At 69.8% G+C, this 53,573-nt stretch carries 61 protein-coding genes and 1 tRNA gene (2 of these 62 cut by a window edge); 35 read left to right on the forward strand and 27 right to left on the reverse strand.

Features of this window, described 5'->3' with window-relative positions:
- Positions 1-579, forward strand: partial view of an MFS transporter gene (locus CNO20_RS16460; protein ID WP_101297217.1) — the end only. Its footprint begins 699 nt before the window's first position; the window shows 579 of its 1,278 coding nt (coding positions 700-1,278); its start codon lies off the left edge, out of view; the stop codon is at positions 577-579.
- A gap of 51 nt (positions 580-630) precedes the next feature.
- A complete protein-coding gene (locus CNO20_RS16465) occupies positions 631-2,067 on the forward strand; it encodes an alpha/beta hydrolase family protein (RefSeq protein ID WP_101297218.1) in 1,437 nt (478 codons plus the stop codon).
- Positions 2,068-2,124: 57 nt separating this feature from the next.
- Here CNO20_RS16465 and thrS read toward each other — a convergent pair whose 3' ends face one another.
- On the reverse strand, positions 2,125-4,056 hold the full coding sequence (gene thrS / locus CNO20_RS16470; protein ID WP_101297219.1) for a threonine--tRNA ligase: 1,932 nt from the start codon (positions 4,054-4,056) through the stop codon (positions 2,125-2,127).
- Between the two features lie 201 nt (positions 4,057-4,257).
- Here thrS and malQ point away from each other — a divergent pair, with 201 nt between their 5' ends.
- On the forward strand, positions 4,258-5,745 hold the full coding sequence (gene malQ, locus CNO20_RS16475) for a 4-alpha-glucanotransferase (protein WP_101297220.1): 1,488 nt from the start codon (positions 4,258-4,260) through the stop codon (positions 5,743-5,745).
- Between the two features lie 75 nt (positions 5,746-5,820).
- On the opposite strand, the gene CNO20_RS16480 is transcribed toward malQ, so the two are convergent.
- On the reverse strand, positions 5,821-6,891 hold the full coding sequence (locus CNO20_RS16480) for a lysylphosphatidylglycerol synthase transmembrane domain-containing protein (protein WP_101297221.1): 1,071 nt from the start codon (positions 6,889-6,891) through the stop codon (positions 5,821-5,823).
- A 177-nt stretch (positions 6,892-7,068) separates the two neighbouring features.
- On the opposite strand from CNO20_RS16480, the gene CNO20_RS16485 reads away from it, so the two are divergent.
- Positions 7,069-8,358, forward strand: coding sequence for a M20 family metallo-hydrolase (locus CNO20_RS16485; RefSeq protein WP_101297222.1), 1,290 nt, complete (start codon positions 7,069-7,071; stop codon positions 8,356-8,358).
- 37 nt (positions 8,359-8,395) lie between these two features.
- Here CNO20_RS16485 and CNO20_RS16490 read toward each other — a convergent pair whose 3' ends face one another.
- A complete protein-coding gene (locus tag CNO20_RS16490; protein ID WP_101297223.1) occupies positions 8,396-8,677 on the reverse strand; it encodes a DUF5789 family protein in 282 nt (93 codons plus the stop codon).
- A gap of 280 nt (positions 8,678-8,957) precedes the next feature.
- Between CNO20_RS16490 and CNO20_RS16495 the strand changes: the two genes are divergently transcribed.
- Positions 8,958-9,872 carry a DNA-3-methyladenine glycosylase family protein gene (locus CNO20_RS16495; RefSeq protein WP_101297224.1) on the forward strand — a complete coding sequence of 305 codons (915 nt, stop codon included), beginning with the start codon at positions 8,958-8,960 and terminating at the stop codon, positions 9,870-9,872.
- 97 nt (positions 9,873-9,969) lie between these two features.
- Positions 9,970-10,422, forward strand: coding sequence for a DUF555 domain-containing protein (locus CNO20_RS16500; protein ID WP_101297225.1), 453 nt, complete (start codon positions 9,970-9,972; stop codon positions 10,420-10,422).
- Between the two features lie 51 nt (positions 10,423-10,473).
- Here the strand turns inward: CNO20_RS16500 and CNO20_RS16505 are convergent, their stop codons facing one another.
- Entirely contained in the window at positions 10,474-10,710 is a 237-nt protein-coding gene (locus tag CNO20_RS16505) for a UPF0058 family protein (RefSeq protein ID WP_101297226.1), read from the reverse strand.
- Between the two features lie 150 nt (positions 10,711-10,860).
- On the opposite strand from CNO20_RS16505, the gene CNO20_RS16510 reads away from it, so the two are divergent.
- Complete coding sequence (locus tag CNO20_RS16510) at positions 10,861-11,268, forward strand: translation initiation factor IF-2 subunit beta (protein ID WP_101297227.1); 408 nt, start codon at positions 10,861-10,863, stop codon at positions 11,266-11,268.
- Positions 11,269-11,283: 15 nt separating this feature from the next.
- On the opposite strand, the gene CNO20_RS16515 is transcribed toward CNO20_RS16510, so the two are convergent.
- The 7 genes from CNO20_RS16515 to CNO20_RS16540 all read right to left on the reverse strand — a co-directional run bounded on the left by CNO20_RS16515 (position 11,284) and on the right by CNO20_RS16540 (position 16,494).
- Positions 11,284-11,463: a DUF7836 family putative zinc-binding protein gene (locus CNO20_RS16515; RefSeq protein WP_101297228.1), complete on the reverse strand. Its 180-nt coding sequence runs from the start codon at positions 11,461-11,463 to the stop codon at positions 11,284-11,286.
- A gap of 77 nt (positions 11,464-11,540) precedes the next feature.
- Positions 11,541-12,512 carry a transcription initiation factor IIB gene (locus tag CNO20_RS16520; protein WP_101297229.1) on the reverse strand — a complete coding sequence of 324 codons (972 nt, stop codon included), beginning with the start codon at positions 12,510-12,512 and terminating at the stop codon, positions 11,541-11,543.
- Between the two features lie 232 nt (positions 12,513-12,744).
- Complete coding sequence (gene corA / locus CNO20_RS16525; protein ID WP_101297230.1) at positions 12,745-13,710, reverse strand: magnesium/cobalt transporter CorA; 966 nt, start codon at positions 13,708-13,710, stop codon at positions 12,745-12,747.
- Positions 13,707-13,880 carry a hypothetical protein gene (locus CNO20_RS23460; RefSeq protein ID WP_199174895.1) on the reverse strand — a complete coding sequence of 58 codons (174 nt, stop codon included), beginning with the start codon at positions 13,878-13,880 and terminating at the stop codon, positions 13,707-13,709. The genes corA and CNO20_RS23460 overlap by 4 nt, the downstream gene beginning before the upstream one ends.
- 50 nt (positions 13,881-13,930) lie before the next feature.
- Positions 13,931-14,569, reverse strand: coding sequence for a DUF6517 family protein (locus CNO20_RS16530; protein ID WP_101297231.1), 639 nt, complete (start codon positions 14,567-14,569; stop codon positions 13,931-13,933).
- A gap of 127 nt (positions 14,570-14,696) precedes the next feature.
- The gene (locus tag CNO20_RS16535; RefSeq protein ID WP_101297232.1) at positions 14,697-15,620 is read right to left on the reverse strand and encodes an enoyl-CoA hydratase/isomerase family protein; all 924 of its coding nucleotides are present in this window, start codon (positions 15,618-15,620) and stop codon (positions 14,697-14,699) included.
- Positions 15,613-16,494 (reverse strand): 3-hydroxyacyl-CoA dehydrogenase family protein, encoded by an 882-nt coding sequence (locus CNO20_RS16540; protein WP_101297233.1) that lies wholly within the window; start codon positions 16,492-16,494, stop codon positions 15,613-15,615. Before CNO20_RS16540 ends, CNO20_RS16535 begins: the two co-directional genes overlap by 8 nt.
- Before the next feature lie 118 nt (positions 16,495-16,612).
- Between CNO20_RS16540 and CNO20_RS16545 the strand changes: the two genes are divergently transcribed.
- Positions 16,613-16,855, forward strand: coding sequence for an amphi-Trp domain-containing protein (locus CNO20_RS16545; protein ID WP_101297234.1), 243 nt, complete (start codon positions 16,613-16,615; stop codon positions 16,853-16,855).
- Between the two features lie 67 nt (positions 16,856-16,922).
- On the opposite strand, the gene CNO20_RS16550 is transcribed toward CNO20_RS16545, so the two are convergent.
- From CNO20_RS16550 to CNO20_RS16560, 3 genes are all read right to left on the reverse strand, one after another.
- Positions 16,923-18,374, reverse strand: coding sequence for a zinc ribbon domain-containing protein (locus CNO20_RS16550; protein WP_101297235.1), 1,452 nt, complete (start codon positions 18,372-18,374; stop codon positions 16,923-16,925).
- Positions 18,371-19,570 (reverse strand): thiolase domain-containing protein, encoded by a 1,200-nt coding sequence (locus CNO20_RS16555; protein WP_101297544.1) that lies wholly within the window; start codon positions 19,568-19,570, stop codon positions 18,371-18,373. The genes CNO20_RS16550 and CNO20_RS16555 overlap by 4 nt, the downstream gene beginning before the upstream one ends.
- Before the next feature lie 111 nt (positions 19,571-19,681).
- The gene (locus CNO20_RS16560) at positions 19,682-20,083 is read right to left on the reverse strand and encodes a hypothetical protein (RefSeq protein ID WP_101297236.1); all 402 of its coding nucleotides are present in this window, start codon (positions 20,081-20,083) and stop codon (positions 19,682-19,684) included.
- Between the two features lie 115 nt (positions 20,084-20,198).
- On the opposite strand from CNO20_RS16560, the gene CNO20_RS16565 reads away from it, so the two are divergent.
- The gene (locus tag CNO20_RS16565) at positions 20,199-20,393 is read left to right on the forward strand and encodes a cold-shock protein (protein ID WP_101297237.1); all 195 of its coding nucleotides are present in this window, start codon (positions 20,199-20,201) and stop codon (positions 20,391-20,393) included.
- 53 nt (positions 20,394-20,446) lie between these two features.
- Here the strand turns inward: CNO20_RS16565 and CNO20_RS16570 are convergent, their stop codons facing one another.
- Both CNO20_RS16570 and CNO20_RS22730 read right to left on the reverse strand, forming a co-directional pair.
- Positions 20,447-20,848: a DUF8009 family protein gene (locus CNO20_RS16570; protein ID WP_101297545.1), complete on the reverse strand. Its 402-nt coding sequence runs from the start codon at positions 20,846-20,848 to the stop codon at positions 20,447-20,449.
- Positions 20,849-20,936: 88 nt separating this feature from the next.
- Complete coding sequence (locus CNO20_RS22730; protein WP_143423280.1) at positions 20,937-21,053, reverse strand: rubrerythrin-like domain-containing protein; 117 nt, start codon at positions 21,051-21,053, stop codon at positions 20,937-20,939.
- A gap of 97 nt (positions 21,054-21,150) precedes the next feature.
- Between CNO20_RS22730 and CNO20_RS16575 the strand changes: the two genes are divergently transcribed.
- Positions 21,151-21,609: a MaoC/PaaZ C-terminal domain-containing protein gene (locus CNO20_RS16575; protein WP_101297238.1), complete on the forward strand. Its 459-nt coding sequence runs from the start codon at positions 21,151-21,153 to the stop codon at positions 21,607-21,609.
- 177 nt (positions 21,610-21,786) lie between these two features.
- Here the strand turns inward: CNO20_RS16575 and CNO20_RS16580 are convergent, their stop codons facing one another.
- The gene (locus tag CNO20_RS16580; protein WP_101297239.1) at positions 21,787-22,875 is read right to left on the reverse strand and encodes a YihY/virulence factor BrkB family protein; all 1,089 of its coding nucleotides are present in this window, start codon (positions 22,873-22,875) and stop codon (positions 21,787-21,789) included.
- 155 nt (positions 22,876-23,030) lie between these two features.
- Here CNO20_RS16580 and CNO20_RS16585 point away from each other — a divergent pair, with 155 nt between their 5' ends.
- Positions 23,031-23,792 (forward strand): enoyl-CoA hydratase/isomerase family protein, encoded by a 762-nt coding sequence (locus CNO20_RS16585; protein WP_101297240.1) that lies wholly within the window; start codon positions 23,031-23,033, stop codon positions 23,790-23,792.
- Between the two features lie 140 nt (positions 23,793-23,932).
- Here the strand turns inward: CNO20_RS16585 and CNO20_RS16590 are convergent, their stop codons facing one another.
- Together CNO20_RS16590 and CNO20_RS16595 are read right to left on the reverse strand one after the other, a co-directional pair.
- Positions 23,933-24,811: an amidohydrolase family protein gene (locus tag CNO20_RS16590; RefSeq protein ID WP_101297241.1), complete on the reverse strand. Its 879-nt coding sequence runs from the start codon at positions 24,809-24,811 to the stop codon at positions 23,933-23,935.
- A gap of 108 nt (positions 24,812-24,919) precedes the next feature.
- Positions 24,920-26,146, reverse strand: a complete 1,227-nt coding sequence (locus tag CNO20_RS16595; RefSeq protein WP_101297242.1) for a CaiB/BaiF CoA transferase family protein — start codon at positions 26,144-26,146, stop codon at positions 24,920-24,922.
- A gap of 258 nt (positions 26,147-26,404) precedes the next feature.
- Between CNO20_RS16595 and CNO20_RS16600 the strand changes: the two genes are divergently transcribed.
- The 4 genes from CNO20_RS16600 (at position 26,405) to CNO20_RS16615 (ending at position 30,455) form a co-directional block, all read left to right on the forward strand.
- Entirely contained in the window at positions 26,405-27,412 is a 1,008-nt protein-coding gene (locus CNO20_RS16600) for a TAXI family TRAP transporter solute-binding subunit (RefSeq protein WP_199174896.1), read from the forward strand.
- 7 nt (positions 27,413-27,419) lie between these two features.
- Positions 27,420-27,911 (forward strand): DUF1850 domain-containing protein, encoded by a 492-nt coding sequence (locus CNO20_RS16605; RefSeq protein ID WP_101297244.1) that lies wholly within the window; start codon positions 27,420-27,422, stop codon positions 27,909-27,911.
- Complete coding sequence (locus CNO20_RS16610; protein ID WP_101297245.1) at positions 27,908-29,893, forward strand: TRAP transporter permease; 1,986 nt, start codon at positions 27,908-27,910, stop codon at positions 29,891-29,893. Before CNO20_RS16605 ends, CNO20_RS16610 begins: the two co-directional genes overlap by 4 nt.
- 226 nt (positions 29,894-30,119) lie before the next feature.
- Positions 30,120-30,455, forward strand: coding sequence for a HalOD1 output domain-containing protein (locus tag CNO20_RS16615; RefSeq protein WP_101297246.1), 336 nt, complete (start codon positions 30,120-30,122; stop codon positions 30,453-30,455).
- A gap of 347 nt (positions 30,456-30,802) precedes the next feature.
- Here CNO20_RS16615 and CNO20_RS16620 read toward each other — a convergent pair whose 3' ends face one another.
- Complete coding sequence (locus tag CNO20_RS16620) at positions 30,803-31,441, reverse strand: helix-turn-helix domain-containing protein (protein ID WP_101297247.1); 639 nt, start codon at positions 31,439-31,441, stop codon at positions 30,803-30,805.
- A gap of 84 nt (positions 31,442-31,525) precedes the next feature.
- On the opposite strand from CNO20_RS16620, the gene paaA reads away from it, so the two are divergent.
- The 6 genes from paaA to CNO20_RS16645 all read left to right on the forward strand — a co-directional run bounded on the left by paaA (position 31,526) and on the right by CNO20_RS16645 (position 35,848).
- Positions 31,526-32,470, forward strand: a complete 945-nt coding sequence (gene paaA, locus CNO20_RS16625) for a 1,2-phenylacetyl-CoA epoxidase subunit PaaA (protein ID WP_101297248.1) — start codon at positions 31,526-31,528, stop codon at positions 32,468-32,470.
- Positions 32,471-32,472: 2 nt separating this feature from the next.
- The gene (paaB, locus tag CNO20_RS16630; RefSeq protein WP_101297249.1) at positions 32,473-32,799 is read left to right on the forward strand and encodes a 1,2-phenylacetyl-CoA epoxidase subunit PaaB; all 327 of its coding nucleotides are present in this window, start codon (positions 32,473-32,475) and stop codon (positions 32,797-32,799) included.
- On the forward strand, positions 32,796-33,623 hold the full coding sequence (gene paaC, locus CNO20_RS16635) for a 1,2-phenylacetyl-CoA epoxidase subunit PaaC (protein ID WP_101297250.1): 828 nt from the start codon (positions 32,796-32,798) through the stop codon (positions 33,621-33,623). The genes paaB and paaC overlap by 4 nt, the downstream gene beginning before the upstream one ends.
- Positions 33,620-34,072 (forward strand): 1,2-phenylacetyl-CoA epoxidase subunit PaaD, encoded by a 453-nt coding sequence (gene paaD / locus CNO20_RS16640; RefSeq protein ID WP_101297251.1) that lies wholly within the window; start codon positions 33,620-33,622, stop codon positions 34,070-34,072. Before paaC ends, paaD begins: the two co-directional genes overlap by 4 nt.
- Before the next feature lie 2 nt (positions 34,073-34,074).
- Positions 34,075-34,239, forward strand: coding sequence for a 1,2-phenylacetyl-CoA epoxidase subunit PaaE (gene paaE / locus CNO20_RS23090; protein WP_332889012.1), 165 nt, complete (start codon positions 34,075-34,077; stop codon positions 34,237-34,239).
- A gap of 181 nt (positions 34,240-34,420) precedes the next feature.
- Positions 34,421-35,848 (forward strand): glycosyltransferase, encoded by a 1,428-nt coding sequence (locus tag CNO20_RS16645; protein WP_101297252.1) that lies wholly within the window; start codon positions 34,421-34,423, stop codon positions 35,846-35,848.
- A gap of 91 nt (positions 35,849-35,939) precedes the next feature.
- On the opposite strand, the gene CNO20_RS16650 is transcribed toward CNO20_RS16645, so the two are convergent.
- Positions 35,940-36,752: a mycofactocin-coupled SDR family oxidoreductase gene (locus CNO20_RS16650; RefSeq protein WP_101297253.1), complete on the reverse strand. Its 813-nt coding sequence runs from the start codon at positions 36,750-36,752 to the stop codon at positions 35,940-35,942.
- A 121-nt stretch (positions 36,753-36,873) separates the two neighbouring features.
- Here CNO20_RS16650 and CNO20_RS16655 point away from each other — a divergent pair, with 121 nt between their 5' ends.
- Positions 36,874-38,133, forward strand: coding sequence for a glycosyltransferase family 4 protein (locus tag CNO20_RS16655; RefSeq protein ID WP_158237439.1), 1,260 nt, complete (start codon positions 36,874-36,876; stop codon positions 38,131-38,133).
- Between the two features lie 143 nt (positions 38,134-38,276).
- On the opposite strand, the gene CNO20_RS16660 is transcribed toward CNO20_RS16655, so the two are convergent.
- Complete coding sequence (locus CNO20_RS16660) at positions 38,277-39,503, reverse strand: glycosyltransferase family 4 protein (RefSeq protein WP_101297255.1); 1,227 nt, start codon at positions 39,501-39,503, stop codon at positions 38,277-38,279.
- 217 nt (positions 39,504-39,720) lie between these two features.
- Positions 39,721-40,890 carry a tryptophan synthase subunit beta gene (gene trpB / locus CNO20_RS16665; protein WP_101297256.1) on the reverse strand — a complete coding sequence of 390 codons (1,170 nt, stop codon included), beginning with the start codon at positions 40,888-40,890 and terminating at the stop codon, positions 39,721-39,723.
- 236 nt (positions 40,891-41,126) lie between these two features.
- Between trpB and CNO20_RS16670 the strand changes: the two genes are divergently transcribed.
- From CNO20_RS16670 to CNO20_RS16700, 7 genes are all read left to right on the forward strand, one after another.
- Positions 41,127-42,089 (forward strand): NOP5/NOP56 family protein, encoded by a 963-nt coding sequence (locus CNO20_RS16670; RefSeq protein WP_101297257.1) that lies wholly within the window; start codon positions 41,127-41,129, stop codon positions 42,087-42,089.
- Entirely contained in the window at positions 42,086-42,721 is a 636-nt protein-coding gene (locus tag CNO20_RS16675) for a fibrillarin-like rRNA/tRNA 2'-O-methyltransferase (protein WP_101297258.1), read from the forward strand. The genes CNO20_RS16670 and CNO20_RS16675 overlap by 4 nt, the downstream gene beginning before the upstream one ends.
- A gap of 141 nt (positions 42,722-42,862) precedes the next feature.
- The gene (gene tenA, locus CNO20_RS16680) at positions 42,863-43,528 is read left to right on the forward strand and encodes a thiaminase II (protein ID WP_101297259.1); all 666 of its coding nucleotides are present in this window, start codon (positions 42,863-42,865) and stop codon (positions 43,526-43,528) included.
- Positions 43,525-44,250, forward strand: a complete 726-nt coding sequence (locus tag CNO20_RS16685) for a TenA family protein (RefSeq protein ID WP_101297260.1) — start codon at positions 43,525-43,527, stop codon at positions 44,248-44,250. Before tenA ends, CNO20_RS16685 begins: the two co-directional genes overlap by 4 nt.
- 62 nt (positions 44,251-44,312) lie before the next feature.
- Positions 44,313-45,422: a glutamate--cysteine ligase gene (locus tag CNO20_RS16690; RefSeq protein ID WP_101297261.1), complete on the forward strand. Its 1,110-nt coding sequence runs from the start codon at positions 44,313-44,315 to the stop codon at positions 45,420-45,422.
- Between the two features lie 104 nt (positions 45,423-45,526).
- Entirely contained in the window at positions 45,527-46,132 is a 606-nt protein-coding gene (locus CNO20_RS16695) for a winged helix-turn-helix domain-containing protein (RefSeq protein ID WP_101297262.1), read from the forward strand.
- Positions 46,133-46,230: 98 nt separating this feature from the next.
- Positions 46,231-46,719, forward strand: coding sequence for a phosphopantetheine adenylyltransferase (locus CNO20_RS16700; RefSeq protein ID WP_101297263.1), 489 nt, complete (start codon positions 46,231-46,233; stop codon positions 46,717-46,719).
- Between the two features lie 16 nt (positions 46,720-46,735).
- Here the strand turns inward: CNO20_RS16700 and CNO20_RS16705 are convergent, their stop codons facing one another.
- Entirely contained in the window at positions 46,736-47,044 is a 309-nt protein-coding gene (locus CNO20_RS16705) for a cyclin family protein (RefSeq protein ID WP_101297264.1), read from the reverse strand.
- A 95-nt stretch (positions 47,045-47,139) separates the two neighbouring features.
- On the opposite strand from CNO20_RS16705, the gene CNO20_RS16710 reads away from it, so the two are divergent.
- Positions 47,140-47,223 (forward strand) — tRNA-Leu (locus tag CNO20_RS16710).
- A 172-nt stretch (positions 47,224-47,395) separates the two neighbouring features.
- Positions 47,396-47,524: a hypothetical protein gene (locus tag CNO20_RS24135; RefSeq protein ID WP_269844153.1), complete on the forward strand. Its 129-nt coding sequence runs from the start codon at positions 47,396-47,398 to the stop codon at positions 47,522-47,524.
- 188 nt (positions 47,525-47,712) lie between these two features.
- On the opposite strand, the gene CNO20_RS16715 is transcribed toward CNO20_RS24135, so the two are convergent.
- Complete coding sequence (locus tag CNO20_RS16715) at positions 47,713-48,507, reverse strand: helix-turn-helix transcriptional regulator (protein WP_101297265.1); 795 nt, start codon at positions 48,505-48,507, stop codon at positions 47,713-47,715.
- Between the two features lie 351 nt (positions 48,508-48,858).
- On the opposite strand from CNO20_RS16715, the gene CNO20_RS16720 reads away from it, so the two are divergent.
- Both CNO20_RS16720 and CNO20_RS16725 read left to right on the forward strand, forming a co-directional pair.
- Positions 48,859-49,344 (forward strand): cupin domain-containing protein, encoded by a 486-nt coding sequence (locus CNO20_RS16720; RefSeq protein ID WP_101297266.1) that lies wholly within the window; start codon positions 48,859-48,861, stop codon positions 49,342-49,344.
- 14 nt (positions 49,345-49,358) lie between these two features.
- Complete coding sequence (locus CNO20_RS16725; RefSeq protein ID WP_101297267.1) at positions 49,359-49,814, forward strand: ester cyclase; 456 nt, start codon at positions 49,359-49,361, stop codon at positions 49,812-49,814.
- A gap of 193 nt (positions 49,815-50,007) precedes the next feature.
- Here the strand turns inward: CNO20_RS16725 and CNO20_RS16730 are convergent, their stop codons facing one another.
- On the reverse strand, positions 50,008-51,363 hold the full coding sequence (locus tag CNO20_RS16730) for an acyl-CoA thioesterase/bile acid-CoA:amino acid N-acyltransferase family protein (protein ID WP_101297268.1): 1,356 nt from the start codon (positions 51,361-51,363) through the stop codon (positions 50,008-50,010).
- A gap of 307 nt (positions 51,364-51,670) precedes the next feature.
- Here CNO20_RS16730 and dacZ point away from each other — a divergent pair, with 307 nt between their 5' ends.
- Complete coding sequence (gene dacZ, locus CNO20_RS16735; protein ID WP_101297269.1) at positions 51,671-52,480, forward strand: diadenylate cyclase; 810 nt, start codon at positions 51,671-51,673, stop codon at positions 52,478-52,480.
- A 1-nt stretch (position 52,481) separates the two neighbouring features.
- A complete protein-coding gene (locus CNO20_RS16740; RefSeq protein WP_101297270.1) occupies positions 52,482-53,258 on the forward strand; it encodes a mechanosensitive ion channel family protein in 777 nt (258 codons plus the stop codon).
- Between the two features lie 53 nt (positions 53,259-53,311).
- Here the strand turns inward: CNO20_RS16740 and CNO20_RS16745 are convergent, their stop codons facing one another.
- Positions 53,312-53,573, reverse strand: partial view of an acyltransferase gene (locus tag CNO20_RS16745; RefSeq protein ID WP_233204235.1) — the 3' end only. The gene runs 296 nt beyond the window's last position; 262 of the gene's 558 nt are visible here — the last part of the coding sequence; its start codon lies beyond the right edge, outside the window — the gene reads right to left on this strand; it ends in the stop codon at positions 53,312-53,314.

The following is a 53,573-nucleotide window of genomic DNA, read 5'->3' on the forward strand; positions in this document are numbered from 1 at the left end:
GTGCCGATCTACGCCGGCGTCTCGGCCGCGGCCGGCGGGCTCGAGTACGGCGCGCTCGCGGTCGGCGTCACCGTCGTCGCGGAGAAGCTCACGAACATGCTCTGTCAGCCCTACACCGGCAGGCTCTCCGACCGCTACGGCCGGGCGCTCTTCGTCTTCGTCGGCGGCGGCCTCTACGGGCTGGTCGCGCTCGCCGTTCCGTTCTCCCCGGCCGTCGGCGAGGCGCTCGGGCTCCCCTCCGCCCTCCCGGTCCTCGGCCCGCTCTCGCCCGCCTTCCTCCCGCTCGTTGGCCTCTCGGGGCTTCTCGGCGTGGCGGACAGCCTGCGCGAGCCGGCGAGCATGGCGCTCTTCGCCGACGAGGGGACGGCCGAAGGCGGCGTCGCCAGCAGCTTCGGCGTCCGGGAGCTCGTCTGGCGCCCGGGGAGCGTCGCGGCACCCCTGCTCGGCGGGTATCTCATGACCGACGCGGGGATGGCCTGGGTGTTCTTCGTCGGGGGCGGGACCGCGATCACGGGGGTGCTGACGTTCCTCGCCGTGCTCGCGTACTCCCACGGCGCTGCCGCGCTCACGGAGTGGTGAGCCGGGCGGTGCCGGCCAACGATCAATACGCCGTCGCCCGTACGAACGCCCATGACCGACTCTCTCGACACGCCGCTCGCCCACAGGCTCGCCTCGTCGCCCGTCGGCGGCGTCTTCGAGACCCGGCCGTTCGAATCGATGCTCCTGCGGGGGTTCCTCCGGGGGTTCCGAATCTCCCGCGCCAGGGCCGCCGCGGACGTCTCGCTCGGATCTGGCCCGTCGGCGTACCTCGCGGCGGTCGGCGCGCCGCCGGCGCCTCACCTCCACCCGCGAATCGAGCGCGCGCTCGCCGAGTACGCCCGCCTGCGGTCGGAGTACGACGACGCGACGGAGCGGTGGGACGACGCCTTCTGGGGCGACGCCGAAACGACGCCCGACGAGCGCGTCGAACTCGAACGCGAGCGCCGACGGGCTTCGGCCCGACGCGCGATGCCCGCCTCGACGTTTCGGTTTCTCGCGTCCGACCACTTCCTGCCGCCGGTGAAATACGAGATCCCGAACCCCGACGAGGCGATCGGACGGTGGGCCGCCCACGCGGCGCACCCGGACCGCTTCTACGGCCTCCGCGGCGAGATCGAACCCGTCGAGCGATCGCGCGAGCTCCGCGGCCCCGGCACCGTCGAGTACCTCGTCCGCTTCCCGTCCCCCTCGCCGTACGTCGGGGACTCGGCGACCGCCCGCGTGTACGAACCCGCCGAGGGCGACCGCTCGGCGCTCCCGACGCTCGTCTTCAACCACGGCTTCGGGATGCTGAACGACCAACTGACCTACTGGCCAGAGGAGGAGTACGCCGGCCGGGCGCTCGCGCCGGAGGGTTACCGCGTCGTGCTTCCGGAGGCACCGTGGCACGGCCGGCGCGAGAAGGCGGGCCTCTACAGCGGCGAACCGTACGTCGCCCGCGCGCCGGTCGCCACGTTCCAGCTGTTCGAGGCGTCGGCGATGGAAAACGGCGTGCTGGTCGAGTGGGCCCGGTCGCGGGGCGCGCCGGTCGTCGGCGTCGGCGGCCTCAGCCTCGGCGGGCTGACCGCGCTTCACGTCGCCGGCCACTGCGGCGCGTGGCCGGAGTCCATGCGCCCGGATCTCGTCTTCCCCGTCGCGGCGACCGGCGCCGTCGACGAACTGCTCGCCGACGGCCGGCTCTCGAGGCGCCTCGGTCTCCCCGGCGCGCTGTCGGCGGCGGGGTGGACGCGGGCGCGGCTCCGACAGCTCGCCCCGCTCTTGAACCCGCCGGCTGACCCCGACATCGACCCGTCGCGGGTGGTCGCCTTCCGCGGCCTCCGCGACGAGGTCGCGCCGGCGGGCTCCGCCGAGGAACTCCTCGACGCCTGGGACGTGCCCGCGGAGAACCGGATCGAGTGGCGCACGGGCCACTTCGGCGTCTTCGCGAAGCTCGTCCGCGGCGGCGAATTCCGCGGCGTCGTCCGGGAGCGGCTGAACGCTGTCGCGCGCTCGGCCGACGCCGGCGAACCGCGACCGCGGTCGGCGTGAAGCGAGCGAAGCCGACGACGAGCGCGTCGGCGACCGCACCGCCGCGCGTTCTCGCCCCTATTCGTCCGCGAGGAAGTCCGGCTCGACCCGCTTTTCGGCGCGCTCGGCCTCGATGTGCGCGCGGAACGCTTCGAGCCGAACGTCCTGCCGCTCGCGCTCCTCGCGGTCGCGGACGGAGACGGTCCCGGCCTCCTCCTCGTTCCCGCCGACGATGAGCATGTACGGGACGCGGTCCTCGTGGGCCTGCTGGATCTTCCGGCCGACCGTCCACGAGCGGTCCTCGATCCCGACGCGGAAGTCGCCGAGTTCGGCCCGCACGCGCTCTGCGTACTCGATGTTGTCGTCGCTGACCGGCAGGATGCGGACCTGCTCGGGCGCGAGCCACAGCGGGAATTTGCCGTTGAAGTGCTCGATCATGACGCCCATGAACCGCTCGAAGGAACCGAGCAGCGCGCGGTGGACCATGACCGGGCGGTGCTCCTCGTTGTCCTCGCCGACGTACGTCAGGTCGAGTCGCTCGGGGATGTTGAAGTCGAGCTGGACGGTGCCGATGGTCCACTCGCGGCCGATGGCGTCGATGGCGTTGACGGCGACCTTCGGCCCGTAGAACGCGGCCTCGCCCTCCTCGACGTCGTACTCGACCCCCTCGGAGTCGAGGGCGTCCTTCAGCGACTGCGTCGCCTGCGCCCAGATCTCGTCGCTGCCGACGGCGTTGTCGCCCTTCGTCTCCAGCTTGTACTCGATGTCGAGGTCGAAGTTGCGGTAGATGTCCCGGATGCTCCGGAGCGTGTTGACGACCTCCTGTTGGATCTGGTCCGGGCGGATGAAGGCGTGGCCGTCGTCCTGCGTGAACCCGCGCACGCGGAGCAGGCCGGACAGCTCGCCGGACTGCTCGTTGCGGTAGACGGTGCCGAACTCCGAAAAGCGGATCGGCAGGTCGCGGTACGAGTGCTGCTCGTGGGCGTAGATGTACGCGTGGTTCGCGCAGTTCATCGGCTTCAGGCCGTACTCGGTGTCGTCCTGCTCCCAGTTGAACATCTCGCCCTGCGCGGTGAAGTTGTCGTAGTGGCCAGTCGGCTTCCACAGCTCCGCCTTGTTGAGCTCCGGCGTCCAGACCTCCTCGTAGCCGAGTTCGTCGTTCTTCGCGCGAACGTACTCCTCCAGCTCGCGGCGGATCCGCATCCCGTTCGGGTGGAAGTGGACGCACCCCGGCGAGTGCGCCGGCACCGAGAACAGATCGAGCTCGCGGCCGATCTTGCGGTGGTCGCGCTCCTTGGCCTCCTCGCGCCGCTGAAGGTACTCTTCCAGCTCCTCCTCTGACTCGAACGCCGTGCCGTAGACGCGGGTCAGCGTCTCCTTGTCCTCGTCGCCCCGCCAGTACGCCGAGGAGATGTTCAGGAGCTTCGCCGCGCCGATTTCGCCGGTCGATTCGACGTGCGGCCCCTTACAGAGGTCCTCGAACTCCGCCTGCCGGTAGAAGGAGACCTCCTCCTCGCCGGCGGCCTCGTTCTCGAGGATGTCCCGCTTGAACGGGTTGTCCTCGTACTTGTCGAACGCCTCCTCCCGCGACAGCGTGTACCGCTCGATCGGGTAGTCCGCCGCGATGATCTCCTCCATCTCCGCCTCGATCGCTTCGAGGTCCTCGCTGTCGAGGTCGACGCCCGTGATGTCGTAGTAAAAGCCCTCGTCCGTCCACGGTCCGATCGTGAGCTTCGCCTCGGGGTACAGCCGCTGGAGCGCCTGGGCGAACACGTGCGCCGCGGAGTGGCGCAGCACGTCGAGGTACTCGTCGCTCTGCTCGGTGACGATGACGAGGCGCGCGTCGTCGCGCAGCTCCGTCGCCTTGTCGACGAGGTCGCCGTCGACGACGCCCGCGACGGTGTCCTTCCCGAGACCCGGGCCGATCTCGTAGGCGACGTCCTGCACCGTCGACCCCTCCGGGACGGACAGTTCCGATCCGTCCGGGAGGGTCACAACGATATCGCTCATGTGCAACCGAAATCGGAGAACGGGGATAAGTGTTGTTTTGACGCGCCACCGCGGACGGCGGTACCGCCGTCCGATCTTCGGTTTCCGATCCGGCCTCTCGGTTTCTGCCCCGGCCTCTCTATCCCCCGGCTACCCGTCGAACGGCCGCGCTTTCGCGGCGACCAAACCCTTCAAACCGTGGGGCGGTGATACCGTACTAGCATGCGCTTCGACCGCCAAAGCGGCGTCTTCCTGCACGTCACCTCCCTGCCCGGCCCGCACGGGATCGGCGACCTCGGCGACGGCGCCTCCGCCTTCGTGGACTTCCTCGCCGACGCCGACCAGTCGCTCTGGCAGTTCTGCCCGCTCGGGCCGACCTCGCCGGCGCACGGCAACTCCCCGTACCAGTCGTACTCCGCGTTCGCCGGCAACCCTCTGCTCGTGAGCCTCGACCGCCTCGTCGAACGCGGGTGGCTGACCGACGACGACTTCCAACCGGTGCCCGACTTCGACCCGCACGAGACCGAGTACGGGCGCGTCGCCGAGTACAAGCTTCCCCTGCTCCGGACGGCGTTCGAACGGTTCGAGGAGTCGGCGACCGGCGGCGAGCGCTCCGCGTTCGACGCCTTCCGCGAGCGGGAGGGCGACTGGCTCGCCGACTACGCGCTGTTCATGGCGCTGAAGGGGGAGTTCGACGGCGCGCTCTGGACGGAGTGGCCCTCCGAGGTGAAGACGCGGGAGGCGACTGAGCGCTACCGCGACGACCTGGCCGAGGAGATCCGCTTCCGCGAGTTCGTCCAGTTCGTCTTCGACGGCCAGTGGCGCGACCTCCGCGAGTACGCCCGCGACCGCGGGGTCGGCCTCGTCGGCGACCTGCCCATCTACGTCGCGCTCGACAGCGCGGACGTGTGGGCCTCGCCGGAGGCGTTTCTCCTCGACGACGACAACGAGCCGGCGGCCGTCGCGGGCGTGCCGCCGAACGCGGGCGACGGCGGCCAGCGGTGGGGGAATCCGCTGTACGACTGGGACCGCCTCCGCGAGACCGGTTACGAGTGGTGGCTCGCGCGCCTCTCGCGGCTGTTCGACCTCGTCGACGTCACCCGCATCGACCACTTCAAGGCGTTCGACGAGTACTGGGCGATCCCCGCCGACGCCGACGACCCCGCGGCCGGCGAGTGGCGCGACGCGCCGGGGGACGACTTCTTCGAGACCGTCGAGCGCGAGCTCGGCGACCTCCCGTTCGTGGTCGAGGACCTGGGCTTCATCGACCAGTCGCTCGTGGACCTGCGCGACCGCTTCGACTTCCCCGGGATGAAGGTGCCGCACTACGCCGACTGGTGCCGCGCGGGCGACCCGAACCAGCCGATGCACTACCCCGAGAACAGCGTCGCCTACTCCGCCACCCACGACACGAACACCACCGTCGGCTACTACCGGAACCTGCCGGACGACCAGCGGGACTGCCTGCACTACAACCTCGGCATCGACGGCGGCGACGACATCCACTGGTCGATGATCGAGGCGGTGTGGAACTCCGAGGCCGTGATCGCGTTCGCGCCGATGCAGGACCTGCTCGGCCTCGACGAACACGCCCGGTTCAACGCGCCGGGCACCGCGGAGGGCAACTGGCGCTGGCGCTGCACCCGCGAGGGGTTCGATCCCGGGGTGGCGGACCACCTCGCGATGCTGACCGACATCCACATCCGATGAGCGACTGTCGACCGACCGCTCGCCCCCGATCAGTCTCGTCCCGCCCGCCTCACTCCATCACGCCGCCACCCGCGTTCACTCCGTTCCCGTCGGCCTGACGCCGCCGATCCGCGAGGAGAGGTACAGCGAACAGACGCCGCCGACGAGGACGACGCACCAGTAGGTGGCGACCCGGTACAGGAGCACCGCGGCGGCGACCGCGTCGACGGCCGCGCCGGTCAGGAGCACGATGACGGCCGCCGCACCGACCTCGGTGCCGCCGAGGCCGCCGGGAGTCGGCAGGAGCGTCGCCAGGCCGGCGAGGGGGACGACGAAGAGCGACAGCGCGAGCGCCGGGCGGTGGTCGACCGCGAGGAATCCGAAGTGCAGCGGGAGGGCGAAAAGCGCCCAGCCGCAGAGCGCGAGCCCCGCCGCCTGGGCGACGATCCGCCGGTCCGCGGTCGCGCGTTCGAACGCCTCGAAGAAGCCGTCGAGCCCGCGGTCGACGGCGTCCGGGGCGAGCCGTCGCCGGGCGCGGGGGACGAGTCGGCCGACGCTCACCCGGCCGACGGCCGCGACTCCGTGCGCGGCGTGCCTGAGCGCCGATCGCCGGCGGAGCAGACAGCCGACGAGGGCGGCGGCGACGGCGAGCACCGCCGCGAGGCCGAGCGCGAGGGCCCCGACCCCGGCCGACGCCCCCGCGGTCAGGACGAACCAGACGAAGCCGACGGCGGCGACGACCAGCGACGCGAGGAAGATCACGAGTTCGCTGGCCGTCACGGAGGCGAACGTCCGCCGGTAGTCGAGCCCCAGATCCTCGGAGAGCACGTAGGCCAGAAGCGGCACGCCGCCGGCGTGACCGAACGGCAGCACCTGCTTCGCGAACGTTCCGGCGAGGTAGCCGACGCGGACCCTTCCTGCGGGCACCTCCTCGACCGTCCGGAGGAAAAGAACGGTGACGCCGCTCCAGGCGAACTGCGCCAGTAGACTCGCGAGCAGCGCGACCCCGAGCAACCGCAGGTCCGCCGCCGCGAGTTCCGACGCGACCGCGTCCCAGTCGAAGCCGGCGACGGCGGCGACGGCGACGAGCGCCGCGACGATTCCGAAGCCGAACGCGATCCGTCGGCCCGCGGCTGACCCGGACTCGTTCGCGTAGCCGGCGCTCATACGCGGTCAGAACTCATCAAAACTGATTAACGTTTCGTTAAGTGAAACGTTTTCCCACCGCGTCCGACCGGACGACGCGCCGCGCACCGTCTCCCGCCAGTCGGACGCCCCTGCGATCCGTCACCGATTGGTACCGAATGGCAAGGGTCAAACCCGTTCCGCCCGCAACGGCCGGGTATGCACGTCGACGCCGACCGCCTGCGGGCGGACATCGAGTCGAACGCGGAGTTCGGAGCGATCGAGACGGACGAGGGCCGGGGACGGACGGTCCTTGCGGGAACCGACGCGAACCGCCGGGCGCGCGAGTACTTCGTCGACCGGCTCCGCGACGCCGGCCTCTCCGCGACCGTGGACGCGGTCGGCAACGTCGCCGGCACCTGGACGCCGGCGAGCGCGGACCCGTCCGCCGCGCCGGTCGCGGCCGGGAGCCACCTCGATTCGGTTCCCGAGGGCGGCGTCTTCGACGGCCCGCTCGGCGTCTACGCCGCGCTGGAGAGCGTTCGGGCCGCGCAGGAGGCGGGGCTCGAACCGGAGCGGCCGATCTCGGTCGTGTGTTTCACCGAGGAGGAGGGGCAGCGCTTCTCGAACGGGCTGCTCGGCTCGTCGGTCGCCGCGGGCGACCGGACGGCCGAGGAGGCGCTCGCGCTCGAAGACGACAAGGGAGTCACCCTCGACGCCGCGCTCTCCGACATCGGCTTTCGCGGGGAAGGGGTGCTCGACGCCGCCGAGTGGGACGCCTGGTTCGAACTCCACGTCGAGCAGGACACGCGGCTGGAACGCGCGGGGGCGGCCGAATCCGCCTCGGTCGCCGGGACGGACTGCCCCGTGGGCGTGGTGACGACCATCACGGGCATCACCCACTGCGAGGTGACGATCCGCGGCGAGGCGAACCACGCGGGCGCGACGCCAATGGGCGAGCGGACCGACGCGCTGGCCGCCGCGAGCGAGTTCGTCCTCGACGTGGAGGCCGCCGCGGAGGACGTCGTCCGCGACTCCAGCGAGACGGCCGTCGCCACCGTCGGATCGCTCTCCGTCCGGCCGAACGCGACGAACGTCGTCCCCGGTGCCGTCGAGATGGGCGTCGACGTCCGCGACGTGGCGTACGAGTCGATGCAGACGCTCGTCGAGGCGGCCCGCGCGAGCCTCGGCCTGCTCGAACGCGAGCGCGGCGTCGAAACCGAGTTCTCGCGGCCGTTCGACCTCGAACCGACGCCCATGAGCGAACGACTCCGCCGGGCCGCACACCGCGCCGGGGAGGAGGCGGGCATCGAGACGGTGGACCTCCACTCGGGGGCGGCCCACGACACGATGCACGTCGCGAGCGCGACCGACGCCGCGCTGCTTTTCGCCCCGTCGCGGGACGGAATCTCGCACAACCCTCGCGAGTGGACCGACTGGGGCGACTGCGCGACCGCGACGCGGGTGCTGGCCGGCGCGCTGGCCGACGCGGCGGGGGCGGTCCAGTAGGCGGGAGCTGCTCCGTAGGTTTCGCTCGAAAAAGCCGTCAGAAGGACAGTTCGTCGAAGTCGTGCGGGTTGGCCGCGCGGTCGTCGTAGAACTTCCGGCCGACGTAGGCGTCGGTCACGTGACAGAGGAGCGCCTCGTAGACGCCCTCGGGCGACCGAAACGTCGTCGCGTCGCACCGTTCGAGGACTTCGCCGATGGTCTCGGAGTCGCCGGTGGGCGACTCGATGGTCCGGTCTCCGAGCTCCGCGTCGAGCCGCTCGGCGCTGATCGGAAAGTCGAACGTCCGGTCGACTATCCGGTACGTTTCGCTGAGGCGCATCGCTCCCCGCTTCGCCGACCGGGGGAAAAGCGGCTCTGACCGAACCGTCGAAAGCGGCGGACTGCGGCGGGGTGAAGGCACTTCAACGACCTTGAACGCCGCCGCTGGACCGCTTCCGCGACGATCTTTCACCACCGAGACAGCAGCGGCTCCGCCCGGCCCGGGCCGCGCCGCCGATCCCGACCACGCGGTCGCGCTTCGGAATCCACGCGGGTCCGGCCGAGCCGGCCGTCGATCCGTATCGAAAGCAGGAAAGCCGCCCGGGCCGTCGGTCACGACGATGGAAACCGGCGCGATTCCGCTCTCCGACCTCCACGGGCCGTTCGACCTCCAGGCGACCCTCGAAAGCGGCCAGTCGTACCTCTGGGATCGGGCCGACGGGCGGATGTACGAGCGGACAGACGCCCACGGCGGCGACGCCTGGTACGAGACGGTCGTCCCGCCGATCGAGGGCGTGACGGAGCGCCGCGAGGTCGTCCGCGTCCGCCAGGCGGACGGCGCGCTGGAGTGGGAATCGACGACAGACGCCGTCCCCCTCCTGACGCACCTGCTCCGGCTCGACGACGACCTCGACGCGATCGCCGACGCGGCCCCGGACGACCCGCTGCTCGACCGCGCCTACGAGGCCTACCGCGGGATGCGGCTCGTGCGCGACCCGCCGTTTCCCTGCCTCGTATCGTTCATCTGCTCGGCGCAGATGCGCGTGTCGCGCATCCACGGGATGCAACTCGCGCTCGCGCGGACGTTCGGCGACGCGCTCCCCGTCGACGGCCGCGAGTTCCGCGCCTTCCCGACGCCCGAACAGCTCGCGGCTCGGACCGAAGCCGAACTGCGGGACATCCGCCTCGGCTACCGCGCGCCGTACGTCCGGCGAACGGCGGAGATGGTCGCCGCCGGCGAGGCCGACCCGGCGGCCGCCGCGACGCTCCCCTACGAGGAGGCCCGCGAGTACCTGACGCGGTTCGTCGGCGTCGGCGACAAGGTGGCCGACTGCGTCCTCCTGTTCTCGCTGGGATTCCTCGAAGCCGTCCCGCTCGACACGTGGATCAAAAGCGCCATCGCAGACCACTACCCGGACTGCGACCGGGGCGGATACGACGCGACGTCGCGGGCCATCCGTGACCGGCTCGGCGGCCGCTACGCGGGCTACGCGCAGACGTACCTGTTTCACTACCTCCGGTCCCGCGGGGCGTGATTCCGGGTTTATATCGTCGAGATCGACGGTTTATTTCTTCCCACCCGGGGTATTCAGGCGAAGGTTCATACAGCCTCGTAAACAACTACCGTCCACCATGGATTGCAGAGTCGTCGTGGAGGCGGCGGTTCCCGTGTACGACGTGGAGACGGCGGACGAGGCGGTTCGGATCGCCATCTCGAAGACGGGTGAGATGCTCAATCCGGATCTCAACTACGTCGAGATCAACATGGGGTCTCGCACGTCTCCGTCCGGCGACGAGCTTCCGCCGGCGTTCATCGCCGCGGACGAGGCGCTCGTCGCGCTGGAGCTCGAGATGACCGTGTTCAACGTCGAGCGGGAGGAGCACGCGAGCCGAATCGCGCGCAAGGAGATCGGCCAGCGCCTCGAAAACATTCCGCTCAAAGTCCTCTCCGTCACGGTGATCCCCGACGACGACTCCGACGAGCCGGAGGAGGCGGAAACGGACACCGAAACCGACGGAGAAGGGCCCGGCGGCGAGAACGATCTCCTCCCCGAGTTCGAGGAGATGGTCGAAGAAGAGGGGTGAGAGCCGCCGCTGGGGGCGGTGTGAGTTCGGGAGGAGACTAGTATAGTTCGCTCAGTCGGCCTTCGGAGCGAGCGCTTCCGATTCGACGGCTTCCATCGAGGAGGTGATTCCGCGAGCGAGTTCGAAAACAGCAGCCTTGTGGTCGGTCTTGGACTTGTGAATGGATGTCGGTCGGACGCCGAGTTCCTCGTACTCGGTCAGGTCGAGTTCGCGCCCGTCCCACATTTCACACTGTTTCTGTACCTCTGCAAGCAGGCCGTGAAGGTGAATGAGCTCCTGCTTCTTCATGAGCAACACATGCTTACAACTGGAGGGTTATATTATTATCTTGAGTCCCGTTAACACACTTCTGGCCGCATGAACCTTCGCACGGTTGATTTCGCCGAAATCGGCCGACGGGTATGAACGTTTTAGTTCGCCGTTACCGTTGCGTTAGACATGGATTACGAGGACCAGCTCGACCGCGGACTGTCCGAGACGCCGGAGATCGAAGAGATCGCCGACCGGTTCGACGTTCCGGACCCGTCCGTCCGAACCGAGGGGAACGCCACCGTCTACGAGAACTTCCAGGACACCGTCGACAGCGTGGGCCGCGACGAGGCGCACGTGCTGAAGTTCCTCCAGTCCGAACTCGGCACGAGCGCGCAGATCGACGAGCGCGGGCGGGCGCGGCTCACCGGCGACTTCAAGCCCGCCCGCATCGCGGCCGCCATCGACGCCTACGTCGACGGCTTCGTGCGCTGCTCGGAGTGCGGACTGCCGGACACGCGCCTCGTCAAAGAACGGGGGACGACCGTGCTCAAGTGCGACGCCTGCGGGGCGCTGTCGTCGGTTCCGGACCTCTGATCCGGAGGGTTCCGGTCACTCGAACTGCCGGACGATTTCGAGATCGCGTTCGGTCCGCATGAACTCGGTCAGCCGACGCGTCGCGTGACAGCTCGGACAGCTGAAGTTCCGGCGAGTCGCCGGGAGGTCGGACGGATTCGCTTCCCACTCTTTCCCGCACTCGGGGCACAACAGACGGACGAACGCCTCGACCATGGTCCCGACTGTCGCCCCCTATCTCAATAAAAGTTGTTGCGAAATTCGCCGCCCTCGCGGGCGGGAGCCGTTCGACTTCACGCGAACAGGCCGAGTTCCTCGGCCTCGAGGAGCTCCTTGTACCGGTTGCGGATGGTGACCTCGCTGATGTTGGCGACGTCGGAGACCTCGCTCTGGGTCACCTTCTCGTTGGTGAGCAGCGACGCCGCGTACACCGCGGCCGCCGCCAGTCCCACCGGGCTCTTCCCGCTGTGGATTCCCGCCTCCTTCGCCGTCTTCAGCAGCTGCCGCGCCCGCCGCTCGGTCTCGTCCGAGAGGTCGAGGTCCGAGGCGAACCGCGGGACGTACTGCTCGGGGTCCGCCGGCTGGATCTCGAGCTTCAGCTCGCGGACGACGTAGCGGTACGTCCGGGTGAGCTCCATCTTGTCCACCCGCGAGACGCTGGCAATCTCGTCGAGGCTGCGGGGAGTGCCGGCCTGCCGGGCCGCCGCGTACAGCGACGCGGTGGCGACGCCCTCGATCGACCGACCCGGGAGGAGGTCCTCGCTCAGCGCGCGGCGGTAGATCACCGAGGCGGTCTCGCGGACGGTCTCCGGCAGACCGAGCGCGGAGGCCATGCGGTCGATCTCGCCGAGCGCCTGCTTCAGGTTGCGCTCCTTGGAGTCGCGCGTGCGGAACCGCTCGTTCCACGTGCGCAGCCGCTGCATCTGCTGGCGCTGGCGGGAGCTGAGCGCCTTGCCGTAGGCGTCCTTGTCCTGCCAGCCGATGTTGGTCGACAGGCCCTTGTCGTGCATCATCTTGGTCGTGGGCGCGCCGACCCGGGACTTGGCGTCCCGCTCTTCGCCGTCGAACGCGCGCCACTCGGGGCCGCGGTCGACCGAATCCTCCTCGACGACGAGTCCGCAGTCCTGGCAGACGGTCTCGCCGTGCTCCTCGTCGGTGACGAGCCGTCCGCCGCACTCGGGGCACGTCCGGACGGACTCGCGGGCTTCTCGCTCGCGCTCCTGCTCGCTACCGCTGGTGTACGTGCGGATTGTAGTATCGCTCATGGTGTGTGTGTGGCGGACGGGGACCTCACCGGGCGAGAGAAACGAGAGAAAATCCGGCGGGGCGCGTCCTTACACGTAGTAAAGGGCCGAAAAGTATATAAATGTTTCGCAGGCGTATGGTGCGGAAACCGACCGACAGCGACCCGATCGCCGCCTCGAACGCCTCACCTCCGTCGAACGTTCTCAGAACTGTCACGGTTCTTAACGCTTTCGTCCGGCTCGTCGGAACCGCTCACAGCCAGCCTTCGCGCCGGAAGTACGAGAGCATGATGAGCGCCACGGTCGCCATTCCCAGCATCACCGCCGGGTAGCCGAACTCCCACCCCAGTTCGGGCATGTTGTAGGAGCTCCCGCCGAAGTTCATCCCGTACACCCCGACGACGAACGTCAGTGGAAGGATCACCGTCGCCACGACGGTCAGCCGCTTCATCACCTCGTTCGTCGACTGCGACAGCGTGTTGAGGTAGATGTCGCGCGCGCCGCGAGCGAGGTCACGGTACGTCTCGGTGAGGTCGACGAGCTGGACGAGGTGGTCGTACACGTCGCGGTAGTACTTCTCGGTCGGTTCGCGGATCTCGTCGGGGTCGCCGCGGGCGAGCACGGCGACCGCCTCGCGCGTCGGCCACAGGAGCTTGCGGACCGAGAGGAGGTCGCGGCGGACGGCGTTCAGCCCCTCCAGCACCGAGGGATCGGGGCTGCCGAGGACGCCGTCTTCGATCCCCTCTATGGTCTCTTCGATCTCGTCGAGGAGGTCGAAGTAGTCGTCGACGATCCGATCGAGCACGCGGTAGGCGGTGAAGTCGGGGCCGTACCGGAGGAGGCGGTCGTCGCTCTCGGCCGCCCGCCAGACGCGATCGACGGCCGGCGTCTCGCCCGTCGAGAGGGTCACGAGCCAGTCCGAACCGACGAACAGGCCGACGGACTCCGTCCGGATCTCGTCCCGGAACGCCGTGTCGCCGCCGCGGAGCGTCGCGGTCTTCACGAGCACGAAGAGGTGGGTCGGGTAGTCCTCGGTCTTCGGCCTGACGCCGTTCTGGACGTCTTCGACCGACAGCGGGTGGATGCCGAACGCGTCCGCCACGTCGCCGAGGTCGCCGCCCGTCGCCCGAACCCACGTCGTCCCTCTCGCGGCCCGCGCCCGCTCGAGATCCGAGTAGGTCGTGATCCCGTCCGCGTCGTACACGACGGCGGAGATCACGGCCCGTCGACACCCCCGATCTCGCCGTACCCGACCGCGATCAGCGTGATTCCGACCATCGCTCCCGTGACCGAGAACGCCCGTCCGGGATACGCCGCGACGACGCCGACGGCGTAGCCGGCGAGGCTCGCCGCCGTCAGCCCGACACCCGCCGCGAGCGTGCGCGCCATACCTCCGGGCTTGCGTCCGGGCGGCAAAAGCGTTGCCCGCGGTCCCGAGGTCAGGCGGGGTGTTCGATCGCCTCGGCCATGGCGACGACGTTCGCCTCCTCGTCGAACCGCCGGGGGTAGACGGCCATCGGGACGACGAAGTCGCCGTCGCGGGCCTTGGCGACGTGGACGTACACGTCGATCTGCCGCCCCTTGAACGTCGCCTTCGCCTCGTACTTCGTCATGGTCATCTCGTCGCCCAGGACGGTGATCGACCGCGAGCCGACCTCCCTCGGATCGCTGATGCCCTCGTAGTTGCTCGCGAGCAGGTTCACCAGCCGGTCGTTGTCGTAGTCGTCGATGGGGTTGAACGTCTGCCCCAGCACCTCGACCGGCGGGCTGGCGATGACGGCGAACACGCCGAGCTTCGCCCCGCCGAGTATCGGCAGGCTCAGCCGCTTCTCGTAGGTGGCGATCTCGTTCGTCACCTCGACCCTCCGCGACTGCCCGGCGGCCGAAAACTCCCGCTCGATCGTCTGGGACTTCGCGTCCGTCAGCTCGTACCCGGCGTCCGACGCGACGGACTGCGCCGTCTTCGCCGGTTCGGCCGCGAACGTGAGCGGTTCCCTCCCGGTCACGAAGCCGAGACAGCCGCCTCCCAGTGCCAGCGCGGCGAGCGCGCCCGCCGCCACACGTCTGCGCGTGTACATCTCTCTGGCATTTTAACTCGTCCGGCATAAGCTATGTGGCTGAAAGTCCGGTTATCCGTATTTTCTGGTTCCGGCTGCAATTGTCGCAGAATAAACGTTTCTCTCCGTCCGCCGCGAGCGACGGTCGTCAGCGACCCCGCCACTCGGGATCTCGATCCTCCAGGAAGGCGTCGATGCCCTCGTTCTTGTCCGCCGTCGCGAACAGCCCGACGAACAGCTCGCGCTCGTAGTCGAGTCCGGCGTCCAGATCCAGCCGGGAGGCCGCTTTCACCGCCTCCTTCGCCCGCCGGAGCGCGACCGGGCTCTTCGACGCCATCCTCCCGGCGAGCTCGTTCACCCGCGCGTCCAGCTCCCCGGCCGGCAGCGCCTCCTCGACGAGGCCGATTTCGGCCGCCTCGGCCGCGTCGATCAGCTCGCCGGAGAGCACGAGCCGCATCGCCTGCCCGGGGCCGACGAGCCGCGTCAGGCGCTGGGTTCCGCCGCCGCCGGGGATCAGTCCGAGGTTGATCTCCGGCTGTCCGAGCTTCGCGTCCTCGCGGGCGATCCGCACGTCGCACGCCTGCGCGAGTTCGCAGCCGCCGCCGAGCGCGTGGCCGTTGATCCGCGCGACGACCGGCTTCGGGCAGTCGGCGATCGCCTCGTACACGCGCGGGCGCTCGCTCGCCTCGCGCTGCTCGACGACGCCGCGCTCCCTGAGCTCGGTTACGTCCGCCCCCGCGACGAACGCCCGCGCCTCGTCCGATCCCGTGAGGACGACGACCCGGACGCCGTCGTCGTCGGCGACGGCCGCGAAGGCGGCTTTCAGCTCCCGCCGGACCGCCGCGTTCATGGCGTTTCGCGCGTCCGGACGGTCGATGGTGACGGTCGCCACCCCCTCGCCGCGCCCGCCGACCTCCGCGCGGACGTGCTCGCAGTCGGCGACGGCGGCGACGACGCTCGCTCCCCCCGCTCCGCCGTCTCCCGTTGCTCCATCCGCTCCCCCCGCCCCGCCGTCTCCGCCCGCTCCGTCTTCTCCCCCCGCTTCGTCCGCTCCGTTCTCCCCGTCAGTCATGGTCCTCCCCGCTCACGCCGACGATCTCGCCGTCCTCCCACACGTAGAACCCCTCGCCGGTCTTCTTGCCCAGCTTCCCGGCGCGCACCTTGTTCCGGAGGATCGTCGGCGGGCGGAACCGCTCGCCGAGCTCCTCACGGAGGTGTTCGAGGATGCCGAGCCGCACGTCCAGCCCGACCACGTCGCCGAGCTCGATCGGGCCCATCGGGTGGTTGTAGCCCAGCTCCATCGCCGCGTCGATGTCGCGCGGGTCGGCGACGCCCTCTTCGACCATCCGCATGGCCTCGACGCCGACCGCGACGCCCAGTCGGGAGGTGGCGAACCCCGGCGCGTCCCTCACGACGACGGCCGTCTTGCCGATCCCGCCGACGAACTCCTCGGCGAACGCCCGCGTCTCGGCCGACGTCTGCTCGGCGAGGACGACCTCGACCAGCGCCATGATGTGGACGGGGTTGAAAAAGTGCAGACCGACCGCCCGCGACGGGTCCGAGAGCGCGCTGGCGATCCCCGTCACGGAGATCGATGAGGTGTTCGTCGCGACGACCGCGTCGTCGGGCACGTGCTCCTCCGCCTCGCCGAGCACCGTCCGCTTCAGCTCCTCGTCCTCCGGGACGGCCTCGATCAGGAGGTCGGCGTCCCCGGCGGCCGCGGCGAGGTCCGTCGTGCCCTCGATCCGGTCGATCGCCCCCTGTGCTTCCTCGGCGGTGAACTTCCCCCGCTCGACCCCGCCTTCGAGGTTCGACTCGATCTGGGTCAACCCCTCCTCGACGATCTCCTCGTCGACGTCGCGGAGCGCGACGTCGTGGCCGGCCATCGCGCTCACCTGGGCGATGCCGTGACCCATCGTCCCCGCGCCAAGTACACAGACGTTCATGAGGGACGCCGCGACCGGGAGCCGATTAAATCATTCCCTCTCGGAAGGAACCGCGCGTGAACCACCTCCGGACGGCCCCCAGCGTTACGGGTCGTCGGTTCGAACGTGCGGACCGTCCATGGCAGACAAAACGCTCTCCGAGGAGAAGGTCACGGGGGAGGAGGCGGCCGACCGGCTCGAACGGCTGGCGGCGGCGCTTCGGGACGGCGACGGCGACTTCGACGTGCGGGTCGGCAACAAGACCGTCACGCTGAACCCGCCGGCGGAGGTGGGGATGGAGGTCGGCGTCCGCGAGCGCTCGTCGCTCCTCCGCGGCAGCCGCGAGTCCGTCACCGTCACGCTCGACTGGAAGCCGGAGTAAGCCACCCGCGACGTCGGTCGCGGGTTTCCGCCTCGAATCCGTGCGATCGTCCGGCGAGTGCGGTCCGTCAGCGGACGGGCCGAACCTTGCTCCCGTACCGCGTCACGCCCTCCTGCGTGTAGACCCGCCTGACCACCGCCTCGACCGGGTCGCCCGCGCGGACGTCGCCCGGCTCGGCGTCCGTCACCTGCATCGGGACGCTCGCCGTCTCGCCTCCGAGTTCGAACGAGACGACGGCGACGGCGAACTCGCCGCCCCGCGCGCCCTGCTGTGCGAACTCCGGCGGCGCGCCGCCGGGCGAGACGGTCGTGGCGGTCTCGACGGTCCCCCCCCGCGGGAGTTCGACGCGCTCGAACGCCGAGAGCGCGTGGCAGTTCGGACACGCTCCCTCCGGCGGGAAGGCGAGCGCCCCGCACTCGGGGCAGCGGCCCGCGACGAGCCGGTAGCGCGCCTCGCGGGTCCGCCGCCACGACGGCACGGAGACGGCCGCCCCGCCCCCGGCCGGCGGGCCGCCGCCGATCTCGCCGCGCAGGCGCAGGTACTCGGCGTAGCTCACGTCCTCGCGGCCGTCGAGCGCGAGGTCGACCGCCGGTGGATCGCCCCCGAACAGGAGCGCGTCGGCGCCCGAACCGCTCCCGTAGCCGACGACGAGCGTCCGCTCGCGGCCCCCCGCGAGCGCCCGGACGAACGAGAGCAGCGGGCTCGCCGCGCCGGTGTCGCCGAGGTCGTGGACCGTGGCGACGTCCCGAACCGCCCCGGCGTCGACGCCGAGCGCCTTCGCGGCGCGGTAGGGGAGCGTCCCGTCGGGCGCTTGCAGCGCCAGCGCGCCCGCCGCCGGGTCCTCCAGCCCGCCGACCGCTCCGGCGACGGTTTCCGCGAACGCGCGCCGGTCGTAGGCGGTGACGCCGAGCCCCTCGACGTCCTCGCTCCCCGCCTCGCGGAAGCGAGTCCCCGGGTAGTCGACGCCGTACTCGGCCCGTTCGCGGAGCTTCGTCGGCCCGTCGTCGGTCAGGACGAGCGCCGCCGCGCCCGCGCCGGCCGCGTGGCCCTCGGGGCTGTCGGGGGCTCCGCGGGGACAGTCGGCGGCGACCACGACCGCCGGGAACCCGCCGGCGTCGACCGCTGCGGAGAGCGCCTGCGTGCCGGCGCGGGTGCTCCCGGCGAGGAACCGGCGGGTCGCCGTCGCGGGCGCGCCGAGGAACTCGCCGAGCCGCGGCGTCGGATCCTCCTCCGCGAGCGGCGGGGTGCTCGTCCCGAACGCGAGCGTTCTGATCTCGCCCGCGTTGACTCCGGCGGCGGAGAGCGCCCGCCGAGCCGCCTCCGCCGCCATCGTCAGGCCGTCCTCGTCCGCGCCCCCGACGGCCTTCGAGCGGATCCCCGACGCCTCGAACCGCCCCCACGCCTCGCGGATCGCCTCCGCGTCGATCCTGTACCGGGGCGCGTACGCGGCGGCGGCGGCGACGCCGGCCCGCGGCGTTCTCGCCGCGCCCGAACCGCCGTCCGCTCCCGGGGCGCTCACGCGCCCACCCCCCGGCCGTCAGCGCCGGCCGGATCCGCGCCCTCTGCCTCGAAGACGTGAACGACGGCCGCGCCGCCGCTGCCGCCGACGTTGTGGGTCAGGCCGCGCCGCGGGTCGGAAAGCTGCCGGTCGCCCGCGCCGCCGGTGAGCTGTTTGAACGCCTCGACGGCCTGTCCGGCCCCCGTCGCGCCGATCGGGTGGCCCTTCGACTTCAGCCCGCCGGAGGTGTTGACCGGAAGACGCCCGTCGGGGTCGGTCGCGCCCGAGTCGATCAGGGCCGCGGCCTCGCCCCGCCCGCAGAACCCGAGATCCTCGTACGCGAGCAGCTCCGCGATGGCGAAGCAGTCGTGCACCTCCGCGAAGTCGAGGTCGTCCGGCCCGACGCCGGCAATCTCGTAGGCCGCGGCGGCCGCCCGCTTCGAGGCGGGGATCGACGTGTAGGTGTCGCGCTGGAACAGCCCGACCCGATCGCTCGCCGCGCCGACACCGGCGATCCGGACGCGGTCGTCGAACGACGCGGCGACCTCCTCGCTCGCGACGAAGACCGCCGCCGCGCCATCGGTCGTGGGACAACAGTGATACAGCGTGAGCGGGTCCGCGACGACCGGCGCGGACTCGGCGTCCTCCAGCGAGCAGGTGAACCGGAGGTGCGCGCGGGGGTTCTTCGCCCCGTTCGCGTGATTCTTGACGGCGACTCGCGAGAGGGACTCGCGCTCGACGCCGTACTCACGCATGTAGGCGTCGGCCATCTGGGCGTACACCCCGGAAAAGGTCGTTCCGGCCATGCGCTCCCACTCGGTCTCGCCGCTGACGCCGAGCCAGTACCTCGTCGCCTCGCTCGACGCGTCGGTCATCACCTCGAACCCCCCGGCGAGGGTGAGGTCTACCATCCCGCTCTTCACCGCCATCACCGCCGACCGGAGGGCGTACCCGCTCGCGGCGCAGGCGTTCTCGACCCGCGTGCACGGAACCCCGTGGAGGCCGACGTGCTCCGTGACCGCCGGTCCGGGGAGTCCGAGCTGCCGCCCGCCGACGCCGAGCGTCCCGACGTACGCCTCGTCAACGTCGCCCGGGTCGACGCCGCCGGCGCTCCCCTCCGCGGCCTCGTACGCCGCCCGGAACAGCGACCGGTAGCTCTCCTCGGGGAACGCGCCGAAATCCGACTGGCCCGCGCCCACGAGATACGCGTCACTCATGATCGAACGATACGGGTCGATCGTGATATACCCCGCGGTGGCGGAACGCCCGTCCGCGCCGTAGAGGGGCTGCTCGGTCCCGGCAGCGCGCACGCCGACCGCCGGTCGGATTCAGGCCACCGATTCCGACGTTCGATCCGAGCCGTCCCCCCGTTCCGCGGCGTCCCGCCGCTCATTCTCGGCGCGGATGCGCCGGCCGCTGTAGAGGTAGTACGCCGGCGCGGCGAACGGGAGTCCGAACGCCGCGCCGAACCAGAGGTGCCGCGTGTACCCCCACTCCAGGCCCTGCCGCCGGAGCGCCTTGATGTCCGCGCGGACGAGCCCCGCGAAGAAGAGGTGGGTGACGAGGAGGACGGCGAGCGCCGCGTCGATGCCGAACGGAAGCACGACGAGCAGGATGACGCCGCCGAGCGCCCAGACGACCGGCAGAATCGGTCGGTACGGTCCCCTCACGCGCGGCCGTCGCCTCGACCGCTCGACCTGCGTTCCGCGCCGATAGCCGTCCGCGCTCATGTTCGGAGTACGCCCGCGCCCGTTCAAAAAGCGTTCGTCCGACGTTCGGTCCCGGAATAACAAACCCACATCTATATACGTCTCAGGACCGGAGTCGGTATCGGAGTTATTGCGAATGGCAAAAGGTACTGTCGCTTTCTTCAACGACACTGGCGGTTACGGATTCATCGAAACTGAGGACGCGGACGAGGACGTGTTCTTCCACATGGAAGACGTCGGCGGCCCGGACCTCGAAGAGGGTCAGGAGGTCGAGTTCGACATCGAACAGGCCGACAAGGGCCCGCGCGCGAAGAACCTCCAGCGGCTGTAACGGCGTACGGAAACGGTTTTCAGTATTTCACCCCCGGACAGCGGCGGCTCCGCTCACCCGAGCCGCTTGACCTCGATCTCGTGCGGCCCCCCGGGCGCGTCGACGACGATCGACCCGACGACGTGCGACCGCACCGCCGCGCGCCACCGCTCGACAGCCTCGACGTGGCGCGCGCGGTGCTCCTCGGTCGAGTACCCCTCCTCGGCTTCGAGCCGATCCTCGGTCTCGTCCACCTCCGGGTACCGCGGCGCGTCGTCGTCGACGAGCCGTCGCGGGTCGAGGTGGATCGGATCGACGTCGCCGTCGTAGCCGCCCTCGCCGCCGGCGACGTGGAGTCGCGCGCGCATCCGGCCGTAGAAGGGCGGCGTGATCCGGAGGACGACCGGCCGGCCGCTCCGCTCGACCGCTTCGAGCGCGGTCACCACGTCGTCGACCGTCACGGCGATGGACCTGATCGCACTCGGGTCGGAACCCTCCCCGTCGGGCCTCCCTCGTCGCTCCGACGGCCCGGACCGACGCGTCGGTTCCGTCACGGTTCGGTACTCACCAGCCGACCGCCGATCGCAAGACGCCGCCGCATTCGGGGCAGGCGGCGCGGTACTCACCGGAACTCACCCGCCGATCGCACTCTCGACAGACGTAGAGAACCCGTTCAGCCATCGGCGACTGTTCGGCCGGGGCAGTGTTAAATGTTACCGCGTATCTCTCGGAGCGGATAGTACACAAATATTTATCACCGTTGTCTGAAGGAGAGCACATGGCGTACAGCTACGAGCCGCACTACTTCGAGGATTTCGAGGTCGGACAGGAGTTTCAGAGCGTCGGGCGGACGGTGACGGAGGCGGACTTCGTCATGCACTCCGCCTTCTCGGGCGACTGGACCGAACTACACACCAACCGGCACTACGCCGAGGACGAGTACTTCGGCGAGCGGGTCGCCCACGGGCCGATGACGTTCGTCCTGGCGACCGGCTTCGTCTACCGCTGCGGGTTCCTCGAACGGACGGTTCTGGCCTTCCTCGGCATGAACTACATGGACATCCCCGCGCCCGTGCGGACGGGCGACACCATCTCGCTCCGGATGGAGGTCACGGAGACGAAGCCGTTCTCCAGCCGCGACGACGCCGGGCTCGTCGTCATCGACACGGAGATGACGCGGCAGGACGGCGAGGTCGTGTTCGCGGGCGACATGAAGTTCATGATAAAGCGGAAGTAGCGCAGCCGCCGAGCGAGCTTCTTCGAGGACACCCGCCCCGAACGTTTCGGGTGAGATCAGTCGGCGTACGGGGTTGTCACTCGCCGTGGCTCTGACCGCGCTCTCAGAAGAAGGCGTCGGGGACGCGCCGGTCGGCGACTTCCAGGAAATCGAGTTCGCGCGGGTGATTCGCGCCGGTCAGCTCTCGTCGCGCTCACCTCCCGCTCTCTTCGCGTCCCGCTCGACGGGCCACTTGAGCCGCACCTCCTGCACGCGCCTGCCGTCCTCCGTGTACGACCGCTCCGTCACGTCGAGCCGACCGGTCTCGGGCATCGGCGCTCGTCCGTCCGTCCCGCCGGCCGTCATCGGTCGAATCCCCTCGTACCGCCCGGTGAGGTCCTGCCTGAGCCGCCGGAGGTAGACCGCGCCCTCGTCGCGGTCCATGCGCGCTTCGCGGAGCGCCTCGCCGTCCGCCGCCCCGTCGGCCCCGCCCGTCGCGGCGGTGGCGTGCCCCTGGAGGACGGCGTTCACGACGGCCCCGACGAGGAGCACCAGCCCGCTCAGGTAGAGCCAGGTGAGGAGGACGACGATGCCGCCGAGGATGTCGGACGGGTTCGTCCTGCCGGTGTATTCGAGGTAGGCCTGGAACAGCCCCTGCAGGACCGCCCAGCCGACCGCGGCCAAGACGACGCCGGGGACGACCTCGCGGGGGGAGAGATCGACGTCGGGGAACACGTAGTACAGCGGGAAGAACGCGACGCTGAGCCCGAACACGAGGAGGAGCGGGTTGAGCCAGTCGAGAAACGGCAGCGACTGAAACGCCGCGAACGCCGCGCTGGCGACGACGATGGCCGCGATGGCGACGGTGAGCGCGACCAGGACGACGAGCCCGTCCCGGAGCTGGTCGGTCAACGCGTTGTCGGCGTCCGACTCGTAGATCTCCGAGAAGGCCGTGTCGAGGCCGCGGAAGATCTTCAGCGTCCCCCAGACGAGCACGACGAGGCCGATGACCGAAACGCCGGTCTGTCCGCGGTTGCCCCGCAGCGCGCTGTCGACGAAACCGCCCACCGCGGGGGTAAGGTACTGCTTCGCGAGCGCGGCGACCTGGGATTCCATCTGTCCGCTGCCGAGCAGCGACACGACCAGCACCAGGAGCACGATCAGCGGCGCGAGCGAAACGAACGCGTTGTAGGCGATGCTCCCGGCCATGAACGTCACGTTCTTGGCCCTGAACTCCGCCAGCACGTTCTTCCCGACCCCCGCCGCGCGCGAGACGGAACCGAGCATACCCCGACGTGCGGCCGCCACGGACAAAACCGGGACGGCCGACGCGACGGCGGTGGCGCGCTCCGCACCCGGTCGCCGTCGCCGGGGGTCCGGGAACGATCGATCCGCGGGCGGGTGGGCCGGAACTTTAATTCGACTCGCGTCGAGGTCGGACCATGCGAATCACCGACGACGACGGCGTTCGGACGATCACCTTCGACCGACCGGACGCGATGAACGCGATGACCGCCGACATCGCGGCCGAACTGGCGGACGAGATCGAGGCGCTCGACCCGGCCGAGCGCGACGCGTGCGTGCTGACCGGCGAGGGGCGCGCGTTCTCGGCCGGCGGCGACGTGCAGGCGATGGCCGAGCGGGACCGATCGAGCCGCGAGGACTACGAGATGATGCGCTCGACGTTCGGCCGGGCCGCCGAGGCGGCGATCGGGTCGGCGGTGCCGATCGTCGCCAAGGTGAACGGCGACGCGGTGGGCGCCGGGCTGGCGCTGACGGCGGTGTCGGACTTCGCCTACGCGGCCGAGTCCGCCCGGTTCGGCGCGGCGTTCGTCAGGGTCGGCCTCGTCCCCGACACGGGCGGGACGTTCCTGCTCCCGCAGCTCGTCGGCATGCGCGCCGCGAAGGATCTCGCCATCACCGGGCGGCTGGTCGGCGCGGAGGAGGCCGCCGAGCTCGGGCTGGTGAACCGCGTCGCGCCGGACGAGGACCTCGACGACGCCGTCGGGGAGCTGCTGGAGACGCTCCGAAACCGCCCGACGCGCACGATCGGGCTCATCAAGGAGGCGCTGCACGGGAACGCGGGTCGCGGCTTCCGGGACGCGCTCGACTACGAGTGCATGCTCCAGGCGCAGGCGTACGACACCCCCGAGCACGAGGAGGGCGTCTCCGCGTTCCTCGAAAAGCGGAAGCCGGAGTTCTAGCGGCCGAACGCGGAGTCCGAACGCGCCGCCCGCGCCCGGCGGTTTACGGATCGACGACCGCCGGCCGCTCACAGACCGAGGGTGCCGAGGCCCGCGGATCGTGGTCACTCACGCTTCACGGATCGAGGGGGTCCGCCGCCTCACAGGTCGAGGAACGCCTCGGCGTTCTCCCACAGCAGCTTCCGCTGGGTCTCCTCGTCGTAGTCGGTGTACTCCGCGAACTGCTCCAGCCACCGACCCGGTCGGATCATCGGGTAGTCGGTGCCGAACATCACCTTGTCGCGGAGGACCGTCCCCGCGTAGTGGAGCACCTGCTCGTCGATGTACTTCGGAAGCCAGCCCGACAGGTCCATGTAGACGTTCCCCTTCTGCTGGCAGATCGCAAGCTGCTCTCTCTCCCACGGGAACGCCGGGTGGGCGATGAGGATCCGCAGGTCGGGGTGCTCGGCGGCCACGTCGTCGATCAGCATCGGATTACCGTGCTTGACGCGCAGGCCGCGCCCGCCGGGGCTGCCCGCGCCGAGCGTCGAGTTCCCGCCGTGGAAGATCACCGGGACGCCGAGCCCCTCGATGGCGTTCCACAGCTCGTCGTGTCGCGGCGAACTCGGATCGAACCCCTGGGCGATCTGCTGGAACTTGAACCCGGAGAGGTCGAGGTCCTCGACGCAGCGTTCGGCCTCCTCGACGCAGTCGCCCTTCAGCGGATCCACGCTCCCGAACCCGACGAAGAAGTCGGGGTGTTCGTCGCGCACCTCCGCGACGTAGTCGTTCGGGACCGGCGGGTTGCCGGTGTTCGTCTCGGCGTCCCAGCCGAGGAGGACGGCGCGGGCGACGCCGGCCTCGCGGTACTCCGCCAGCATCTCCTCGTAGTCCCACGTCTCCATCTCCGCGCCGAACTTCCGGGCGGCGTCCCGCATCATCTCCCCGCCGGCGTCGTGGAGGAACTCGCTCGTCGGCTGGTGGGCGTGGGTGTCGATCGCGCGGGGGCCGTCCTCGGCGGCGAGGGCTTCGGGGAGCATGTCGAGTATCTCGGCCGGGAACGACAAAAACGTAGCCGCCGGGGGTGTCGTGATCGCCGTCGCGGGCGACGGCACCGGCCGCGACCCGCAGACGACGCCGTTCGCGTCTCAGATGACGCCGTCCTCGCGCAGCCGTTCGATCTCTTCGGCCGCGTAGCCGCGCTCGCGGAGGACCGCCTCGGTGTGCTCGCCGAGCAGCGGCGGGTGCCGGCGGATCGTGGCGGGCGTCCGCGAGAAGAACATCGGGCTGCCGGGCATCCGCACCTCCCCCGCGGTCGGATGATCGACCGTCCGGAGCATCCCCCGCGCCTCGACCTGCGGGTGCGAGAAGACGGCCTCCATGTCCTTCACGTCGCTGGCGGGGACGCCGTGGTCCTCCAGCGCGTCGAGCGCCTCCGCCGTGTCCATGTCGGCCAGGATCGGCTCGACGATCCGGTCCAGGGCGTCCCGGTTCTCGACGCGGTCGGCGTTGGTCGCGAAGCGCTCGTCGTCGGCGAGGTCCTCGCGGCCGAGCGCCGCGCAGAAGCGCGGCCAGATGTTCTCCGAGGAGACCGCGACCACGACGTACCCGTCGGCCGTCTCGTACGCCTGGTAGGGGGCGATCGTCGGGTGCTTGCTCCCCATCCGGCCGGGCGACTCGCCGGTCGCGAAGTAGTACGAGGCCATGTACGTCATCCACGCGACCTGCCCGTCGAACAGGCTCACGTCGACCTTCTGGCCGGTCCCGTCGCCCAGCTCCCGCTCGAACAGCGCCGCGAGGATCGCCTGCGTCGCGTACATCCCCGCGCCGATGTCCGCGAGGGCGACGCCGACCCGGACCGGCGGACCGCCCTGCTCGCCGGTGATGCTCATCAGCCCGCCCTCGGCCTGCATCATCACGTCGTAGGCGGGGCGGTCCTTCGCGGGACCCCACTCGCCGTACCCCGAGATCGCGCAGTAGACGATGCCGGGGTTCTCCCCCCGGAGGTGCTCGTAGTCGAGTTCCCACTCGGCCATCTTCCCGACGCGGAAGTTGTGCACGAGGACGTCCGCCTCGCGCGCGAGGTCGCGGAACACCTCGCGCCCCTCCTCCGAGGCCAGGTTCAGCGTGACGGAGCGCTTGTTCCGGTTGACGCTGACGTAGTAGGCGCTCTCGCCGGAGTCGCCGTAGGTGGGCGGGTGCCAGCCGCGGGTCTGATCGCCGACGCCCGGTCGTTCGACCTTGATCACCTCCGCGCCGAGGTCGCCCAGTTGCATCGTGCAGAACGGTCCGACGAGCACGCGGGACGCGTCGAGAACCGTCACCCCCGACAGCGGCCCCGACTCGCCGGACGGCTCGCGGGCTTCGCCGACCATTATCCGAGGCGGGCGGGACGCCGTGTGCGCCGCGCTCCGTCGCCGCCGTCGTCGCGCGATCCGTTGCGATCGAACATGCGGTTTTCTCCGAAGTAGCGCCGCATAACGTTTCGCCCTCCGGAAGGATCGAAGCGCGCTCGCTCCGGACGGTCGATCCCGCGGGATCTCTCGACGCGTCGAGGGGGAAATTCTATTCGCACTTACAGTATTTAATCCCGTATTCAATATCCTTATCAACAATGATTGATACGGAGTGGTATGGCGCGTGAAAGTGGCACACGGAGCATGGACAGGCGTGCGTTCGCGAAGGCGACGGGTGCGGCCGCGCTCGCCGGGCTGGCGGGCTGCGCAGGCGGCCCCGCCGGCGCGGGCGGCGACGGCGACGGCGGCGGTGGCGGCGGGCCCACCTTCGTCACCATCGGAACCGGCGGGACGGGGGGCGTCTACTACCCGCTCGGCGGCGGGATGGCGGACATCCTCAACAAGAACCTCGACGGGGTCGAGGCGTCCGCCGAGTCCACCGGCGCGAGCGTCGAGAACTGCCGGCTCGTCGCAAACGAGGAGATGACGATGGCGCTGGCGCTCGGCAACTCCGTCCTGCTCGCGGTCAACGGCGAGGGGGACTTCGACGAGGCGCTGCCGCTGTCGGCGGCGTTCGGCGCGTACCAGAACGCGACGCAGGTCGTCACGCTGCGGAACAAGGACATCGAGTCGATCGCCGACCTGAAGGGAAAGCGCGTGAGCGTCGGCGCGCCCGGCAGCGGGACGGAGGTCATCGCCGAGGAGCTGCTCAACTTCTACGACATCACCTACGACGACATCGACGAGCAGCGCCTCTCGTTCAGCGAGACGGCGAGCGCCCTGCAGGACGGCCAGATCGACGCCGGCTTCTGGAGCGTCGCCTACCCGGCGTCGTCGATTCAGGACCTCGCCAGCCAGCGGAACATCCGGCTGATCGACTTCCCCGACGACGAACTCGGCGAGATCACGAGCCAGTTCGACTACTACGTGAAGGGGACCGTCCCCGGCGGGACGTACAAGGGGCAGGACGAGGACGTGAACGTCCCGGCCGTGACGAACACGATGATCGTCCGGGAGGACATGGACGAGGACCTGCTCTATCGTGTCGTCGAGGCGATCTACGGGAACCTGGATCAGCTCGCGGAGGTCCACCCGGCGGCGAACCAGTTCGAAGGTGCCGCCCGCGCCGCGCCGATCGACCTGCACCCCGGCGCGAAGAAGTACTTCGACGAGGCGGGCCTGTAGGGTCGAGATGCGCCGACGCCGGATCGCCGCGGCCGTCGTCGCGCTCTCGCTCCTCGCGGGGGGGATCGCGGACGCGACCGTCCTGCTGCTGCAGGATCCCCGGACCGGCGAGACGCTCGGCGTCGAACGGGTCGGGGAGGGCGACCGGTTCGCGATCCACTACGTCCACTCGTTCGATAAGACGCCGATCCGCGAGGTGTACGAGGTCCGCGGAGCGACGATCGTGCAGATCCGCGAGGAGTACCGGTACCACGCGATCGGCCTCGAATACACGGAGGGGAACCAGACCCGCGAGGGGAACTTCACCGTGCTGCGCATGGAGCGACGGTTCGACGCGTTCACCGTCCGCGTGGCGAGGTACACCAACCAGACGCTCGTCCTCGACGGGGAGAGACGCCCGCTGCCGGCGTACACGGACCGCTGGAACTCGATCCGGTTTTCGGTCCGCCGCGTGAGCTACCTCGATTACCTCAGATTGCGGCTGGAGACACACCTATGACCGACACGACACAAACCGACTACGAACTGCAAGACGCGGAGGATAAACCGGGAAGAACGCTGCGCGGCCGAACGCGGCTGATCGCGCTCGCCGTCGCGGTCGTCGCGGGGGCGTACCACATCTACGTGGCGGGGTTCGGGAGCCCCGGCGCGTTCGTCAACCGCCCGCTGCACCTGGCCGCGATAGCCGTGCTGGCCCTCCTGTACTTTCCGGCGCGCGAGGCGGATCGGGACCGCGTCCCCTGGTACGACTGGGCGCTGATCGGGATCGGCGTTCCGAGCGTCCTGTACCTCACGTACGCCGTCCGATACGGCGGGCTCGCGCAGCGCTCGGGCGACCCGCTCGCGATCGACCTGGTGTTCGGCGGCATTGCGATCCTGCTCGTGCTCGAAGTCACCCGTCGGGCGACGGGGCGGGCGCTACCGATCATCGGCCTGGCGTTCCTCCTGTACGCCTACTACGGGCGGCTGATGCCGGGGCCGCTCATCCACCGTGGCTACACGATCGAGCGGATCGTCGCGCACACCTACCTGACGACGGAGGGAATCTTCGGCATTCCGCTCGGCGTCAGCGCGACGTTCGTCGTCGTGTTCATCATCCTCGGGGCGTTCCTCGAAGCGACCGGCATCGGCGACTGGTTCATCGACCTCGCGTACGGCGCGACCGGCCGGAGCACCGGCGGGCCGGCGAAGACCGCCGTGCTGTCGAGCGGATTCCTGGCGAGTCTCAACGGGAGCGCCGTCGCCAACGCCGCGACGACGGGCGCGTTCACCATCCCGCTCATGAAGCGAACCGGGTTCAGGGACCGGTACGCGGCGGCCGTCGAGGCGGCCGCGTCGAGCGGCGGGCAGATCATGCCGCCGGTGATGGGCGCGGGGGCGTTCATCATGTCGGCGTGGACCGGGATCAGCTACGTCACGATCATCGCGGCGGCGGCGGTTCCGGCGCTCCTGTACTTCCTGAGCGTCGGCGCGGCCGTCCACTTCCGCGCGAAGCGGGAGGGGCTGGAGGGGCTCAGCCGATCCGAACTCCCGGACCCGCGGCACCTGCTCGGGACCGGCGCGCACTACCTGCTCCCGATCGTCGCGCTCGTCGCCATGCTCGTCCTCGGCTACTCGGCGATGTTCGCCGCGTTCGTCGCCATCGCGCTGACGGCCGTCGTCTCGATCCCGCTCGGGGCCGCGCGGACCTTCGTACGGGCGCTGACGGAAGGGGACGCCGAAACCGCGTCGCGGCTCGCGCGCGCTGCCGCGATGACGGCCGTCGACGCGCTCGACCGCGGAATGCGCATGACCGTCGTCGTCGCGGCCGCGTGCGCGACGGCCGGTATCGTCGTCGGCATGGTGACGCTGACGGGACTGGGTCTGGAGTTCAGTTCGCTCATCGAGTCGGCGTCCGGCGGCGTCCTCCTCGTCGCGCTCGCGCTGACGATGCTGACCTCGATCGTCCTCGGGATGGGGCTGCCGACGACGGCCGCCTACGTCGTGCTCGCCGCGCTCGGCGCGCCGGCCCTCGTCGGCCTCGGCGTCGAGACGCTCGCGGCGCACCTGTTCATCTTCTACTTCGGCATCATCAGCGCCATCACGCCGCCGATCATGCTGGCGGTGTTCACGACGAGCAGCATCGCCGAGTCGGACCCGTGGAAGACCGGCCTGACGGCGGTGAACCTCGCGGCCGCGGGCTTTCTCGTGCCCTACCTGTTCGTGTTCGGGCCGGAGCTGCTCCTCATCGGCTCGCCGACGGACATCGCCGTCGGCGTCGGCACCGCGCTGATCGGCGTCGTGGCCCTCTCGGGGGGAACGCAGGGGTACCTCTACGCCCCGACGCACGTCGTCGAACGGTTCATCCTCGTCGCCGGCGCGGTGGTCCTCATCGCGCCCGGAGTGACGACGGATCTGATCGGGCTCGGACTCATCGCCGTCGTGTTCCTCCGGCAGTACGTGACCGGAAAGCGGGGGATCGCGGCGACGCCCGCGAACTGAGCGGTCGACCGGTTTCGGGTCCTCCCGAGACGATCGGTCCCCCGCCGTACTGTCCGAACCGGAGACCCGTTCGACGCCCGTACTCTCCGGCTTCGGTGGCGGAATTCTCCTTGGACGCGCTACCTGTTTAGGGAGGCCCGGGAAACTCGGAGACGATCGAGGCAATGGTTCGACAACGGTCCGACGACGCGGCCGTAGGTAGCCGCGAAAGACCTACTCGCACGTCATGACGTCACCGACCCGAGACAGGAGCGGCGGCGGGCGCTACTCGTCGACGTATCTGGCCTCCTTCGACCCCTCGAAGGAGTACGAACCCTCGCTCGCCGTTCTGCGCGCGATCGCGGACCTCACCGGGACGAGCATCGAAGAGTTACCCTGCATAGACGACGCCGTCGACTCGGACGCGCTCAACGCGCTGTTTTCGGCCAGCGGAACCGAGGACTTCACCGGATCGCTCACGTTCCGGTGCTGCGGATTCGACGTAACGGCGACCAGCGACGGCGACCTCACGCTCTCGTCCCGGGACCGCGACTCGTCCCGGGAACGCCGACGGGGCGACTGACCGGCGCAAAAAACGGGCGAAAAGGAGCGCAGAGCGTCTCGAGCGGGGTATCCGAGGACGCAGCCGAAGACGAGGTACAGCGGGACCGCGCCCGCGACGAGGGAGGCACCGAGCGCGAACGGGGTGACCGCGGGTCGGGGTGACCGCGGGTCGCTCCGAACCGTCGCCGAACGCGGCGACGAAGGCGGAGGGTAACGCGACTGCGTCGGGGCGTCGACGGCCACCGATGCCTGCCGTCGTCGCCCGAAACGGCTCCGCCGTTTCGCGATCACGAGAGACGCGCGTCACGCGTACTCGGCTTCCGCGCGCTCTGGACGCGCTTTCGCACCGCGAAGTAGCGGTGACGCTCAAACGAACACTTGCGCGAACAGCCCCGACTGCCCGCGACGCAGACGCTCTAAAAACGCCGTCTTGCTGATTCCCAGCTCGGACGCCACCTCGGCCGCCGTCGCACCGCGCGGGACCGAGAAGTACCCCATCTCCAGCGCCGCCCGCAGCGCCTCCTCCTGCGCGGGCGTCACGTTCCACCGCCCGGCGGCCGCCTTTTCGCCCTCCGGCCCCAGCGGGTACAGGCGCTCCAGCCTGACGCCGACGGCCTCGCCGGCCGCTTCGAGCACGCCCTGGAGCACGTCGTACCCGACGACCGCGCCGGTGTGGCGCTCGACGCCGTCGCGGTAGGTCAGCGTCTCGGCCATGAACCCGACGTTCGTCAGCTCGTGGACGACGCACGGGCGCTTCGACAGGCAGCGGTAGACGTCCCGCCCGTCCGCGGCCGAGCGGTGGAGGTAGCGGAGGCGCCCGTCGGCGTCGAGCGCCGCCGCGAGATCGTCGCTCTCGGGCGCGGTGAACCGGAGGAGCGCGTAGCCGTCGTCGCGGAGCTGCGGCGGTTCGCACTCGACCGCGACGCCCGCCTCCCGCGAGGCGACCGCGAGCGGGCAATCGTCGCCCGTCACCCGGAATTCGACGACGAGACACTCGTCGATCATCACCTCCCTCACGTCGCGAACAGTATATAAATGCATTCCATGGACGGGCCAATCGGTATGCGGACGTATTTGTAACTATCTTCCATGGACCTCGACACCGTCAAGACGGAGGCCGGACCGAGGCGGTTCAGCCCCAAGGACGACATGCCCGAGGAGTACCGCAAGGCGGCAACGCGGATGATCCAGTTCCACGCGAACTCGGAGGTGATGGGCGGGTACCTGGAGAAGCCGTTCATCCGGCAGGCGCCGAGCCTCGATCGCAAACTCGCGTTCAGCGCCAAGGTGCAGGACGAGATCGGCCACGCGCAGCTCCTGTACCGGGCGGCCGAGACGCTCGGCGTGAAGACGCGCGACGAGATGCTCGACGAGCTCGCGGCGGGCGAGGGGAAGTTCCTCAACTGCTTTCACTACCCGATGACCGACTGGGTCGAGACGCCGATGATCGCCTTCTTCGTCGACGGCGCGGCGATGCGCCGGCAGGCGACGCTGAAGAGCACGAGCTGGCAGCCCTACGCCCACGCGATGGACAAGGTCTGCTTCGAGGAGGGGTTCCACGTCAAGCACGGCGAGGACATCCTCCGCGAACTCATGTCCGGCCCGAAGGCGACGCGCGAGCGCGTCCAGGAGGCCTTCGAGGAGTGGTGGCCGCGCATCCTCCAGTTCTTCGGCCCGGTGAACGAGCAGAGCACCCACCACGGGTTCGCCTCGGAGGTGGGGCTGAAGACGATGGCCAACGACGAACTCCGGCAGGCGTTCCTCAACGCCTACATCCCGAAGGCCGAGAAGTACGGCCTCGAAATCCCCGACGAGCCGCGGCTCATCTACCACGAGGACGAGGGCCGCTACGAGGTCGTCGAGGAGGACCTCGACTGGGACGAGTTCTGGACCGTCGCGAAGAACGACTACGAGGGCAGCGACGAGCAGATCGGCTCCCGTCGGCGGCGCCAGGAGGCCGTCGAGTGGGTCCGGAACGCCATGGACAGCTGGGAGAGCGCGAGCGCGGGCGCGGCCCCGCAGGCGGCCGATTGATCATGATCTGGGAAGTGTTCAGACAGGAGAAGGCGGGCGGCTACCACACGCACTGCGGCAACGTCCACGCCCCCGACCGGGAGATGGCGGAGCTGTTCGCGCAGATCCAGCACGGGCGGCGGATGAAGACCCACAGCCTGTGGGTCGTCCCGCAGGGCGAGATCAGCGAGGTCGACGACGAGCGGGCCCACTTCGGCGGGACGACCGACAAGGCGTACCGCTGGGCGATGACGTACAACCGCGTGGACGGGAGCTTCGCCCGCGAGGTCGCCGAGTCGGAGGCCGAACAGCGCGAGGCCGCGCGGAAGCGCAAGGAGGCGCAGTCGTGACGTCGACGCTGGGCCCCGACGACCTCGGCGACCGCGAGCGCGGGGCGGTCGAGGAGCTCCTGTTCCGGCTGGCGGACGACGAGTTCGTCGCCGCCGAGCGGTACACCGAGTGGCAGATCTACGCGCCGTCGCTCGAATCTGACCTCGCGCTCGCCAACATCGCGCAGGACGAACTCGGCCACGCCCGGCTCTGGTACGACCTGCTCCAGGAGTTCGGGTACGCCGAGCCGGACCTCGTCTGGGAGCGCGACCCCGCGGAGTGGACGCACTCGACGCTCGTCGAACTCCCCTTCGAGGAGGGCGACTGGGCGGACGTGATCGTCCGGAGCTACCTGTACGACACGGCCGAACACCTCCGACTGGAGGCGCTCGTGGGCACGAGCTACGCGCCCATCGCCGACCGGGTCGGCAAGGCGATCGCGGAGGAGAACTACCACCGCGAGCACGCCCAGAGCTGGCTGGAGCGGCTGGCCGGGGATCCCGGATCCGAGAGCCACGAGCGCGTCCAGGCCGCGCTCGACCGGCTGTTCCCCCACGCGCTGACGCTGTTCGAGCCTGGACCGCGCGAGGACGACGTCGTCGACCTCGGGTTCCGGACCGAGACGCTCGACGACCTCCGGACGGAGTGGTTCGAGATCGCGATCCCGTACCTCGAGTCGCTCGACCTCGACGTGCCGGACCCCGAGGAGACGGCGCTTCCCGAGCCGGTGGGTCGCGACGGCACCCACACCGACGCGTGGTTCGAGCTGTACGAGGAGTTCACGCACACGTACGAGGACCTCGGGAGGCCCGAACCGATCCGGCTCCGGGGTGAGGGCGCGTGAGCGCCGACGACGAGGTCGGGTTCGAGCCCGCGCCCGACTCTGAGGCGTGCGCCTACACGGACTACGCCCGCGGCGACGCCCCCGAGGAGTACCCGAAGACCGGCGAGGGCGCGACGGGCGCGGAGCGCGAGATCTGGGACGCCCTCTACGAGGTCGAGGACCCCGAGATGCCCGTGAGCGTCGTCGACCTCGGGCTGATCTACGGCGTGCGCGTCGAGGACGCGGCGGCCGCCGGAGCGGACGGCAAGCGCGCGGTCGTCGAGATGACGCTCACGTACACCGGCTGCCCGGCGCGGGAGATGCTGCTGAACGACGTCCGGTGCGCCGCGATGACCGCGGGCGACGTCGACGACGCCGACGTCCGCCTCCGCTACTCGCCGCCGTGGAACGTGAACATGGTGACCGAGCGCGGCCGCGAACGGCTCCGCGACTTCGGCCTGAGCGTGTGACCATGCGGTTCGACCCGAGCACCGCGACCGGGGGCGACGCGACCGGCGCGGAGTGCCCGTACTGCGGCTCGACGAACACCGTCCGCGACCACCCGAAGGGTCCCGGCCTCTGCCGGTCGATGCACTACTGCGAGGACTGCGAGCAGCCCTTCGAGAAGTTCGGCTGATCGGACGCGCCGGACCCGACGGCGAGAGGCGGCGGAGTCGAGGTGGTCACCCGCCGACGGCAATTAGATTGATGCGCGTCTCCCCCGTTTTCGCGGACATGAGTCCTCGCGGATCGAATGCGGCGGTCGGTGTCGAGCGCGACGGGCGGGAACGCCGGATCCGACTCCCCGACGAGGAGCCATGAGGGTACTTCTCGCCCCCGAGGTGTACCGCCCGGACGACCTGAGCGCCAACGGGACCGTCAACGACCTCGTCACCCTGGTCGAGCAGTGGCTCTCCCTCGACGACTCGCTGCACGTCTACTGGCTGCTCCCGCCCCGCGAGACCGCCGGCTACGGGGCGGGAGACGTGCGCGCGGACCGCGAGCGGGTGACGCTCGTCGAGGCGGAACCGTTCATGCACGGCGACGAGCGGGAGTACCTGTTCACCGAGGGAGGGTACAGCCGGGATCAGCTGTACGCCCTCGACCGCCGCATCTTCGACCGGGACGCCTACGTCGACGTCGCGATCGACGGCCACCGGACCGGCCGCGCGACGCTCTACAAGTGGCTCCTGGAGGGCTCGGATCACTGGGCCGCGCAGGTCCGTCCGTTCGACGTGATCGCGGACGTCCACGACCTCCAGCTCCCGTTCAAATACCGGTGGTGCCCGTACCGCAACGACTACCAGTTCCGGATGGAGGTCTGTCGGGCGCTCTTCGCCGACGGCGTCTGGTTCAAGGCCGGCGTCGACGCCCGCGAGCTCAGAAAGCGCGCGACGGCGTTCCTCCGCCCCGACGCGGTCGAACCGGCGCTCGCGGACGCGGTGGAGACGGGCAGCCCGGTCGACTTCTCCGCGTACGACGAGACCTACGCCGACCGCCCCGAGTGGCTGCACCTCGCCGGCTCGCTGTGGGACAAAAAGCGGACGGACCGGCTGATCGGGCTCTCGCGGACGCTCCGCGAGCGGTTCGGAATCCGGACCGTCATGACGAGCATGGAGGAGATTCCGGACGAGTACGGGGCGCTCGACTGGGTCGAGGCGCACCCGAACGCCGACCGCGAGACCTACGAGCGCGCGCTCGGCCTGGGGGACCTCGCGGTCTGCGCGAGCGAGTACGAGACGATGGCGCGGACGCCGTTCGAGCAGGCCGCCAGCGGCCAGGTGCTGATCCTGCGGGACGAACCCTGGATCCACGACTGCGTCCCGGGGGACTACGCGCTCGCCGGGGCGGTCGACGAGCTCGAAACCCTCGCGATCCGGGCGGTCGAACACTGGGACGAGGCGGTGGCGGAGAACCGCCGGCTGGTCGAACGCGTGACGCGCGTCCGATCCCCGGAACGGGCCGGGAGGGTGACCTACGAGGACCTCGCGCGCCGGGTGGAATCGAAGCTGGAGGCGTTCGATCGGGGTGAGCTACCCGGGCCCGCCGGGCGACTGTTCGACGACCTGACGGCGGATCGGGTGCGGCTCGACGCGCTTTTCGAACGGAGCGCGTCGTACACCGACGACGGCCGACCCGTCACCGAACTGGAGTCGGTAGCCCTCTCCGACCTGGTGTACGCGCTCCGGTCGCTCGGGTACGTGGACGTCGGCAACGCGGGGACGCCCGTGTTCGAGCGGGCGTGACCGCGGACCGATAGCGGTCGATCGAAGGCGGCCGACGGGAGATAGATGGGCGGTCGACCGAGTGGGGCCGCGCCCGCCGGGATCGCGGGAATCAGACGGCGGTGGCTCCCGCGGCGACGGGGAGCGCGATTCCCGTGACGAACCGCGCGTCGTCGCTGGAGAGCCACATGAACGCCGCGCTCACGTCCTCGGCCTGGATGATGTCGCCGAGAACGTTGTCGGGGCCCGACTGCTCTGCGATCTCGGCGATGTCGTCGTCGATGGTCTCGACGATGCCGCTCGTCATCGCCGTGTCCACGGCGCTCGGGCACACCGCGTTCACGGTCACGTCGTGCGGCGCGAGCTCCATCGCCAGCGTCTTCGTGAGCCCGATGACGCCGTGCTTCGCGGCGGTATAGTGACCCAACCCCGGCGAGGAGGCCATCCCCGCGACGGAGGACGTGTTGACGATCCGGCCGCCCCCGCCGCGCTCGATCATGTGGCGCCCGACGTGCTTGGCGCACAGCCACATCCCCTTCAGGTTCACGTCGAGCGTCGCGTCCCACGTCGCCTCGTCGAGGTCCATGAGCCCGGACACCGGCGCGATGCCCGCGTTGTTCGCGAGGATGTCGATCCGGCCGAACTCCGAGAGCGCCTCCTCGACGGCGTACTCGACCTCGGCCTCCTTCGAGACGTCCATCTTCACCGCGAGGGCGTCTCGCCCCCGCGATTCGACCGCGTCGACGGTTTCTGCGAGCTCCTCCTCCCCCGAGAGCTCGTACTTCGATTCCTCGGTCGTCTCGCAGATGTCCGTGACGACGACGTCCGCGCCGTTTTCGGCGTACGACACGGCGTGCGAGCGCCCCTGTCCGCGGGCGGCGCCGGTTACGAACGCTACTTTCCCGTCGAAGTCGTATTGAGCCATGTAGACACCTCGTCTACAGCCACGGAGAGTGACGGTAAAAGCACTTGACAGGTATATGCAAGCGCACTCGTTTTGCGGAACCGGCGCGTCGTTTCGCGCGTCGGACGCGACCGTCTCAACCATGCACGTGCTCATCACCGCTCACGACTTCTACCCCGACCCCGGCTCCGGCGGGACGGGGCGCTACGTCTTCGAAACCGCGCGCCGGTTCGTCGACCGGGGGCACCGAACGTCGGTGATCACTCGCCGGCGCGGGGACGTTCCCCGCTTCGAAACGATCCGCGGTATCGACGTGTACCGGTACGACATTTCCATCGCCGGGGAGTCCGCAACCGACATCCTCCCCCAGCTCCCGGCGGCGTACCGGACCGTCGCGCATTACGTCGCCCGCGCCGCCGCGGAACCGATCGACCTGCTCAGTTTCCAGGGACCGGTCACCTCGTTTCTGGTCGACCTGGCCGCCGACGGGTCGATCCCCCGGACCTGCACGTTCCACAGCCCGTGGCCGACCGAGTACGCGATCAAAACCCGCGACGACTCGTCGCTGTCCCCGCTTCGCCGCCGCGCGAACGTCCGGCTCCGGGCCGCCGTCGAGCGGCGCGTCGTCGAGAACGCGGACCGCATCGTGACCCTCAGCGAGTTCATGCGCGGGGAACTCGACCGGGTGTACGGGCCGACGACCGAAACGACAGTCGTCCCCGGCGGCGTCGACGTCGAGCGGTTCTCGCCGGACGCGGGCCGGTACGACCGGATCGACGCCGACGGCACGGCGTTTCTGACCGTCCGCCGGCTCAGCGAGCGGATGGGTCACCGTCCGCTTTTGGACGCGTTCGCGCGGATCGCCGAAGAGTTCCCCGACGCGCACCTGTACGTCGCGGGCGACGGGCCGCTCCGCGACGATCTCGAACGGCGCGCCGCTCGGAACGGAATCGGTGGACGCGTGACGTTCCTCGGGTACGTCCCGGACGAGGATCTCCCGAGCGCCTACGCGACGGCCGACGTCTTCGTCCTTCCGACGACCGAACTGGAGGGGTTCGGTCTGGCGACCCTCGAAGCGCTCGCGTCGGGGACGCCGGCCGTCGGCACCCCCGTCGGCGGGACGGTCGAGGTGCTCGGCCCGCTCGCGGAGTCGGGCGACCTGCCGGCGGATCCGCTCGTCGAGGGGACCGCCGCGGACGAACTGGCGGCTGGACTCTCGGCCTGGGCCGACCTCTCGGAGGATCGGACGGCGGCCGCCGGGGCGGCGTGTCGTCGGTACGCCCGCGACCGCTACTCGTGGGAGGCGGTGGCGGACGAACTCGTCGACGAGTACCGGACGGTGATCGACCGGCGAGAACGGCGGCGAGGGTCGGCGCTCGCCGGTCGATCGACGTCCGGCTAGGAACGGATCCGCGGTCGGGGTCCGGCCACCGTCCGAGCGGCCACCGACCGAGCGGCCACCAGGGGATCGATCGATCACCGGCGATCGACCGCCGGTCGTCGGTTCGAAACCGATCGGCCGCCGGCCGCCGGTTCGGAACCCCGTCAGTCGTCGGTCCGCGTCGTCGCTCGCGCGGCGCGCCTCGTCGCCCCCGTCGATCCCGTCGACTCCATCGACAGCCGCTCGCTCGGGCGGGAGAGGGCGTCCTCGACGATCTCCGTCACCTCCGCTTTGAACCGCTCTCGGCCGAACCGCCGCTCGATCTCCGCCGCGTTCATGCGGAGGTTCCGCTGGAGCGCCGGATCGTCGATCACCCGAACGATCTTTTCGATCGCGTCCGATCGGGACTCGTACAGCTGTTCGTCCCGGTCGCGCACGATGGCGTGCTGGCCGCCCGTCGACGGCACGAACGGGATCGCGCCGCCGGCCGCGAGTTCCGCGACGGCCATCCCGAAGTGTTCGTACTCCTTGCCGTGGATGCCGTACTTGTGGGTACAGATCCGCTCGATGAGCTCCGACCGGGGGAGTTCGCCTTCGAGGTAGACGTACTCGCGCTCGTCCGCGAGCGCCTCGACCTCCGCGTAGTACTCCTCGTCGACGGTGGGTCCGATGACGTGCAGGTGCGTGTCGTACCCGCGCTCCCTCACGCCGTCGACGATCCGGATCATCTCGTCGATGCGCTTGCTCCGCTCGATCCGGCCGACGGTGACGAGGCCGTCCTCGCGCTCATCCAGGGGTCGGTTGCTGAACTCGTCGGTGTCGATCGGCGGGTAGAGGACCCGCGGCCTCGTCCCGTACGCGTCCTCGACGACGTCCGCCGTCCACTCGGAGTTCGCGAGGAGGGTGTTCGTCCGGATGTCGCTCCGCGTCACCCCCGCGATGCGGGTGCACACCCGCTCGTAGAAGCTCTCCTCCTCGACGGTCGGGTGGAAGATGTGCTCTCTGTTGTCCAGGCTCACCGTCCAGTCGAACGGGAAGTGGATGTACTGGATCGAGTCGGACTCCAATCCGAGCTCGTTTATCGTGCTGAAGAGCAGGTCGTACTCGTCCGCGTGCCGCCTCGCGTACCGCCCGAGCAGGGCGTTCTGTAGGACGTAGTACCGTATCCCGAACGCCTCGTTGATCGTCGGCGCGATCCACCCGGCTCGTCGGACGGTCAGGTCGTCCACGTCGGTGTTGAAGTACTCGTTCAGCGCCCCGATGTCCGGGTCCGTGAGCGTGATCAGCGTCACGTCGTGGTCGTCCTGGAGCGCCTCCAGGACGTTCATACAGACCGCTTCCCCGCCACCCTTCGACATCAGGTCCATGTGGACGACGGCGACTTCTCCCATGACTAGCGGGAGGTATGAGTAGTAGTAGAATACTGGTTCTGCCTGTATATTCACGGTATCACCCCCGTATCTGCTGATTTCGGGGCTTTCGACGGGTGTACTACTCCGTCGACGGTGGCGGTGTTCGTCAGTCGACACTGTCGGTCGACACCGGCCGCCGCCTTCGCTCCCGTCGACCGCGCGTATCGGCCTCACGTGGGCGACGCGAGCGACGGAGTCAGAGATCGAGTCCGAACAGCTCCGCCGCCTGCTCCACGTCCTTGTCCCCGCGGCCGCTCAGGTTCACGACGATCGTGTCGTGTTCGTCGGCGATCTCCTTCGCCAGCGCGACCGCGTGGCTCGACTCGAGCGCCGGGATGATCCCTTCCGTCTCGCTCAGCGTCCGGAAGGCGCCGAGTGCCTCCTCGTCGGTGACGCCGCGGTACTCGCAGCGTCCGGCGGCGCGGAACATGGCGTGCTCCGGTCCGACGCCGGGGTAGTCGAGGCCGGCCGAGACGGAGTGGACCTCCACGTCGTCGTCGATGACGCGCGTCCGCATCCCGTGGATGACGTCCGCTCTCCCCTTCGCGAGCGGGGCCGCGTGGCGCTTCGAGTCCGCCCCCTCGCCGCCGCCCTCGGCGCCGTAGAACGTCACGTCGTCGTCGCGGAACGCGTGGAACAGGCCGATCGCGTTCGACCCGCCGCCGACGCAGGCGACGGCCGCGTCGGGCAACCCGCCGGTCTCCTCGCGGATCTGCTCGCGCGCCTCCTCGCCGATGACGGACTGGAACTCGCGGACCATCCGCGGGAACGGGTCCGGACCGACCGCCGAGCCGACGAGGTAGTGGGTTTCCTCGACGTTCCCGGCGAAGTCCTCCAGCGCGGCGTCGACGGCGTCCGCGAGGCCCGCCCCGCCCCGGGTCACCTCGTTCACCTCCGCGCCCATGAGGCGCATCCGGAAGACGTTCATCCGCTGGCGGTTGGCGTCCTTCTTCCCCATGTAGATCTCGGTGTCGAGGTCGAACAGCGCGCCGACCATCGCCGTCGCGGTGCCGTGCTGGCCCGCCCCCGTCTCGGCGATGAGGCGCGACTTCCCGGCCTTCTTCGCCAGGAGGGCCTGCCCGACCGCGTTGTTGATCTTGTGCGCGCCGCCGTGAAGCAGGTCCTCGCGCTTGAGGTAGACGTCCGCGCCGTACTCGGCCGACAGCCGCTCGGCGCGGAACAGGGGCGTCGGCCGCCCGGCGTACGATTCGAGGACGTCGCGGAACTCGGCCCGGAACTCGGGCGTCCGCGCGACGGTCTCGTACGCCTCGGTCAACCGGTCGAGCGGTTCCTCCATGACTTCGGGGACGTGCCGGCCCCCGAACTCGCCGAACTGGCCCGGCGTCGCCTCGTCCTGTCGGGTCATGGGTGCACCACGGTCGGTCGGACATATGTGCGTATCGGTGTCACGGAGTGGGTGTCGGAGTCGCAGACTCGTCGCCAGAGTCGTAAAACTCGCTGTCGGACGCGCTATCATCCGTCCGACGACAGGGCTGTACGTCGAATGGTGTTGTGTTCGGCGACGCGTCCCGTCGTTTCGGATCGCCGTCGACGGCGGTCCGAACGGTGCCGTTTAACCCGCCGGGCGCGCAACCGACGGCCATGACGACCGACGCCTGGTTCGCCGGGGTCGCCCCCGGCGACGTCGACGCCGCCGCCGAACGGATCCGGGAGGGGGCGGCGGACGCGCCGGACGACTGGCCCGCCCGGGCCGTCGAAGCCGGCTTCGCCGCCGACGAGGAGGAGTACTACGCGGCGCTCCGCGAGGCGACCGTCGAAGCCGCGCGGACCGCCGCGGCGGAGCGCGAGCGGGCCGACGACAGACAGCTCGTTCACGCCGTCAGAGCCATGGACGACGCCGAGCGGACCGCTAACGAGCTCGCCGAGCGCCTCTCGGAGTGGGCCGGCACGCTGTACCCGGACGCCGGCGCGGGCGTCCCGTACGCGCGGGACCTCGCCGAGGGCGAGCCCGACGGCCCCGTCGAGGAGCGCGTCGTCTCGCTCGCGCGCCGCGTCGCCGACCTCGCGGACGAGCGCGACGACCTCCGGGCGTTCATCGAGCGTCGCGCCCCGGAGGTCGCGCCGAACCTCAGCGAGATGGCCGGCCCGGTGCTCGCCGCCCGCCTGATCTCCCTCGCCGGGGGGCTCGACGCGCTGGCGAAGAAGCCGAGCGGGACCGTCCAGGTGCTCGGCGCGGAGGACGCGCTGTTCGCCCACCTGGCCGGTCGCGCCCCCTCGCCCAAGCACGGGGTGATCTTCACCCACGAGTACGTCCGCGGAACGCGTCCCGAGGACCGCGGCTCTGCGGCCCGCGCGTTCGCCGGGAAGCTGACGATCGCCGCCCGCGTGGACCGCTACGGCGGCGAGTTCCGACCCGAGATCCACGAGGAACTGCGGGAGCGCATGGAGGCGATTCGGGCGCGCGCCGACGCGGCGGGGAGCGACAGGGACGTCAGCCGCGGCGACGGTGAGGGGGACAACGGTCGCGGTAACGGGGATACCGGTCGCGGTGACGGGGATGCCGATCACGGCGAGTGCGACGCGGATGCGGGTGAGCGCCGATGAGTCCGGCGCTCCCCGAGGGCGTCGAGCGACGCGAGTTCGACGGCCGCGAGCGGCTCGCCACGCGCGGCCCGCCGGTGTACGGCGAGCCGACCGAGGGCGGCTGGCGCGTCTGGGACGCGGGCCGGTCGAAGCTCGGCGCGATGCTCGAACTCGGGATGGACGCGGACCTCTCGGGCGGCGACGCCGTGCTCTACCTCGGCGCGGCGAGCGGCACGACCGTCAGCCACGTCGCCGACTTCTGCGGGCCGACGTACGCCGTCGAGTTCGCGCCCCGCCCCGTCCGGGACCTCGTCGGCGTCGCCGAGGACCGCGGGAACCTCTTCCCGCTTCTGAAGGACGCGCGGCGGCCCGAGACGTACGCGCACGTCGTCGAGTCCGGGCTGGACGCGGTCGTCCAGGACGTGGCCACGCGCGGCCAGGCGCGGGTCGCGACCCGGAACGCGCGGTTCCTCCGGGAGGGCGGGCGGCTCCTCGCGGCGATCAAGGCGCGCAGCGAGGACGTGACCGCGGATCCGGAGGACGTGTTCGACGCTGTGACGGCCGAGCTGAGCGAAGCGTACGAGATCCTCGAAACCGAGCGGCTGGAGCCGTTCCACGACGACCACCTCGGCGTCGTCGCCCGGGTGCGGTAGCCGGCGTACGTAGGTCCGCAGAAACCCACCGACAGGTGCGGTAGCGAGCGACGAATCCGGCAGTGAACGCCGGCGGCAGACGGTGCGAAAACGCGAGTGTACGACCCGGTACTACTTTCCCTCCCTCCGCGTAGTGCGGGTATGGCGTTCACGGACGAACTGGCGGCCGACGCGGAGCCGATCTTCGACGCCATCTACGACCACCCGATGGTCCGGGGAATCGGCGACGGGACGCTGGACGAGGAGCCGTTCCGCTACTGGGTGAAACAGGACTACGTCTACCTCGTCGACTACAGCCGGGTGTTCGCGCTCGGCGCGGCGAAGGCGCCGACGCTCTCCCGGATGGGGACGTTCGCCGAACTGCTCTCGGGGACGGTCAACACCGAGATGGACCTCCACCGGTCGTACGCGGCGGAGTTCGACATCGGCGAGGCAGAGCTGGAGGCGACGGAGCCGTCGCCGACGACGCGGGCGTACACCGACTTCCTCGTCAGGACGGCCTCGACCGGGACCTTTGGCGACCTCGTCGCCGCGCTCCTGCCGTGCATGTGGGGGTTCAACGACACGGGGACGCGGCTCGCGGCCGACGGGCTGCCCGACGACGAGCGCTACGCCGACTGGATCCGGATGTACGCCGGCGAGGAATTCACGGAACTCACCGAGTGGTGCCTGGAGCTGACGGACGAGGTGGCCGCGGCGTCGACCGAAGCCGACCGCGAGCGGTACCGCGAGCTGTTCGTCACCTCCGCGCGCTACGAGTACCGGTTCTGGGACACCGCTTGGCGGCGGGAGGGGTGGGAGCTGTGACCGACGACCGCCCGCCGGAACCGAACGCCGATCGATCCGAGGATTCGGTCGCCACCCGATTCGCGGACGCGGACGCCGACCGCTTCACCGACTGGCTCCGCGATCGGTCGGAGCCGGACTGGACCGCGGCGACGGAGCACCGATTCGTCCGGGAGCTCGCCGACGGGACGATCGACGACGCCGCGTTCGCGCGCTACTTGGTCCAGGATTACCTGTTCGTCGAGTCGCTCGCGGGCCTCGTCGGGTACGCGGTCGGGCAGGCCCCGTCGATGGCCGAGAAGGCGCGGCTGGCCGAATTCCTCGGCACGGTAACCGACGAGGAGAACGACTACTTCGAGCGCTCGTTCGAGGCGCTTGGCGTCCCACCGGAGCGGTACCGCACGCCCGAACCGACCGAGACGACCGCCGCGTTCCGCGACCTGCTCGCCGCGGCGGCCCGCGAGGGAGGGTACGCCGAGACGCTGGCCGTGTTCGTTCCCGTCGAGTGGGCGTACCGAACCTGGGCGGGGGCCGTCGACGCGCCGGACGACCCGTTCTACCTCCGCGAGTGGATCGAACTCCACGACACCCCCGAGTTCGACGGGTTCGTGGCGTGGCTCCGGGGACAGCTCGACGAGGTCGGCCCGACGCTCGCGCCGCGTCGGCAGGAGCGCGTCGCCGAGCTGTTCGAGCGGGCCGTCCGGCTCGAAGTCGCCTTCTTCGACTCGGCGTACGAGGAATAGCCGCGGATCGCCTCGATCCGGGTCCACGACTTATATAACAGGGCATCGCTAACACTGGCGCGATGGAGCTAGGTTCGCGGGAGTCGTTCACCAGGATGGGCACGCTCGGCGTCGAGGAGGAGTTCTTCATCGTGGACGACGCCGGCCGGCCGACCTCGGGCATCGACGACCTCGTGTACGGCGACGAGCCCCCCGAACCCCTCGCCGGGCGGATCGACCACGAACTGTTCGAATTCACGATCGAGACGCAGACGCCGCTCATCGAGCGCCCGGAGGATGCCCGCGAGGCCGTTCTCTCCGTCCGCGAGGCGCTGGTCGAACACGCCGAGCGACACGGGTACCGCATCGCCGGGGCGGGGCTCCACCCGGCGGCCAAGTGGCGCGAACTCGAACACGCGCAGAAGCCGCGGTACCGCGCCCAGCTCGACCGCATCCAGTACCCGCAGCACCGGAACACGACCGCCGGCCTGCACGTCCACGTCGGCGTTGACGACGCGGAGAAGGCCGTCTGGATCGCCAACGAGCTCCGGTGGTACCTCGCGCCGATGCTCGCGCTCTCGGCCAATTCCCCGTTCTGGAACGGGTTCGACACCGGGCTCGCGTCCGCCCGGGCCAAGATCTTCGAGGGGCTCCCCAACACCGGGATGCCGACCGCGTTCGAGGACTTCGAGTCCTACCAGCGGTTCGAACGCCGGATGGTCGAAACCGGCTCGATAAACGACCGCGGCGAACTCTGGTACGACGTTCGCCCGCACACCGGCCACGGGACCGTCGAGATCCGAACGCCCGACGGGCAGGCCGACCCGGACGTCGTGCTCGCGTTCGTCGAGTACGTCCACGCCCTGGTGTTAGACCTCGCCGAGCGCTACGTCGACGGCGTCGCGCCCTCGGCGCGGCGAGCGGACGGCGGGGCCGGAACCGACCTCCGGCGCGAACTCCTCGACGAGAACAAGTGGCGGGCGATGCGCTACGGCCGCGAGGCGAGCTTCGTCGACCGCGACGGCGAGGGGACGGTCGATCTCGACGAGGTCGTGGAACGCGAGTGCGACCGGCTGGGCGTGACCGGCATCCGCGAGGTGCTCGACCGCGAGAGCGGCGCAGAGCGGCAGCGACGGATCCTCGAAACCGACGGGCTCGACGCGCTTTGCGAGTCGCTCCTCGTCGAACGCTGATCCGTTCGATCCCGATCGGCGCGCCGCGTTCGGGATCTTCGCCGTCGGCGCGCTGACAAGCAAACGTTTTTCCGCGCGCGGTTCTGACCTCCCGCGCAGAACACATGCCTGCCGACGACCCGACGGACGATCCGCAGCGGGGTGACGCGCCCGACGAGGAGGCGGCCGACGCCGGCCTCGAAGAGGACGAGACGCAGCGGACCGCCCGAAAGCGGCTCGAAGAGGGTGCCGACCGCGCGGTCGAGGAGTTCGACCAGAGCGTCGTCGACCTGCTCGCCTGGCTCCTCGACACGGAGACGCGGGCGCGGATCTACGTCTACCTGCGAAAGCACGAGAACAGCACGAGCGAGGAGGTCGCGGACGGAACGGGCCTCTATCCGAGCACGGTCCGGGAGGCGCTCGCGGAGCTGCACGACGAGGAGATCGTGACGCGGCGAAAGCGCGAGAACGCCGGGGCGGGCAACAACCCCTTCGAGTACGAGGCGATCGCGCCGAGCGAACTCGTCCGCGGCGTCGTCGGGCAGATCCAGCGCGAACTCAACACGGTGTTCAACCTCGACCGCCGGCTCGGCGGCGACGACAGCGCCGACGAACCGGTGACGATAACCGTCGAGGACACGGACGAGGGGGACGACGAGGCGATCGAGGAGAACGCCACCGAGGAGGACGACGAGAACGCCGATCCGACCGGGGACGGCCCGGGGCGATGATCGACCGTCGGTGACCCGCCGGCCCCGCAGAAGCCGCCGCCGGTACCTCGCGGGTATCGAGCCGACCGGTTTAAGTGACGCCGCACCGACGGCGAGGTATGAACGTCGCGCTGGGCGGGACTTTCGACCCCGTACACGACGGGCACCGCGCGCTTTTCGAGCGGGCGTTCGAACTGGGCGACGTGACGGTCGGGCTCACGTCCGACGAACTCGCGCCGAAGACGAGACACGTCGACCGGAAGGTACGCCCGTACGAGGAGCGAAAGCGCGACCTCGTGGCGGAACTCGAAGAACTCGCCGAGGCGCACGACCGGGAGTTCGAGGTCAGAACGCTGGAGGAGCCGACGGGTATCGCGACCGAGCCGGGGTTCGACGTGCTCATCGTCTCGCCCGAGACGAAGCGCGGCGGCGAGGAGGTCAACCGGATCCGCGAGAAGCGCGGGCTCGACCCCCTCCGGATCGAGGTCGTCGAGCACGTGCCCGCCGAGGACGGCGAGCGCATCTCCTCGACGCGGATCGTCCGCGGCGAGATCGACCGCCACGGGAACCTCACCCCGGAGCGCGAGGGACGGTCCTCGTCCGACTGACGCTTTTCGGAGCCAGTCACCAGCTCGGCGGCCGGAACCCGGCGTCTTCGAGGATCTCCTTCCACCGCGACTGGATGCTCAGTCGGGTCACGCCCATCGCGTCGGCGACGGCCGTCTGCGAGCGCTCCTCGCCGGCGATGAGCGCCCCGGCGTAGAGGCTCGCGGCGGCCGTGGCCGCCTTCGATCGGTCCGAATCGGGGATGTCCGAGAGGAAGAGGTCGGTCGCGTTCGATCGCGCGTCGGAGCCGAGCCCGAGGCGGTCGCTCGCGCGGTCGATCCGGGTGAGCCACTCCTCGTTGTCGACCCGGTCGCGGGCCCGATACATGGGTGTCGCGTTCGCCTCGAACGCATATAAACTGTCCAGCCGACGGCGTGGGCTAACGACAGTTTCTTACTCGGCTTGGCTGTAGTGGGTGGTGCGCGTGGGTAGCCAAGCCAGGAAACGGCGCAGCGCTTAGGACGCTGTCCCGTAGGGGTCCGCCGGTTCAAATCCGGTCCCACGCACTACGACCTTTTGCGCTGCGGGCTGCCTTCGGCAGCCCTCGGCAAAAGCTCGACCAAAAGCGCCGTCGGAACACCGCTCCGACGAGCCTTCGATCGCTTCGCTCACGAAGACACTCCTCGCTCGCTTCACTTCGTTCCGCTCGCTCGTCGGCCCGAACGCCGGTGGCGCTCGGTGAACGGCTTCGCTCGGGTTCTCCGAACCGCTCGCTCGCCGATGCTCACCGCGCTCGTGACGCTCGCACACTCCGCCGAGCCGACCGTCACGATCGCGGACGCCGGGCGGAGGGCGACGGCGGAGTGAGCGCGGTGGGCAACCGAAGCACGCTCCGCGTCTGTCAGCGTTGCGGGTGCGGGCGACTGCCCCGAATCCGCTCGTCGAGGGATCGGATCGAGTGAGGCCCGGTCCCGGTCGATGTTGCGCTCGACGAACGATCCCGCGGGCTTCGACGCGTCGGCGACGCTGGACGCTCGGTGCCCGGCGTTCGACGGTCACGCGGCGAACGCGTCGACGTCGACGCGTTCGGCTTCGCGCTTGTACCGCTCGTAGGTTCGTTCCGCCCACGATACCACGGCCTCGTCGTCGGTTTCGACGAACGCCGGGACGAACCCGCGGCCGTCGTTCAGCTCGAACCCGACGGTCCCGTCGTTGAGTCCCAGCGTCACCATGGACGTGTCGCCGTCGTAGAGGTACAGGTCGCCGCCGGCCCGCATGTACCTGTCGAGGTCCTCCCGCATCGCCGGATCGGCTTTGACCGCGTTCATCGCGTCGAGCGTGTAGATTCCCTCGAAGACCGGTACCCTGCGGACCAACTCCGCGACCTCCTGCGTGGCCAGCCGATCGACCGCGGTCACGAGCATCTGAAACCGATCCGTGCACGCGGTCATGAGCTCGACCTCGCGTCGGATCGGGGCGATCGTGTCGGCTTGCGTCGGGCGCGTGATCCGCGCGTCCGCGAGGCGGCGGAGGTCGAAGTCGAACTCCTCGATCGGGAGGTACTCGATCACGCCGCGCAACCGGTCCGCGGAACGCATTCGGTCGTAGAGCCGTACGAACTCCTCCGCGACGAACCGTCCGAGCGGGGTCAACGCGTAGTCGTTCCCGTCTCTCGCGATCCACCCCCGCTCCCCGAACGATCGCAAGAGGCGGCTGATCGTCGCCGACGACGCCCCGGTCGCAGTCCGCAGGTCGACCTGCGTCCGCGGTTCCTCCATCAACTCTTCGAGCGCGCTGACCCGGTGCTCCGAGTCCGCAAGGAACCGGATGTCCTCCAGCGCGGGGGCCATGATACCCATAGACACGGTTCGGGCAATCTTTACCGTTGCGGACCGATCCGTAGCCGGGCCGGTGATGCGGGTTTCGGCCGGTGAGCGGATTCAAATTCCGCTCGTCGCCGCGCGGCGGAACGGCTCGGACGGCTCCGACGCCCCCTGAGCGAACGAGTACTCCTCGACTTTGCGCGTCGCGTCCAGCTACGAGTGGCGTACTCTCTTCGCCGACTGCAACGATCTCGATCCCCGCAAAATTTCACTAGATGCCTACACGTCTCCGCGGTCCGTACCGGCTAGCGCCGGGGGACGACACGACGCGCGTGGACGTCCGCCGAAGCGGAAACGGAGCGAAAGGAGGGAGAAATCGTGACAGCAGAAACCCGACAACGAGTCGAAAACGCACAGGCGGTAGAGCTCTACCGGTTCGACGGAACCGACGTCTGGCAGGAGGGCGACGAGCGCGCCCGCATCCGGGGGTATTTCCCGCTCTCACCGGGCACGCCGAACGCGGGTGACGTCTCCGGCGACGGTCTGATGATCGTCTGCATGGAAATCGAGCCCGGGAACTACCTGCCGACGCACCGAGACAGCAACGAGGAACTCCTCCTCGTGACCGCCGGGAGGGTCGAGGCGTCCGTCGGCGACGAGACGGTCGAACTGTCGGAAGGCGAGTGTACGATCGTCCCCGAGATGGCCCCGCACGGCCTGCGGAACGTCGGCGAGGAGCCCGCGCGAGTCATCGGGTTCTTCCCCAACGACGAGCTGACGGCCACGTTCGAGGAACCGCTGATGCCCTTCGGATCGGAGGTCGTCTCCGTCGGAGGACACGCCGAGGGGGAGAACGAGGAGTGACCGAGGTGGGTCAGATGAGCGAAACCGCGGCCGACGAAACCACCGCAGAACGGCACAAGGAGAGCTTCCGCCGGCTCATGGCCGAAACCCACGAGGGGAATCTGGACGTCATCGACGAACTCGTGAGCGAGGGCGTCGTGACCCACGGGTTCTTCGGCATGGACGCGACCGACCGCGAAGGGTACAAGGAGTTCTTCGCGAACTTCGGCGCGGCCTTCGGCGATCAGGAGTTCGTCGTCGAAGACCTCATCGCCGAAGGCGACACGCTCGTGGTTCACTTCTCCATCAGCGCCGTCCACCGGGGCGAGATTCTCGGGATCGAGCCGACCGGGAAGGAGCTGTCCTGGACCGGAACCGCGATCGACCGGTACGAGGGCGGAAAGATCGTCGAGGCGTGGCTCTATCCGAACTACCTGGCGATCCTCGAACGGCTCGACGTGCTTCCCGAGGGCGTGGGCGTAGACGTTTGAGCCCGCGGGATCCGACCTGACGGCGGTTCGTCGACTCGCTACCGGGCGCGGGGACGCGGGGAACGCGAGCGACGCCCGAGAAGACTCGCGCTCCGAGACGAACCGCCTCGGTTCGAAGCGACCAGCGGGAGCTCCTCGACGGCGAACGACGGTGAGCGACGGCGAGAACGAACCCGTCAGTCGGCGCGGTCGGTCATCCGCCGAGCGCGCCTTCGAGGAACGACAGCGTCTCGAACCACGCGTCGGCGTTCGCCCGAGCGTTCGCTTCCCGACTCCCGCCGTACACGTTGTACGCGTCTTTCGCGGTCCCCGCCGTCGGGAGGTAGGGGAACCGGACGTAGTGACCCGCGCCGTCGTGGCTGTCGTGTCTGTACCCGTGCGGATACCCGCGCGCGTCCAGGCGGTCGACGACCCGGTCCGACAGGGCCGTCGACGGCCACCGCCGGTCGTCCGTCGCCGACACCAGAAGGATCGGCGCTTCGGCCTCCTCGACGGGGATCGTCGCCGCCGCGAGTTCGTCGTCGCCGGCGGCCGAGAGCGCCGGCTCGAAATACGGGAGGCCCGGAGTCGGCGGGGTCCCCGGGTCCGCGTCTGCCAGCTCCAGGAACGGGACCGGGTTGCCGTCGATCGACCACGCGGAGGTGCCCGCCGGCGTCCGTCCGGGGCCGAGTCCCTCCCAGACGATCCCGCTCGGAACCCACCCGACGATCGCGCCGACGTCGCCGCTTCGGCTTCCCAGAAGCAGAGCCAGCTCACCGCCTCTGGAGAACCCGAAGAGACCGACGTCCGGGCCGGCAACTCGGCTCCGTTCGCGAAGCCACGTCATCGCCGTTTCGACGTATTCGACCGGCACTTCCACCAGCGCGTCCGGGATCGGCTCGGGATCGCCGAAGTACTGGAGCGTCAGCGTCGCGATCCCGCGGGACGCTAACAGTTTTCCCGTCGCCACGTGGGGTCGCCCCCCCGCGCCGTGGAGGTGGACGACCGCCGGCGCGGGCTCGTCGCCCGGCGGCGCGAAGAACTCCCCGACGATGCCGTCGTGGTCGACCGTTCGCCGCTCGATCGCGGGATCGTACAGCCGGCGCGTCGTCGTCGACTCGGCCACCGTCTCACCGTCGACCTCGGCGGTGAGGTCGACGTCGTACCCCGCCTCGTCCGGAACGAAGCGCACCTCCGGAGGGAGCGGGCGGTCCGGGTCCGCGTCGGCCGGTCGCATCGACCAGAACAGCCCCATCGGATCGACCCCCTCGTAGGTTCCGTCGACCGGGGCTTGCCCGGGAACTGACACCGTTCCGTCGTCACTGACGTCGTAGCGAGCGCGGGCCTCCCAGTCGGTTCCGTTGCGCGAGCGCGCGGTCGCGCGGACGGTCAGCGCGCTCTGCGGTTCGATCCCCTCGATCCCGATGCGGATCGGTTCGTCGGTCAACGCGGTTCTCGGCGCCGCGATTGACGCGTCGGCGTCCGCGGCGCAGCCCGCTGCCGAAAGGAGACCGACGCCGCCGAACAGTCGCAGAAACTCGCGTTTGTTACACCGACGACGGAGGGTCATACCTGAGACTAATCCACGCGGTGAAAAAGGTTACTCGCGTGCGCTGGTAACGCGGCAGGTCTCCCGTTCGGTGCGCGTCTCCCGAGCGCCCGTCTCGCACGCGGCGGGCCGCGAGACGCCCTGATCGCCGGGCGGATGCGTTCTGGACGAGAATGATCGGAAATAGCTCACTTCCGGCCGATCTGATTCACCCGCTCTCGATTCAACGCCGATCGTTCGCGTATTCAGACACGTCGGGGCCGGGGGCGCAAGACAATCGCATGACGGCCCGCAAACCTTTTTCCGTCCGGCTGAGTGTTACGTCGCAATGGCGACCCTGACCGAGCTCCTCGACGACCTCGTGGCCGATGTCGACGGCGTGATCCTGTTCTCTCCGAGCGGGTCGTACTACGAACGCTTCGAGGATGCCGACGAGGATCCGGTCGTCGTCGCCCCGGAGAACGCGGTCGAGGCGGAGACGTTCGTCGAGCTCCCGCTGGAGTTCGAGAACGTCCGGGATCGGATCCGGTTCGGGATCGAGGGCGCGATGGAGCACGACCTGTTCGAGGAGGGCGACGTCGTCGCCTGCGCCGTCTCGGTGTTCGGCGGCGACACGGACTCGGTCGTCCGAGTTCGCGTCAGCGAGTCGATGCGGTCCGGGATCTACGACCTGTTCGCGAACTCCCGGGCCGACCCCAACGTCATCCGCGACGTGTTCGAGGTCGCGATCGAACTCGGAAAGAAGGGCCAGAAGGGCAAGCCGGTCGGGGCGCTGTTCGTCGTCGGGGACGCCGGCAAGGTGATGAACAAGTCGCGGCCGCTGTCGTACAACCCGTTCGAGAAGTCGCACGTCCACGTCGGCGACCCCATCGTGAACGTGATGCTGAAGGAGTTCTCGCGGCTCGACGGCGCGTTCGTGGTCTCCGACTCCGGGAAGATCGTCTCCGCGTACCGCTACCTCGAACCCTCGGCAGAGGGCGTCGACATCCCGAAGGGGCTCGGGGCGCGGCACATGGCCGGCGGCGCGATCACCCGCGACACGAACGCGACCGCGATCGTGCTCTCCGAGTCGGACGGCCTCGTCCGCGCGTTCAAAGGCGGCAAACTCATCCTGGAGATCGATCCGGAGGACTACTGACATGGCGCAGATCGAAGCCTACCTGGACGCCGTGCCGGCGCGGTGGTGGCTCGCGCTGGGCATCCTCCTGCTCGGCGTCCTCCTCGGGTACGTCGTCAACGTCGTGAACAATCGACTCCTCCGCCGGGCGGGCGTCCCGGAGGCCATCGAGGGGACCGCCTTCGAGCGGATGGCCCGCGACCTCGGCACCTCGACCGTCGCCATCCTCGCGCGGCTCAGCATGTACTTCGTGGTCGTGCTCGCGATCCTCGTCGCGCTTACCATCGCCGAGATCCGGTACACGGAGGTTTTCTGGAGCCAGGTGGTCGAGTTCATCCCGCAGGTCTTCATCGCGCTTCTCATCCTCATCATCGGCGTCGTCGTCGGCGAGAAGGTCGAACTGCTCGTCGCGGAGCGGCTTCGCGGGGTGAAGCTCCCCGAAGTCGGATTCATCCCGGCGCTGGCGAAGTACAGCGTCTTTTACGTCTTCGTGCTCATCGCACTGAGCCAGGTCGGCGTCGCGATCCTCGCGCTCGTGGTGCTGCTCGGCGTGTACGCCCTGGGAATCGTCGTCCTCAGCGCGATCGCCTTCGGCGACATGCTCTCGTCGGGCGCCGCGGGCGTGTACCTCCTCTTGACCCAGCCCTACGGCATCGGCGACGAGGTGAAGATGGGCCAGCGCCGCGGCGTCGTCCAAGAGATTGACGTGTTCGTCACCCACGTCGAGAGCGACGGCGACGAGTACATCATCCCGAACAACAAGGTGTTTCAGGACGGGATCGTCCGGATCCGCCGGTAGGCGATCGTCCGGGTCTACCGATAGGCGGTCGTCCGGTCTACCGATGGGTGACGCTACAGGCGGTCGGACGCGCCGCCCCCGTCCGCGCGGTCCGCCCCGTCGTCGCGGCGCGTCACTTCGACGGCCGGCACGCCCGCGACGGTCGCCCCCGGCGGTACGTCCTCCGTCACGAGCGAGTTCGCGGCGACCTGGGCCCCCGCTCCGATCCGAACGCCGGGCAGGACGACAGCGCCCGCGCCGACCATCGCCCGCTCGCCGACGACGACCTCCCCGGTGCGGTACTCGTCCTGGAGGAACTCGTGGCAGAGCAGCGTC

This window comes from Halegenticoccus soli, from assembly GCF_002844195.1.
Taxonomy (GTDB): Archaea; Halobacteriota; Halobacteria; order Halobacteriales; family Haloferacaceae; genus Halegenticoccus; species Halegenticoccus soli.

Excerpts from the sequence above, each read along its gene's own strand:
- CNO20_RS16465 (WP_101297218.1), top strand. The coding sequence starts at position 631 with ATGACCGACTCTCTCGACACGCCGCTCGCCCACAGGCTCGCCTCGTCG.
- thrS (WP_101297219.1), bottom strand. The coding sequence starts at position 4,056 with ATGAGCGATATCGTTGTGACCCTCCCGGACGGATCGGAACTGTCCGTC.
- malQ (WP_101297220.1), top strand. The coding sequence starts at position 4,258 with ATGCGCTTCGACCGCCAAAGCGGCGTCTTCCTGCACGTCACCTCCCTG.
- CNO20_RS16480 (WP_101297221.1), bottom strand. The coding sequence starts at position 6,891 with ATGAGCGCCGGCTACGCGAACGAGTCCGGGTCAGCCGCGGGCCGACGG.
- CNO20_RS16485 (WP_101297222.1), top strand. The coding sequence starts at position 7,069 with ATGCACGTCGACGCCGACCGCCTGCGGGCGGACATCGAGTCGAACGCG.
- CNO20_RS16490 (WP_101297223.1), bottom strand. The coding sequence starts at position 8,677 with ATGCGCCTCAGCGAAACGTACCGGATAGTCGACCGGACGTTCGACTTT.
- CNO20_RS16495 (WP_101297224.1), top strand. The coding sequence starts at position 8,958 with ATGGAAACCGGCGCGATTCCGCTCTCCGACCTCCACGGGCCGTTCGAC.
- CNO20_RS16500 (WP_101297225.1), top strand. The coding sequence starts at position 9,970 with ATGGATTGCAGAGTCGTCGTGGAGGCGGCGGTTCCCGTGTACGACGTG.
- CNO20_RS16505 (WP_101297226.1), bottom strand. The coding sequence starts at position 10,710 with ATGAAGAAGCAGGAGCTCATTCACCTTCACGGCCTGCTTGCAGAGGTA.
- CNO20_RS16510 (WP_101297227.1), top strand. The coding sequence starts at position 10,861 with ATGGATTACGAGGACCAGCTCGACCGCGGACTGTCCGAGACGCCGGAG.
- CNO20_RS16515 (WP_101297228.1), bottom strand. The coding sequence starts at position 11,463 with ATGGTCGAGGCGTTCGTCCGTCTGTTGTGCCCCGAGTGCGGGAAAGAG.
- CNO20_RS16520 (WP_101297229.1), bottom strand. The coding sequence starts at position 12,512 with ATGAGCGATACTACAATCCGCACGTACACCAGCGGTAGCGAGCAGGAG.
- CNO20_RS23460 (WP_199174895.1), bottom strand. The coding sequence starts at position 13,880 with ATGGCGCGCACGCTCGCGGCGGGTGTCGGGCTGACGGCGGCGAGCCTC.
- CNO20_RS16530 (WP_101297231.1), bottom strand. The coding sequence starts at position 14,569 with ATGTACACGCGCAGACGTGTGGCGGCGGGCGCGCTCGCCGCGCTGGCA.
- CNO20_RS16535 (WP_101297232.1), bottom strand. The coding sequence starts at position 15,620 with ATGACTGACGGGGAGAACGGAGCGGACGAAGCGGGGGGAGAAGACGGA.
- CNO20_RS16540 (WP_101297233.1), bottom strand. The coding sequence starts at position 16,494 with ATGAACGTCTGTGTACTTGGCGCGGGGACGATGGGTCACGGCATCGCC.
- CNO20_RS16545 (WP_101297234.1), top strand. The coding sequence starts at position 16,613 with ATGGCAGACAAAACGCTCTCCGAGGAGAAGGTCACGGGGGAGGAGGCG.
- CNO20_RS16555 (WP_101297544.1), bottom strand. The coding sequence starts at position 19,570 with ATGAGTGACGCGTATCTCGTGGGCGCGGGCCAGTCGGATTTCGGCGCG.
- CNO20_RS16560 (WP_101297236.1), bottom strand. The coding sequence starts at position 20,083 with ATGAGCGCGGACGGCTATCGGCGCGGAACGCAGGTCGAGCGGTCGAGG.
- CNO20_RS16565 (WP_101297237.1), top strand. The coding sequence starts at position 20,199 with ATGGCAAAAGGTACTGTCGCTTTCTTCAACGACACTGGCGGTTACGGA.
- CNO20_RS22730 (WP_143423280.1), bottom strand. The coding sequence starts at position 21,053 with ATGGCTGAACGGGTTCTCTACGTCTGTCGAGAGTGCGATCGGCGGGTG.
- CNO20_RS16575 (WP_101297238.1), top strand. The coding sequence starts at position 21,151 with ATGGCGTACAGCTACGAGCCGCACTACTTCGAGGATTTCGAGGTCGGA.
- CNO20_RS16580 (WP_101297239.1), bottom strand. The coding sequence starts at position 22,875 with ATGCTCGGTTCCGTCTCGCGCGCGGCGGGGGTCGGGAAGAACGTGCTG.
- CNO20_RS16585 (WP_101297240.1), top strand. The coding sequence starts at position 23,031 with ATGCGAATCACCGACGACGACGGCGTTCGGACGATCACCTTCGACCGA.
- CNO20_RS16590 (WP_101297241.1), bottom strand. The coding sequence starts at position 24,811 with ATGCTCCCCGAAGCCCTCGCCGCCGAGGACGGCCCCCGCGCGATCGAC.
- CNO20_RS16595 (WP_101297242.1), bottom strand. The coding sequence starts at position 26,146 with ATGGTCGGCGAAGCCCGCGAGCCGTCCGGCGAGTCGGGGCCGCTGTCG.
- CNO20_RS16600 (WP_199174896.1), top strand. The coding sequence starts at position 26,405 with ATGGCGCGTGAAAGTGGCACACGGAGCATGGACAGGCGTGCGTTCGCG.
- CNO20_RS16605 (WP_101297244.1), top strand. The coding sequence starts at position 27,420 with ATGCGCCGACGCCGGATCGCCGCGGCCGTCGTCGCGCTCTCGCTCCTC.
- CNO20_RS16610 (WP_101297245.1), top strand. The coding sequence starts at position 27,908 with ATGACCGACACGACACAAACCGACTACGAACTGCAAGACGCGGAGGAT.
- CNO20_RS16615 (WP_101297246.1), top strand. The coding sequence starts at position 30,120 with ATGACGTCACCGACCCGAGACAGGAGCGGCGGCGGGCGCTACTCGTCG.
- CNO20_RS16620 (WP_101297247.1), bottom strand. The coding sequence starts at position 31,441 with ATGATCGACGAGTGTCTCGTCGTCGAATTCCGGGTGACGGGCGACGAT.
- paaA (WP_101297248.1), top strand. The coding sequence starts at position 31,526 with ATGGACCTCGACACCGTCAAGACGGAGGCCGGACCGAGGCGGTTCAGC.
- paaB (WP_101297249.1), top strand. The coding sequence starts at position 32,473 with ATGATCTGGGAAGTGTTCAGACAGGAGAAGGCGGGCGGCTACCACACG.
- paaE (WP_332889012.1), top strand. The coding sequence starts at position 34,075 with ATGCGGTTCGACCCGAGCACCGCGACCGGGGGCGACGCGACCGGCGCG.
- CNO20_RS16645 (WP_101297252.1), top strand. The coding sequence starts at position 34,421 with ATGAGGGTACTTCTCGCCCCCGAGGTGTACCGCCCGGACGACCTGAGC.
- CNO20_RS16650 (WP_101297253.1), bottom strand. The coding sequence starts at position 36,752 with ATGGCTCAATACGACTTCGACGGGAAAGTAGCGTTCGTAACCGGCGCC.
- CNO20_RS16655 (WP_158237439.1), top strand. The coding sequence starts at position 36,874 with ATGCACGTGCTCATCACCGCTCACGACTTCTACCCCGACCCCGGCTCC.
- CNO20_RS16660 (WP_101297255.1), bottom strand. The coding sequence starts at position 39,503 with ATGGGAGAAGTCGCCGTCGTCCACATGGACCTGATGTCGAAGGGTGGC.
- trpB (WP_101297256.1), bottom strand. The coding sequence starts at position 40,890 with ATGACCCGACAGGACGAGGCGACGCCGGGCCAGTTCGGCGAGTTCGGG.
- CNO20_RS16670 (WP_101297257.1), top strand. The coding sequence starts at position 41,127 with ATGACGACCGACGCCTGGTTCGCCGGGGTCGCCCCCGGCGACGTCGAC.
- CNO20_RS16675 (WP_101297258.1), top strand. The coding sequence starts at position 42,086 with ATGAGTCCGGCGCTCCCCGAGGGCGTCGAGCGACGCGAGTTCGACGGC.
- tenA (WP_101297259.1), top strand. The coding sequence starts at position 42,863 with ATGGCGTTCACGGACGAACTGGCGGCCGACGCGGAGCCGATCTTCGAC.
- CNO20_RS16690 (WP_101297261.1), top strand. The coding sequence starts at position 44,313 with ATGGAGCTAGGTTCGCGGGAGTCGTTCACCAGGATGGGCACGCTCGGC.
- CNO20_RS16695 (WP_101297262.1), top strand. The coding sequence starts at position 45,527 with ATGCCTGCCGACGACCCGACGGACGATCCGCAGCGGGGTGACGCGCCC.
- CNO20_RS16700 (WP_101297263.1), top strand. The coding sequence starts at position 46,231 with ATGAACGTCGCGCTGGGCGGGACTTTCGACCCCGTACACGACGGGCAC.
- CNO20_RS16705 (WP_101297264.1), bottom strand. The coding sequence starts at position 47,044 with ATGTATCGGGCCCGCGACCGGGTCGACAACGAGGAGTGGCTCACCCGG.
- CNO20_RS16715 (WP_101297265.1), bottom strand. The coding sequence starts at position 48,507 with ATGGCCCCCGCGCTGGAGGACATCCGGTTCCTTGCGGACTCGGAGCAC.
- CNO20_RS16725 (WP_101297267.1), top strand. The coding sequence starts at position 49,359 with ATGAGCGAAACCGCGGCCGACGAAACCACCGCAGAACGGCACAAGGAG.
- CNO20_RS16730 (WP_101297268.1), bottom strand. The coding sequence starts at position 51,363 with ATGACCCTCCGTCGTCGGTGTAACAAACGCGAGTTTCTGCGACTGTTC.
- dacZ (WP_101297269.1), top strand. The coding sequence starts at position 51,671 with ATGGCGACCCTGACCGAGCTCCTCGACGACCTCGTGGCCGATGTCGAC.
- CNO20_RS16740 (WP_101297270.1), top strand. The coding sequence starts at position 52,482 with ATGGCGCAGATCGAAGCCTACCTGGACGCCGTGCCGGCGCGGTGGTGG.